A 57,671-nucleotide genomic window follows, 5' to 3' on the forward strand; every position below is an offset into this window, starting at 1 on the left:
GAGCAGTCCGGTCGCAAGAAAAAAAGGGTGGTGATCAAGCAAACGTTGTTTTTTGAATCACAAGAAGGGCCGCTAAAAGAGCAATTTGATCCTGTGATGGGGCTCTTGGACGTGCTGATCAGCAAGGCAACAGCCCGTCAGTCGGAGGTACTGTACTGGAAGTTGATGGGATTAAATGAGGATGAAATAGCGGAAAAATTTGGCGTTAGCCAATCCGTAATCAATCAGCACAGCACCAGTGTGGGATGGAATGCCATAGAAGAAACCGTATCCTATTATAATCGTACCGTAAAGCGAGATCAACCATGAATGCAACCCAGTTTTTTATCTTACAGCTGATTGCCCATATGTTGGCAGATTTTTATTTCCAGAATGACCGCTTGGCCGAGCAGAAAAATACACATGGGTTTAGAAGTCCATTTTTAAAATGGCATATCCTGATAGTGTTTGTATTGTCTTGGGGATTGTCATTTCAGCTTTCTTTCGTTTACGGAGCCTTGGTGATCGCCTTGACCCATTATATCATTGACGGCTTGAAAGTTTACCTCAACAGGAGCAAATGGTTAGGAAAATATGCTTTTTTTATCGATCAGGTTTTGCATTTGGGGGTGATCATTGCGGTAACTGTGGCGTACGTGCTATACTTGGGCTTGGATCCCTATTGGGAAGTGAAATGGTCTTCCACATTGCTCATGGCTATATTTGCTTATATTACTTGCCTGAAACCTTCAAACATCTTTATCAAAGAAGTACTTCGTGCCTATGAAATCAGCGTGCCCGGTACTAATGACCTCCCCAATGCAGGAAAATTGATCGGGGTCATGGAGCGTGTATTAGTACTTACCTTTATCTTGATGGGTGAGTTTCAGGCCGTAGGTTTTTTGATTGCTGCCAAGTCAATATTGAGGTTCAAAAATGACGATATCATAAAAGCTGAATATGTATTGACCGGTACCCTTATCAGTTTCGGTATTGCCATATTGCTGGGCAGTTTTGTAGGATTGGCATATTAGAAGAAGGGAACCAACAGATCCATCAGCAAAGGTTTAAGCTATTTCCGTAGGATATAAGGAATTTTATAAAAGTAATGAGGCTTTGCCAAAGTAATCCTAAAAGCAGTATTGATATAGTAGGTCTTTTTCCCTAAGTTTACATTTTGATAACCCAATAACGATTAAAATTCATGTACCCTAAAACTAATGGAGCTGGAAAAACTAATCAGTGGTCTTGGCTTGCCATAGGCATTTTTGCCACACTGTTTTCCTGCAATGCCCAAAAGGAAGAAGGGGAGGCTACCAGCAAGCGTCCCAATATTATCTTCATCATGTCCGATGACCACGCTTATCAGGCGATAAGCGCCTATAGCGATAAGCTGATCAATACCCCCAATATTGACAGAATAGCCAGTGAGGGAATGCTTTTCGAAAAGGCTTTTGTCAGCAATTCTATTTGTGCTCCAAGTAGGGCCGTGATATTGACCGGAAAGCACAGCCATATAAATGGACTTGTGGACAATGCGGTGAAGTTTGACAGTGCACAGGTGACTTTTCCGAAAATCCTAAGAAAAAATGGTTACCAAACCGCCATGATAGGGAAGTGGCATTTGAAAACAGAACCTACGGGTTTTGATTATTGGAAAGTCCTCCCTGGCCAAGGCCATTATTATAATCCTGAGTTTCGCACTAAAGAGGGAGTAGTACTTGACTCTGGATATGTAACGGATTTGATTACTGACTTTGCGATCGATTGGTTGGATAAAGCGAAGGAGAGTGATGAGCCTTTTATGCTGATGTACCAGCACAAGGCGCCTCATCGTGAGTGGCTTCCTACGGAAGATAATTTCCGTAAATACACCAAAAAGGAATTTCCCGAGCCTGAGAGTTTGTTTGATGATTACAGTGGTAGGGGAAAGGCAGCGAAAGAAGCCGAAATGCGCATAGCTACCCACATGGGGGTGACCAGTGACAATAAGATCCATCCTGATATTGCCAAAAAAATGGGATATGAGAATTTCCTGACTTGGTATCCAAATGCTTACCATAATAACCTCGACCGCATGAGTCCGTCAGAGCGTGCTGCTTGGGAGGAAGTGTATGGCCCGATCAATGAGGAATTTGAAAAGGCAAATCTTCATGGTGACGAACTGACCAAATGGAAATACAAACGGTACATGCAGGATTATTTGGCCAGTATTGAGTCGGTGGATGAGAATGTCGGAAGGTTATTGGATTATCTTGAAGAAAATGATCTGGATGAAAATACCATCATCGTTTATACTTCTGACCAAGGGTTTTACTTAGGGGAACACGGTTGGTTTGACAAGCGCTTTATGTATGAAGAATCATTTAGAACACCCCTGATGATCAAGTGGCCCGGAGTGATCAAGGAAGGCAGTAGAAATACCGATCTGGTCCAAAACCTGGACTTTGCAGAGACTTTCCTCGATGCGGCAGGAGTGTCGATACCCAAGGAAATGCAAGGCAAAAGCATGCTTCCCCTGCTCAAGGGCGAGAAAGTGGAGTGGAGGGATGCCCTGTATTACCACTACTATGAATACCCTGGTATCCATGCCGTAAAACGTCATAATGGTGTTAGGACCGACCGTTATAAGTTGATACATTTCTATTATGATGTGGATGAATGGGAGCTATATGATCTTGAAAAAGATCCTCATGAGATGAACAACGTCTATGAAGATCCAGCTTATGCAGAGGTGAAGGAGCAAATGCATAAAAAACTGGATGAGCTGGTGACCCAATATAAAGATGAGGTGGTCGTACCAACTCAATAATGAAAAGTGAGACCAAGGTATTTATCCCCTGTCAGTGATTACTTGACAGGGGATTTTTTTGGTTCTATATGATTTACTATGGGTAACTATTACTTTGCATGTCAAATTCTAGCTTGCCTTTCATCTTGTTGCCTTGTTACTTTTTTCCTTCAGGTGAAAAACGTAACCAAAAAAACCCGCTGCGGTGAGCTATATGACTAAAATCAAAGCCAGCACTCACGCAGGCAAACTCCTCTATTTGTGCAGCATACCAATTTTTTGTACTGATTCACGTCAAACAAGCCTGCGCTTTTTCCAGCCCACTTCTTTGATTTCTTAACGTCAAATACCTCAAGGCAGAATAGAAAATTGCCCACTGAAAAGGAACATGAATCAACATTAATTTAACCGGAATAATATCTTTACCCACTATAATCCATATAGAGCCCTTTTTTTATGGTTTTTTGTGCACAAAATTATAATCTTTTACCGATAGCAATGTATTTGTTGCAGGGATCGGCTTTGATTTGAGTAACTATGTAGCATGGATAGTGAAATTCTATTGACAGGAGTGTGTCCTGTTAATGTGAAATGAACTTTCAGGATTTATAGAATAGAAAAAAAAATTAAAGTGGATATGAAAAAGCTCTTTTGTGCACTCGTGATGTTATGTCTGTTTTCCCTGGAGGGTTATTCCCAAGATGTGCGGTTAAATGTTTACGGCGCTTATGCTTTTGCCGACAGGTTTGACTCTTATTGGGATGTAGGAAACAACTATTACTATGACGGGAAGATCGAAGATGGTTTCCAATGGGGCGGTGGCCTCGAATACGTGGTCAATGATATGGTGGGGGTAGAAGTCTTGTATCTGAGACAGGACACCAATAGTCCTACGCGGTACAGTTATTCAGGATTTGTGGATCGTCGCACCAATTTTGATCTCGGCATCAACTATATCTTGGTGGCTCCCTCTCGTTATTTTCAAGCTCCAAGTGGCAATCTGGAAGGCTTTTTTGGAGTAATGGCCGGAGTGGTAGTGGCAAACCTACACAACCCCGATAATGGAAATGATAACAACGCCACCAAAATGGCATGGGGGGTAAAAGGTGGAGGCATCTTGTGGGGATCTGAGCGTATGGGGCTTAAGATACAAGCCCAGTTGCTTTCTGCGGTGCAGTCCGTCGGCGGTGGATTTTATTTCGGAACCGGAGGTGCTGGCGCAGGAGTAAATAGCTATTCTTCCATTTACCAATTTAGTCTGGGTGGGGGATTGGTATTTAAGTTGAATTAATTCCACCAATTGAATTCCCTAAAATTTAAAATTTCGATTTGGGGTGAGTAAAACAGTGAACCCAATAATTAAGTGTCAGTTTTTAAAGAATTGACCTGTGGTAGATGGGGTGAAATGTGTTCCTGTTTCATTTGAATAGTGCAACACATAAACCACACATATCATGAAAAAGCTAATTGCAGAATTTATTGGGACTTTTTGGTTAGTATTGGGTGGCTGCGGTAGTGCAGTACTTGCTGCGGCTTTCCCGGAATTAGGGATTGGATTTGCTGGCGTAGCTTTAGCGTTTGGTCTTACTGTCTTGACGATGGCCTATGCCATTGGGCATGTTTCAGGTTGTCACTTGAATCCAGCCGTATCCATTGGGTTATGGGCAGGGGGAAGGTTCGAAGCCAAGGAATTGCTTCCCTATATCGTGGCACAGGTGCTGGGAGGCATGGTAGCAGCTTCGGTTCTTTACGTAATTGCTTCGGACAATCCTGCGTTTGTATTGGGGGGCTTTGCAGCAAACGGTTATGGGGAGCATTCTCCCGGTGGATATGGCATGACCGCTGCATTGGTGACAGAAGTGGTCATGACTTTTGCCTTCTTATTTGTGATCCTAGGAGCAACGCACACCAAGGCTCCGCAAGGATGGGCTGGGGTGGCCATTGGCTTATGCCTGACGCTGATTCACCTGATTAGCATCCCTGTTACCAATACCTCTGTAAACCCTGCCAGGAGCACCAGCCAAGCGATTTTTGTTGGTGATTGGGCTTTGGGGCAGCTATGGTTGTTTTGGGTGGCTCCGATAGTGGGGGCGATCTTGGCGGGATGGGTGTTTAAGTATTTATCTCCTGAAAAATGAACAATGGAATACTGGATATTACCATCCATTTCCTAAGGCCGTGGATAGTATGTTGTCCAAATGGTGGAACTTGACTATATTAGATAATCAAACCTGACGTCGTACATAGCTAACTCTTTTATGCCCAAACCACTTAAATTTGGAATCATCGGGACAGGTGCCATCGCCCAAAAACATGCTGCAGCCATCAATGAATTGAAATGTGCCGAGTTGGTGGCAGTATGCAGTTCGTCGGCCGAAAGGGCCAAACAAGCTGAAGGGCAGTTCAAGGTAAAGGGATATGATAATTTAGAGGATTTTCTGGCCCATCCCGATCTGGAGGTAGTGTGTATCTGCACAGCAAGTGGCCAGCATCTTGAGCCTACACTAAAGGCAGCCCAAGCGGGAAAGCATGTATTGGTGGAGAAGCCCATTGAAATCAGCGTGGAAAGGGCTGATGCCATGATCCAGGCTTGTGAGCAGTATAAAGTCAAGCTTGGCGTGATTTTCCAAAATCGATTTAACGAAGGATATGTCCTGCTCAGGTCAGCCGTCAAAAGTGGACAACTGGGCCAATTGTTGATGGGAAATGCATATATAAAGTGGTTCCGGAACCGGGAGTATTACGAAAGTAGTCACTGGAAAGGAACCTTTGACGGTGACGGAGGAGGTGCTTTTATTAATCAGGGAATTCACACCATCGATTTATTACTTGATATCATGGGAAGTGTGGCAACTGTATTCGGAAAGGTTAAAACAGCAATTTACGATATTGAGGGAGAAGATACGGGAACGGCTTTGGTTACCTTTCAAAATGGTGCTTTGGGTAATATTACAGCCGGGACATCTCTTTACCCAGGTTATCCGGAGCGACTGGAAATTTACGGTACGGCAGGCAGTGTTATTTTGGAAGGCGGCAAGATTGTCGCTTGGAATATCCTGGATCAAGACTCTAAAGCAATTTCTGCTGACCAACATGCCAGTGGTGCTGCTGATCCTATGGCCATTGGTCATGCCCTACATTTAATGCAAATCGAGGATATGGTGATGGCTGTTCGGGAGGACAAACACCCATTGGTAACAGGTCAAATAGCTAAGAAATCACTTGAAGTAATTTTAGCTATTTACCAAAGCTCAACTACCGGAAAAGAAATTTCATTCTGACCATTTCTTAAACCTAATAATCGTCTCTGCACGACCGCGGATATGATTTATAGGCAGGAACTGCGGAAGTCGTAGTATTTCAAAATAAATGACGGCTATTCAGCATCCATGAGGTAAAGCACCTGTCGAAGGTAATAGCCTTGGTCCATGCGGATGAGTTGGTCATTTTTAAAGTAGAAGTATTTTTCGTCATATTCAGAAGTAGGAATGGTATAAATTGTATAGGTTTCATCCATTTCGATGATTTCCTCATTTATATTTGCCTTTTCAAATTCTTCTTTGGTCATTCCAATATCTGCAGTGATGCGAAACGCAGCGCATGAAAGGAGCGTAAAAAAAGGCAAGACGATAAGTAGCTTCTTCATAGTAGAGAGTAGTTAGTTGTTTTAGTTGCGAGGGCAAAAAACATTCCTTTTTCCCTTTTTTCAAAAGACTCAATCCCAAAAGGTGTCAAAAAAAATATAACCAGCTTATTGTCAGTCTGCTAATGCGTTCCCTTATTGGCTGAGAACTTCGGTTAGATCCATTGAAAAAAGTGGAAACATAACTGACGTAAAAGTCGGAGGAAGCGAATTCGCTTCCTCCGACTTGAAAAGATGCAAGGAGCAGGGCAGGCGGTTAATCTGTTATTTTAAACCATGGATCAATCCCATTTCCAGTCCCCTCAGCTCGGCCAATCCTTTAAGCCTTCCGATTCCTGTATAGCCAGGGTTGGTGGTTTTCTTAAGGTCATCTAACATTTGGTGGCCATGGTCAGGACGCATAGGGAGTGATTTGCCTCTCTTTGCCTGTACCTTGATGAGTTCCTTGATTACTTCTACGATCGGGACATCTCCTTCCAAGTGATTGGCTTCATGGAAATTTCCTTCGGCATCCCGCTGCGTACTGCGCAGGTGGATGAAGTGGATATGGTCTCCGTGTTCCCTGATAATCTGCGGAAGGTCATTATCTGCCCGTACTCCAAAGGATCCGGTACAAAAGGTGATCCCATTGTATTCACTGGGGGTCTCCGTGACCAACCGTTTTACATCGTCGATCGTGCTCATAACCCTAGGAAGTCCAAACATCGGAAAGGGTGGGTCATCCGGATGGATGGCCATGAAGACACGGTTTTTTTCTGCGACAGGAATGATTTCATCCAAAAACAGTTTTAAGTTATCGGCAAGTTTACCGGCGTCGATATCCTTATAGGTATCCAGTACTTTTTGAAAATCCTTCAAAGAATAACCTTCCTCAGCCCCCGGTAACCCAGCAATGATATTGTTGGTGAGCAATTGCTTGTTGTCATCAGAGATTTGCTTAAAATAAGCTTCCGCACGTTTGATGACATTTTTGCTGTATGAATCTGCAGCATGTGGCCGCTTGAGGATAAACAGGTCGAAAGCAGCTAAAGCCTGTAATTCAAAACGAAGGGCTTTTGCTCCGTTGGGGAGTTCGTAAGCCAAGTCTGTCCGTGTCCAATCCAGCACGGGCATGAAGTTATAACAAACCGTATGGATGCCTTCAGCAGCTAGATTTTCAATAGAAGTTATATAATTGGCAATGTATTTCTGATAATCACCGCTTCTTGTTTTAATGTGTTCATGGACAGGAATACTTTCGACTACCGACCAAGTAAGCCCAGCCGCTTCGATAGTATCCTTTCGTTTTTTGATTTCTTCACGCGACCAAATTACCCCATTGGGCAAGTGATGTAGGGCAGATACGATGCCAGTGGCGCCTGCCTGTCGTATGTCTGCCAAGGTTACAGGGTCCTGTGGACCATACCAGCGCATGGTTTGCTCCATTTTTATCAATTCACTCATAAGTAATTGAAAAACAATATTTTAATTATTGACTATTGATTTTTTTTCTAGCGGTGCCTAACTAAACACCACCAAAAGCACTGAATCCGCCATCCACAGGAATGATCGTTCCAGTTACGAATTTGGAGGCATTGCTACACAAGAAGCTCACTGCACCAAAGAGGTCTTCAGGATCTCCAAATCGATCCATTGGGGTGTGGCTGATAATTTGGTTGCCACGAGCGGTCAGGCTGCCATCATCCTCGGTGAGTAATGCCCTGTTTTGTTCCGTAAGGAAAAATCCCGGTGCTATGGCATTGACCCGGTACTGCTTTCCATATTTTTGACAGAATTCTACGGACAGCCATTTGGTGAGGTTATCTATAGCGGCTTTGGCTGAAGCATAGCCCATTACCCTGGTGAGTGGTCTGGAGGCGGCCATCGATGAAATATTGATGATGCTAACCGCAGGATTATGGAGTAGGAGCGGGGTAAATACTTGAATGGGAAGCAGGGTTCCCAGATAGTTGAGCTCCATGACCTTTTTGACCTCCTCTATATCCAGGTCTGTGATTTTTTGATCTGGAGTGACGATGGCACCGGGCATGTTTCCACCAGCGGCATTGATCAAAACATCAATCCCGCCAAATTCTTTTTCTACCTGTTGAGCCGCAGATTCCAGTGCTTCTTTATTGGTTACATCAGCGATCAGGGCAGAGGCTTTTCCTCCCTTGTTGGTGATTGAGGTTACCAAGTCTTTTACTTTATTGGGATTTCTCCCCAAAATGATGACTTGAGCCCCTTCAGTAGCCAGGTGCTGGGTGATTTTGCTTCCCAAAACACCGGTAGCTCCACTGATGAGGATAATTTTGTCTTTGATAGAAAATAGTGCAGACATGATTCGTGTTGTGGTTTTTATTGGAAGTTAAAATAATTCTTGGCGTTGTAATAGCAGATGTCCTGGATCATTTTTCCCAGCCATTTTTCATCTGCAGGCAATTCTCCATTTTCCACGTCATTGCCGATGAGGTTACAGAGTGTCCTGCGGAAATATTCATGTCGGGGAAAAGAGAGAAAGCTTCTGGAGTCGGTCAACATTCCCACAAAACAGCTGAGAAGTCCCATGTTGGAGAGGGCGTTCATCTGTTTTTCCATGCCGTCCTTTTGATCTAAAAACCACCATCCGGATCCAAATTGCACCTTACCGCGAATGGATCCATCATTAAAATTGCCCGTCATGGTGGCCATTACCTCATTGTCGCGAGGGTTGAGGTTATAGAGAATGGTTTTGCAGAGCTGGTCAGTTTTATCCAGTGCATTAAGAAATTGGGAAAGGGATTTTGCCTGACTGAAGTCACCAATGCTATCAAAACCTGTATCAGGCCCAAGGGTATCGAGCATTCGTTCGTTTGTATTTCGAAGTGCTCCCAAGTGGAACTGCTGGGTCCAGCCTTTGGCATGGTAGAGGCGGCATAGTTCCAATAGGGTGACAAATTTATAATAGGCAGTTTCTTCCTGATCCAGTGGTTTTCCTGCGGTAACTTTTTTGAATAGTATTTCTATATCAAAGGTGCCGATCGGAAAGTAATAGAGCTGTTCCAATCCATGGTCTGCCAGACGTCCGCCATTTTCATGGAAGAAAGCAATGCGGTTTTCCAGCGCAGCCATTAGCTGTTCGTGACTTTCGATGGGCATATTGCTTGCAGCAGCCAATTTTTCGAGATATGCATGATACTCGTTTGGTTGTTCTACTGCAAAGGATTTGTCCGGACGGAAGGTAGGGAAGAGTCCAATGGGCATACCATTATCAGCTGCCATTTTGTGGTATTGCAGATTGTCGGTAGGATCGTCGGTGGTGCAGACCGTTTCCACCTTCATTCCTGCCAGTAAGGATTGGGTATTATGGGAATCTTGTTGGAGCTGCGCCGTCGTTTCTTGGTAAACCGCGTCGGCGTTGTCAGCAGAAAGTAAATCACCGATATCAAAATACCGAAGTAGTTCCAAGTGCGTCCAGTGGTACAGTGGATTTCTCATCGTATATGGAACGGTATGCGCCCATTGCTGAAATTTCTCCTGATCGGTGGCATTTCCAGTGATGTATTTTTCCTGAATCCCAAAAGTTCTCATTGCCCTCCATTTGTAATGGTCTCCTGCGAGCCATATTTGGGAGATGTTCTCAAATTTTCGGTTTTCTGCTAGGTCTTTGGGAGATAGGTGACAATGGTAGTCAATTATCGGCATCCTTTTAGCATAATCGTGATAAAGGATGTTTGCCATTTCCGTTTTTAGTAAAAAATCCTCTTGGATAAAAGTGGATTTTATTTTGGGTTCAGGAGTACTCATATCGCCTTATTTTTTTCGCTAAAGCACTGATGATCGAAGTAAGAATAGTGTTCTGCAAAAGTGCGTTTAGCCCAATTATGATAGGTTTCAGTGTTAAACTTTTTCTTCTGTAAAATAAAATTTGATTAGTGGGCTTGAAATGCCCCGTTTGGTTATATTTCAAGCCAAAATCTTGTCTTAAGATCAAGTAATAATAGCCAATGTTTGCTGTTTTTTTAAGAAATGAGCTCACTTTAATCACGGAATCGTTTTCGTTTATTTCAGGTGAGTTCATACCAGTTGGTGTTTTATTGTGAAGGAAGTAGGGAGAGATTGGCGAAATACCTTAAATTTGATGTGCAATAACCCCAAGCGGTATGTTTTTATGAGTGGTGTTAATATAAAAAAACTGGCTGAAGTATTGAACTTGGCACCTTCTACGGTATCCAGGGCACTTAATGACAGCTATGAAATAAGCGAAAAAACGAAGAAAAGGGTGCAGGAAGTGGCCAAGCAAATGAATTATCAGCCAAATCCATTTGCACGTAGTCTGAGAGAGCACAGGAGCAAGACCATCGCCATGATCATACCGGACCTGGTCAATAATTTTTTTGCGCAGGTGATCGAAGGGGTAGAAGAAATCACCCAGCAGTTTGGCTATCACTTATTGGTGTACCATACGCATGAAAACCTGGAAAAAGAAAAAGAAATCGTCACGCATTTGCTCAATGGACGAGTAGATGGCATTATGATGTCGGTCTCGCACCAGACCAAAGAAACAGAACATTTGCTCAATGTTTATGAAAAACGTATTCCTATTATCTTCTTTGATCGAATTTGTGAAACGATCCCGACCACTAAGTTCGTGACCAATGGATATGAAAGTGGCTATGAACTGACCAGCCATATGATAAATGAGGGCTGTAAGCGGATCGCCTTTTTATTGCTGTCAAGGGAGATCTCCATTAGCCAGCAGCGCCTAAGGGGATATTTGGATGCCTTAAAAGACCATGGCATAGGAGAGGACGAGGCACTGGTCCTGAAGTGTGAGAATTCTGATGAGGAAAACCACCGTATCATTAAGAATTTCTTGTGCAGCGAAGCTAAGCCGGATGGGGTTTTGGCAGCAGTGGAAAAATTGGCCATTAGCACTTACTATGTGGCCCATGATTTGAAGTTGGATATTCCCAATGAGCTGAAAGTCGCTTGTTTTTCGAACATGAAAATAGCTGATCTCTTAAATCCAAGCCTTACCACGGTAGCACAGCCCACGCATGAGTTTGGGAGACAGGCAGCTAGCTTACTGATGAATAAGCTGACCAAAAAAAATGCTCCGGATTTTGAGGATACGGTGATTACTTTGCCTTCCACGCTGCACATCAGAAAATCATCTCGGTTACTGTAAAAAAACGCCAACTGAATAGCATTCAGCTGGCGTTTTAAAAATTGGTGGTTTATCGTAATATTAGTACCCTGGATTTTGCGGGAAGGCATCATTGCCTCCGGCGACTCTGTCTATTTGATCCTGAGGAATCGGCCTTAAGATATGGGTGTCTTTAATGTTTGGAGCACCAGCGGTATTGTGTAGCTTGACCCTTTCCACTAACACGCCCCACCTTACCAAGTCCATCCATCTTTTTTGCTCGCCCAAAAGTTCTCTTGCACGTTCGTCCATGATGAATTCAAGGTCCAGTTCAGCAGCAGTGATTTCCATATCAGCTTCCATTCCCGGCCAAGCGGCCCTTCTTCTGATGGCGTTTATGTTTTCAACGGCATTATCGATGTTGCCTTGCTGAAATTGCGCTTCTGCTAGCATCAGGTAAGTATCTGCCAGCCTGAAAGCGATATAATCCCTGCCACCGGCTGCTTGGGTCTTATCCTGTCTGCCCGGATCCAAGTGCTTGTTAAGGGTCGGATATAGCTTATCCGTGTACATGCTAGGGGTCAGTATTTGATAGGGTTTGGATGCTCTTTCAGTTTCCGGGATTTCATAACCCGGTATATAGATCGCTGTATCACCCTCCGCAAATGAAACCGTATTTTTGCTGAGGTCAAAAGTCGTATTGTAGTCTCCTGGACTATTGCTGTAAAAAACATCTTTGAAGGATTTTTGATACCGGGCATCCACATCTCGGTTTACAAAGACTTCATTCAGGGTGTAATCCGTAGGACGATACCGTTTCCATGGCCTGCCGTTGGCGACGTCCCTTTGCATTCCTGGTTGGACATCATATTCCATTAAGAAATAAAGGTGTGTATTGTTTCCGCCCCCATTGGTAAGTGGATCACGGGTGTATTGTATGCTGAAGATGACCTCATCATTGATTTCATTGCCAAACGCATAAACGTCACCAAAATCAGGGAGCAATCGAAAACCATAATCGTCGATTACGTTCTGAAAATAGGACTCCGCATTGGCAAAATCACTTCCTTCAGCTGCCTCCGAGTAGCCTTTGGTCAAATAGACCAATCCCAATAAATGCTCCGCAGCTGCTCGGGTAGCCCTTCCGTAATCGGAGGCTCGCATAGTGCTCTCCAAGTCGGGCATAGCAGCTTCCAAATCTGCGATGATGGCTGCGTACATTTCGGCTACCGTGGACCTGTTTACCTCATTGGTGGGCAGGACGGTTTCTGACAGCTGCAGGTCCACGCCACCAAAGTGCTGCGTCAAGAGGAAATAATGATGGGCACGTATAAACTTGGCTTCTGCGATGTACTGAGCCATTAACGCTTCATCTATTCCGGTCACTTCTGGTGCACGGGCGATCACCGCGTTACAGGTATTGATACCTTCGTAAAAAAGACTCCAAACTTCTCGAACATGTCCGGTTCTGGAGTCAAATTGAGAAGTGTATTGGTTCATGAATTTCCAACTGCCATCGGCTCCATTGGTATAGGTATCTGTTCCGAATATGGTGAAGTTGTTACCTCTTTCGGTACCATAAAATGACCGGAAGGTGCTATAGGCGGCATTGATTCCATCACGGAGACCACTTGGAGTGTTCAAATAGTCATCGCCGATGTTGGAAATTACCTCCTCATCGAGGACTCCATCGCAAGCAGGCAGTGCGGTAATTCCAAATCCTAAAGTGCATGCCAGAAGAACTTGGGACAGTTTGTTTTTATATCTATTGATTCGCATGAGTTCTTGTTTTTAAATCCTACATTAAAATTTAGCATTGATGCCAAAAGTGAACGACGTAACCGCCGGTGAGATGTTGGCATTTACCTCTCCTGCACCGACTCCCTGGTCGCCATCTAGGTACACCTCTGGATCAATTCCTTTGTATTTGCTCCTATACTTGGCAAAAATAAACGGCTGCTGGATGCTGGAATAGATCCTTAGGCTGGTCATGCCCAATTTGGAAGCAATTTTATCAGAGAAATTGTAACCTAAATTAATGTTTCTGATTTTGATAAAGGAGCCATCAAAGTATGACATCGAACTGGCATATTTGGGGCTTTCCTGGTTTTGGTTTGGTCTTGGGAAATCGTTTGTCGGATTATCGGGTGTCCAGTAATTTACCGCTAAGTTGTTGTATCTCCCAAACAGGCTGTTAAACTGATCATGGAATCGGCTTCTGATCATAGATCCAAACCTTCCATAGATAAAAAACGATAGGTCAAAGTTTTTGTAAGAGAACCTATTGGTCATGCCCAAAACGAAATCAGGTACTGCGGAACCGAGGATTTGACGGTCATCCGCATTGATTTGGCCATCGTTGTTGATGTCTTCTACCCTAATTTCGCCCACATTGTCCTCATAGGATTCCGCGAGGTCGGCTTGGTCCGTCTGCCATATACCTATTTTTTTATAATCATAAAAGACGGTCAGGGCTTCTCCTACAAAACGACCTGCCGAGATATCGTCTCCATTTGGAAGTTCCAGGATTTCTTCCCTGTTTCTATTAAAAATCAGGTCCGTGGTCCAAGTGAAATTGGTGTTGTCTATGTTGACGCTGTTTACGGTCAGTTCGATTCCACGGTTTTGGGTCTTGCCTACATTGGTGGTATAGCCGCTAAAGCCAATGGAATAGGGTAGAGGCTGTGGGGCGAGGAGATCCTTTGTGGTGGTAACGTAATATTCAAAACTACCACCGATCCTTCCGGCAATCAGCGAAAAGTCCAACCCGGCGTTTAGCGTGGTGGACGTTTCCCAGCGTAGGTTGGGATTGCCAATGGTGTTTGGCCCATATCCAAAAGCCGGATTGTTATCATAGGCATAGGTGCTTCTGCCCAGTAGGGCTTGAGTCTGATAAGGATCAATGGCCTGATTACCGATAGAACCATAACTAACCCTTAGCTTCAGCTGGTCAAAGGTGTTGTTAGCCTTGAAGAATGGCTCATCACTGACATTCCACCCCAATGCCACAGAGGGGAAATAGGCAAATTTATTGTTCTCTCCAAACTTGGAAGAACCATCGGCCCTTAAAGTACCGGTCACCAGGTATTTTCCTTTATAATTGTAGTTTAACCTGCCCATAAAGGAGAGCAAGGTCCACTGCACCAAATTGGTATTGGCTCCAGTGATTTGACTGGCATCTCCCAGTCTGTTGTAGCTTTGGGATTCTGCCGGAATGCCCTGAACGTTCAAAGACGTCTCTTCAAGGTTGTCCTTTTGGAAGGATTGTAGTCCGGTAAATTTAAATTCATGGTCTTCTCCAAAAGTACGGTCATAAGTAATGATATTTTCCAAGGTATAGTTGAACCTGAAATCTTCGTTTACACTTCCTGTAGGATCTCCGCCTCTTCTGGAATTGGTCTGGGAGCCAGTGAAACGTCCGTTTCTGTCAATGGTGATGTCCGGACCGAAATTAACCCGGTAGGTCAGCCCGTCGATGATTTTCCATTCTGCGTAGATGCTGTTAAAAATTCTGTACCTTTTGGTCAGGTCAATATTAGCCCCTGGAACAATCTCAGCCAAAGGATTGGTCCTGAGCCCATCTGAAGTGGGAAGGAAAATAAGATTTCCGTCTTCGTCATACGGTTTACCGAGTGGATTTTCCTGCATGGCACCACCGATAGGGTTAAAATTCTCTCCATTTCGTTCGCTGTAGGAGACCAGTGTGGACGTCCCAAAACGGATCTTATCATTGATCTTGTGATCTATGTTGGCACGGAAGTTATATCGTGTATAATCTTGGTTGATCACGACACCTTTGTCTTGGAAAAAACCTCCGGAGACGAAAAACTGAGTTTTTTCACTTCCTCCTGATACGGATACCTGGTGGCTTTGGATGGCCCCAGTGCGGGTAAGGGCACCGACATAATCGGTCGTTCTCCCAGCTGCGATTCCCTCCAGTTCTACTGGTTCAAATAATGCTTCGTCCGCTTCCGCAGTGGAAGGGCCTTCAGGATAATCGCCAGTTGTCCTTCTGGATTCTCTTTTGTATTCGGCAAATTCAGGTCCATTGAAAACCTCAATGTTTCCCAATGATTTGTTGAATCCATAGTATGAGTCCAAAGAAACGACCGTTTTGCCCGTGGTACCCCGTTTGGTGGTGACTAATACCACGCCGTTGGCACCTCTGGATCCGTAGATGGCCGTAGCGGAAGCGTCCTTGAGGATTTCCATGGAGGTAATGTCGTTAGGGTTAATGTCATTGATTCCTCCAGCGATGGGAATTCCATCTACTACGTATAAAGGTTCGTTACTTGCATTGAACGATCTCCTACCACGGATCCGTACTTGTGGTGCTGCGCCAGGCTTACTGCCTGGGGAAGTCACATCCACCCCCGAAGAACGGCCTTGAAGGGCTTGGCGGGCATCGGTAATGGGTTGGTCAGTGATTTCTTTGGCACCTACCGAGGAGATGGCTCCAGTGAGTTGGCTCTTTTTTACCGAACCATAGCCCACGACTACCACTTCCTCAAGGTCAGAAACGTCCGGATCCAACTTCACATCGATGGTCGTTTGGGTGCCAAGGGTAATCTCGGTAGTCTTATATCCAATAAAGGAAAATTGTAGGACCTGGCCTTCACTGGCCATGATGGTGTAGTTGCCATCGATGTCAGCGGCGGTCCCTGTACTGGATCCTTTGATAAGGACTGCAGCTCCAGGGATGGGCATGTCATTTTCATCCGTGATGGTGCCTGTGACCTGGGTATTTTGCCCGAGCAATGGACCAGAAAACAGCAATAGGAACAGTACTATTCCTAATGATAGGTAATTTTTGCTTTGCATAATTATTTGGTTTATTGTTAATCATTAAAAGGGTTTCAAGTGGCTAAGAAAAATTCCAAAAATGAATTTTTAGGTTATTATGACAATCAAATTAGACAATGTTATGGATCAATTCAATTTCAAATATTAATTTATTTACGGAATCGATTTCGTATTTATTGTTTTATGTAATCAGTTGTGGTCGGTATAAAATTGATATAATTGGGAAAATATCGTTATAAATAAATGGTGAGTATTTTGGTGATAATTCTGTATGATGAGTAAAATCAAGTGGAATAGTATTATTAGGGGATATAGGTGGCGCATGGTCGCCTTGCTTTTTATGGCTACCGCAATCAAATATATTGACAGAAATGTGCTTTCATTTACCATGATCGATGAGGGATTCAGAAGGGAGATGTTAAATGTTCCTGAGTCATCACCGCTTACTGCCGATCTGATTGGGAGATTTAAGGTCCTGATGGGCTATGTGGATGCCAGTTTTAAATTTGCTTATGCCATTGGATTTGTGCTGATGGGTTATTTTATCGACCGGGTATTGGTCAAAAAAGGCTATAGTATTGCCATAGCCATTTGGAGCTTTGCGGGTATTGCTACGGCTTTTGTGAGCAGTTTTAGAGGGCTTAGCATTACCCGGTTTGTTTTTGGATTTGGGGAATCGGCCAATTTTCCCGCAGCCATAAAAACCATAGCAGAGTGGTTTCCGAAAAAAGAACGTTCCTTTGCCACTGGAATCTATAATGCTGGTGCCAATGTAGGGATCATGGCCACTGCGCTCATCGTACCTGCTTTGATTATCCATTTGGGATGGCGGTGGTCGTTTTTGTGTACTGGTGTTTTAGGGGTGATGTTGCTAGTTTGTTGGCGGCTGATTTATAGACCTCTTGCCTCGCATCCACAAGTAAGTGCAGAGGAGCAACAATATATCGAATCTGATCATGCACCAGCTTCCAATAATACCAAGGTGCCGTGGAAAAATCTCCTGAAGACAAGGGGGGCGTGGGCAATTGCATTGGGAAAGTTTTTCACAGATCCCATTTGGTGGTTTTATCTTACCTGGCTACCTGATTTTTTTAATAGCAATGAAGCACTCGAAACCAAATTGGATTTAACAGGATTGGCACTTCCCTTTATCGTGATCTATTTTACTTCTGATTTGGGAAGTGTTTTTTTTGGTTGGCTTTCGGGAAAATTTATCAGTATGGGGTGGACGGTGAATAAAAGCCGGAAAGTGACACTGTTGCTTTGTGCCCTGTTGGTAGTACCCTTGATTTTTGCCGCTAAGGTAGCCAATGTTCACCTGGCAATGGTATTGGTGGCGATCGCTGCGGCAGCCCACCAAGGCTGGTCTGCTAATTTGTTTACCCTTTCTTCCGATATTTTCCCCAAACGAGTGGTCGGGTCTGTAGTCGGATTGGCGGGGATGGTCGGAGGGATCGGAGGGACGATCTTTGCCGCTTTTGCAGGAATCATTCTGGTGAATTGGGGCTATTTTCCCATCTTTATGATGGCTTCGGCGTCTTATTTGATCGCGTTGCTGATTATTCACCTCCTCGTTCCAAGGATTGGGTGATGCCTCGAGGGTAATTCCAATATGGACCTGTGTTTGGTTTTTACTGCTATTTCTTTGGGTAGAATGCTGGTTTAATGCCGATTAGTTAGTGTGTATCTGGAAAATATGGGGTCTATATTTTTTCCTTGGGCAGTTATTTTTCTAGCTAAATTTCTAGGTGGTTTTCATCCCTTTACCTTTGTTACTTTTTTGACCTGAAGCAAAAAAGTAACCAAAAAAAACCGCCGCTACGCCACGGCGCACAGGTGTGCAGCTATTGGCCTAAAATTAAAACCTCCCCTCATGCAGGCAAACTCCTCCTGTCTAAAGCCAGGTAAACCTTCTTTAGCCGCCAACATTCTTTTTGGTCAGCCTTTCGTCAAACAAGCCTGCCTTTTTGCCCACCCGCTATTTAATTTCTTAACGCCCAATACCTGCAAGGCGGATTCAGTTAATAACCTGAGCTCGACTTAATTTTTGTATTAAAATCGTCATAGCGAACCCTTTTAAGGAGGATGTGGGTTGGAAAAGGGTGTGGCAATCCCGAAATACTGAGGCTGCCACGGCTTCCACTCCTCATATCTCCCTCTAAGCCTCGCAGTGACGATTTTAAAATCGAACTGAGGTTAATAAGTCCCAAAAAGGTATCGCTTCCTTATGACGGCCCTTGGTATGCCTGTTTTCCAGCCGATGGTGGAGGCCGTTAAGAAAGTGAGTTGGCTCGCGTCGTGGAACAGCGAGACCCACTCACTTTTAGGCCGTAGCCATCGGGTGGAAATTAAAATGGGTGACGGATCTCGGTCGCAGGGGAAATCCATGTCCCATTTTAAAGGGCAGACCACTGGCCTAGATTTTTTTCTTTCTTTTTTCATCAATGGAAAAAAGGAAAAGGATAAAATCCACCAAAATGGCCAAAGCCATACAGTTAAAGTCAAATAGAATAGAAACTCCTAGCAGGTGAAAACAGGGAAATGTCCTTAACTAAACGGCATTGAGTGTGGGTTTAATAGTTTGAACCTGATTTAATCCATCCAAGTGAAGATAAGGATTTATTTAAATGCATCAGCTTTATGGTAGGCATCAATCAGGGCTTGTTCTCCTTCTTTTCCTGGTGAGGCATTCCCATGTTCCATCCCACAAATTCCCTTGAATCCTTTATGGTCAATCCATTTAAAGACGTTTTGGTAATTGATTTCTCCAGTTCCGGGCTCTTTTCTTCCGGGATTATCACCGATTTGTATATAGGCAATTTCCTCCCAGCAAAGCTCCATGTTCGGGATTAGATTGCCTTCATTTCGCTGCATGTGGTAAATGTCATAGAGAATTTTGACAGCAGGGCTGTCCACGGCCTTACAGATCATATACGCTTGGTTGGAATGCCTGAGGTAGAGATGCGGATTATCGCTAAGTGGCTCCATTACCATGGTCAAACCATGTGGCTCAAATACTTCGGCTCCCATTCTATATGCGTCGATAATATTTGCGGTCTGCTGATCCATTGGCAGGTTTCTTTCAAAATAGCCGGGCACTACGGTCATCCATTTGGCATTGACGATTTTGGCGACTTCTACGGCTTTCTCACATTCTTTCACAAACGCCTCCTTATACGTTTCTTTTCCCGTAGTGAGGGCCACTTCCCAGTTGAACCCAGGATCGATCACAAAAACTCCCATGGTCATGCCGTGTTTCTCAAGGGCTGCTCCGATGCGCTTTTGGTCTTCCGGTGAGCGCTTCATCAGGCCATTGTCTTCCAAGGCCGGAAAGCCCTGCTCAGCCATAAAGTTAATTTGATCCACCAGGTCATTGCCCGCATGGTTTTTAAACATGCCAAAATGAGGGGCATAATTTAAATTGAAATGTTGTCGAATAGGTTTTTCCGTACGGGTATTGGCGAGAGAAACGCCACTGGTAAAGGTGGCCAAAGCACTGCCCAGTGCTGCATTTTTCAAAAAAGTTCTTCTAGGGTTTCGGTGGTTTTTCATCTTTGGTTATTGTATTTTAGGTTTTTTTAAAGCAATCTAATATAAGGTATGATGCAGGTGTTGACAAATAATTTTTTATTAATGGTGCCGGAGATGCTTGTTTCTTTTTGGTTCTATATGATTTACTATGGGTAACTATTACTTTGCATGTCAAATTCTAGCTTGCCTTTCATCTTGTTGCCTTGTTACTTTTTTCCTTCAGGTGAAAAACGTAACCAAAAAAACCCGCTGCGGTGAGCTATATGACTAAAATCAAAGCCAGCACTCACGCAGGCAAACTCCTCTATTTGTGCAGCATACCAATTTTTTGTACTGATTCACGTCAAACAAGCCTGCGCTTTTTCCAGCCCACTTCTTTGATTTCTTAACGTCAAATACCTCAAGGCAGAATAGAAAATTGCCCACTGAAAAGGAACATGAATCAACATTAATTTAACCGGAATAATATCTTTACCCACTATAATCCATATAGAGCCTTCTTTTTATATAAAGGTATATATCGTGCACCTACCGAGCCGTAATCGTTGATGACTTTCAAAATATTATGATAATGGGTGGAATAGGATCAGGTGTTTCTAAAGCAGCCATTTCGTTGATCAATTGGCCTCCATTGTACCACAGCCTCAGGAAATCAATTAAAAACTAATATGGAATATATAAGATAGGATGGTTTTTGGGAGGATTATTTGGGACAATTGGTGTCCTGTTGATCAATTCACCAATTGGGATGCCTGTGTTGAGTGAGAAAAAGTGGTAAATTTAATACCCAACTAATCATAAAAGAAGCGATGAACAGAATTGACCGTTTGACCGCTATATTGACACATCTACAGTCCAAAAGGCTGGTTAAGGCACAGCAACTGGCTGATCGGTTTGAAATAAGCCTTCGGACAGTGTATCGGGATGTACGAGCGCTTGAAGAAGCAGGTGTTCCGATCATTGGAGAGGCAGGAACGGGCTATTCCCTTCTGGAAGGTTACCGATTGCCCCCGGTGATGTTTACCCAAGAGGAGGCCATGTCCTTTGTAATGGCAGAAAAGATGGTGGAAAAACTCACCGATAAGGAAAGTGCAGTGCATTTTAAAGAGGCCATGTACAAGATAAGGTCGGTTCTAAAAAGTGCACAAAAGGATATTTATGAATTGGCAGCGTCCCATATCGCTATTCGAAAACGGCCCAACAGCCTGTTGGATCATCATCGTCCAAAAACGATTCCGACTATCCTCTCGGGTGTAGTAAATAAGAACGTGTTGCGTATGGAATACCGCGCGCCCGGAAGCGAAGAAGCCTCTACAAGGGACATCGAGCCAGTAGGCATTTATTATTTCTTTGACCATTGGTATATGATAGCTTTTTGCAGGCTCCGCGCGGCCTATAGGACTTTTCGCATCGATCGGGTTCTTGGATTGAAGGAATGTGATGAACATTTTGAGGACAAGCATCCCACCTTACACGTGTACCTTAAGGAATTGGAAAGCAAAAAGGAGTTGACCAAAATTGTGGTGCATGTGGATAATGGTGTTGTTCCATATCTAAGCGGAGATAAATATGACTATGGACTAGTGTACCAGGTAGATAAGGGCAATAAAACTGAAATGATCTTTATGCTTCCCTATGAAGATGATTTTATCCGGTGGTTTTTTATGTTTGCTGAGTATGCAGATATCATTTCACCAGACCACCTTAAGGTAAAAGTCAACGATAAACTCCAACAAAAGTGGGAGAGGCTTAAAAAAAACTCCGCACTGCTGACATAGGGTTGTCACTATGGATGCCTTAATTTGACTGACTATTCATTTTGATCCTAAAAATTCAACGTATGATTTTGGTTTTTAAAACCTCAATTGAGGACGAGTCTGAAGTGGACAAAATAGCGCCTTCATTGGACCACCTTTTGGGGAATAACGGTTCCTGGAATGTAGATCTTGAAGATTGTGACAATATTTTGCGCGTCGTGACGGATCATCATGATGTTAATGAAATAGCTCTTGTTCTATTATCAAAAGGTTATTTTTGCGAAGAATTGGAGGATTGATATAAAAAAGTAGCAAGCGTATAAGTCTGGGTCTGGCAGTTTAATCAAGGGTAAAAGCTAGGATCAATAAAAATGCGACAACGTTCCAAAAGCACCCAGTGCATAGCTAACCTGCACGCTAAGGAATATGTAATTGCTTTGTACCTTAGTGGCCTATCACTGTTCCAATGCATATGGAAATCTATCTCTTCCAAGCCATGTTGTTTTGATCCATAATCTTCACCCATCTGATCTGCGCCTCTGGTCTTTAACCGAAAACCTACTGAATTGCTTCTATTTCCTTGTTTGTCAATGGTGTATCCAAATTGATTGATAGGATATATCTATCACTATTTTAAAACAATAGGGTGTGTATGGCTTTTGAAATTTCATAAATATAATCAATCACTATTTATTTGGATTAAGTCTAAATAGCTATACTTTTGTAATGTTATCTATAATTAATCTAAATAATGAAAAAGAATATAATCCTCCTTTTCGCCATCATTTTGGTAGTGTCATGTGGCACTAAGCACAACCAAGAGCAAGAAGAGAAGTCCCAAGCAGAAACTACTCCTGCTATCATCACAGCGGGAGGAACCATTACCGAAATAGTACATGCGTTAGGCCATGGGGATGCCATAGTGGCAACAGACCGGACCAGTACATATCCTGCGAAAATGCAGGAATTGCCATCCATTGGTTATAGAAATCAAATCCAGGCAGAGGGTATTCTATCCTTGAAACCAGATTGGATATTAGTGGAAGAAAATTACCTCAACAACGACGTGTTGACACAGCTCAAAAATAGCGGTAAGAAGGTATTTGTACTCGAAAAGCCTCAATCAGAAGAAACCGCTGTGGCACTTATAACCAAAATAGGAGAGATTTTCGAAGAAAAAGAAAAGGCGGATGTGCTAATCGAACAGCTCAATAAAGATTTGGAAGCCCTGAGTGTATTTAAGGAGCAGAATAAAGAACAACCAAAAGTAGCCTTTATCATGTCCAGAGGGCCAGAAATGGTCTTTTTGGCAGGAAAGGACACTTTTGCAGAGGCGATGATAGCCTTGTCGGGCGCACAGCCAGTGGCTGTAGAATTCGAGGGGTTAAAACCCCTTACACCCGAGGCCTTGCCAGCGCTTAATCCTGACTATATCCTTTTATTCGAATCCGGATTTCAAGCATCAGGAGGCAAGGAAGGTCTCCGGTCGATCCAAGGGATTACGGCGACTACTGCGTGGAAAAAGGATCAGCTCATTGCGATGGATGGCCATTACCTGTCTAGTTTCGGTCCCCGTATGGGACAGGCCGCCATCGACCTATTCCAAAAGACCCATCCCTGAGCACTGAGAAGAACCAATCATCATGCAATTATCGATCAGCTATAAAACGGCAAGTGCTCATCGTCCAATGATAATATCCAGTACGGGGACATTATTGGTGGTATGTGTGCTGCTTTCCTTGGTGACCGGTGCCTATGCGATATCGGTCCCAGAAGTATTACGCATCTTTGCAGCCAAAATCGGCCTGCCGGTGCAGGATGTCGCTGTAGAAAAAACGGCCGTTTTATGGGCCATTAGATTTCCGCGCGTATTACTGGGCGTGATGGTGGGAGGGAGCTTGGCCGTGGCTGGGGCATGTCTTCAGGGTTTGTTCAGAAATCCATTGGTAGAGCCCGCCATTATCGGCGTCAGCTCCGGGAGTGCCTTATTTGCCGTTATTGTTATTGTGTTTTCTAGTTCCATCGGTTGGCAATTACGATCACTTTTTGGTGCATTTGCATTGCCTTTGGCGGCGTTTTTTGGTGGCCTGTTAAATACCTTTTTGGCTTACAGGCTTGCCAGCAAAGCCGGCAAAACCGATATCTCCATCCTGATCCTTGCCGGGGTAGCGATCAATGCGCTATCCGCGGCACTGATCGGGTTAGTGATCTATTATGGAGATGATAATGCCATACGGAATTTTACCTTCTGGAGCCTTGGTAGTTTGGGAGGTGCCAGCTGGGACAAGCTGTATATCGTAGGGAGCTTTATCATCATTGCTACCATCGTTATGATGTCTTTTCCCCGATCCCTGAATGCATTGGCAGTGGGTGAATCAGAAGCCTTTCATATGGGAATCCATGTGCAAAAAGTAAAATACTTAGTGCTCTTTTTTAGTGCATTGGCAGTAGGTGCCGGAGTTTCAGTGACTGGAGCCATTGGTTTTGTGGGATTGGTAGTGCCACATTTGGTAAGAATGGTGATAGGTTCGGATCATCGCACGCTTTTGCCCGTGGCCTTTCTCCTTGGCGCCATATTGATGTTGGTTGCGGATATTATTTCCCGTTGGGTCGTCGCACCAGCTGAGCTGTCCATAGGAATTATCACTGCACTGATTGGAGCCCCGTTCTTTATATCGATACTCATGAATTTTAAACGTCAACGAATCCTATGAGAATCCGCGCCACAAATATCCATTTCTGTATCAGGAAAAAACCAATCTTGGACCAGGTAAGCATTGATCTTTTACCGGGGGAAGTGGTGAGCGTTTTGGGGCCGAATGGAGCAGGAAAGTCCACTTTGCTAAAAATACTGAGTGGCGAAAAAAGCTGTGAAAAAGGTATGGTTTCCATTAACGAGGTACCGCTGACATCCATCAAACCGCAGCAATTGGCAAAATACAGGGCCGTGATGCCACAGCACTCTACTGTTAATTTTCCTTATTCGGTAGAAGAAATCGTGGCATTGGGAATGTTGTCCCATGATCCCCATGCACCTTCCGGGACATTAATGGAAGAAGTGATGGAGCTTACAGGGATCGCGCACTTGAGGGAGCGGATGATAGATGGCCTATCTGGAGGAGAAAAACAACGGGTACAGCTAGGCAGGGTATTGTTGCAGATTTGGGAAGATAAGCCTTATGCGAGGTATCTATTTCTGGATGAGCCTACCTCCAGCATGGACATTGCCCAGCAGCACCAAGTGTTACGACTGGTAAGGCATTTAAGAAAGAAAAATATAGGTGTTTTCGCCATTTTACATGATTTAAACCTGGCAGTACAATATTCCGATAAGGTCATGCTGATGAAAAACGGTTCGGTAAAAGCTTTTGGTGCTGTCAGGACCATTATGACGGCCGAAAACTTGTCGATGGTATATGGCCATCCGATTACCGTGATGACTCATCCCTTGGACGATGGACAGATCATCATTACCTCAGAACGTACTGAATACGCAACATTAGCATCAATCCAAACAGCATAAACAATGACTACGATCATCAATACTCTACCAAACCTAAAGGAACAATATAAATCTCTCAAAGAAGAACAGCCTAAAACAAGGATTCGTGAGGCAGCCAAACTTCTAGGTGTCTCTGAAGCAGAATTATTGGCCACTTCGATCGGCGAGGGTGTCGTGAGGCTGGAGGGAAATTGGGCCGACTTTATTCTTCACTGTCGCGATTTGGGACGGGTGATGGCACTCACGAGATCAGAAGGATGCGTACTTGAGCACAAAGGAACTTTTCAGAAAATAAGTATTCATGGCTCTGCTCCAAATCAAGTGGCCACGGTGATTGGCCCGATTGAGCAGCGTATTTTCTTTAGCAATTGGAAGTTTGGCTTTGCCGCTGAGATCCAAGGGGCCAGAGGTATGATGAAGAGCTTCCAGTTTTTTGACCAGTCAGGAGATGCAATCATGAAAATCTACCTCCAAAAAGAAAGCAATGAGGACGTTTTTGAGCAACTCAAAAATGAATATAAAGCGATCGATCAGATGGCCGGTCTTGACATTGCCGTGATCCCAGCTCCTGAATATAATACCGATATAGATGAAGCTGGCTTCAGGAAGGAATGGGAAGAAATGAACGATACACATGCCTTCTTCGGAATGCTCAAGCGGTACAAGCTCCATCGTCAGGAAGCGCTGCGGAAGATTGGCGATAAATGGGCTTATCGTGTAGATAGATTGGTGATAAGGGAGCTATTGCAAAAAGCCGTTGAACAAGAACTGCCCATTATGGTTTTTGCCGGTAACCGAGGTAATATCCAGATTCACCAAGGAAAAGTAAAAAACCTCCGCCAAATCGATAATTGGTTTAATGTCATGGATCCTGATTTTGTAATGCACTTAAACGAAGATACGATTGATGAAGCTTGGGTGGTGCATAAGAATACCGATGATGGCTTAGTCTCTTCCATCGAGCTATTTGACCCATCAGGCGAATTGGTAGCACAATATTTTGGCCTCCGGAAGCCGGGAATCCCACAAAATGTCGCGTGGAAGAAACTCGTGGATTCTCTAGAAAGAATTTAGTTTGTAAGCATTTTTTGTGATTGTCTCTTTACTTTTTGAGTTGTTTTGATAACCCCGGGCAGACGGCCCGGGGCTCAAAAACCTTAAGATTTTGGAAACTTAATTATGAATAAAAAGATACTACATATACTACTGTTATGCTTGATCAGCTGGGGTTCGCTGGCGGCCAAAGAACCGGTGGAAATCCAGATCCAAGACACCAAAGGCAGTCCAATAGTCCATGGTATAGTCAAGCTGGACAATGGAAAGATACTGGCTGTAGATAGCAGGGGACAGGTGGAGATTGACCTTGCAGCCTATGGGGCATCCGTGGAATTGGAGGTTTATGCGATAGGCTTCGAAAAGCAGAAAATGACGGTGGGAGAGCTGATGAGCAATCCGCGCATCATCCTTCGTGAGTCTTTGGGGGAGTTGGATGAATATGTACTTTCCGCCACGAGGACTGACCGTAGCGTGGAAGATTTACCCATGCCGGTGACGGTGCTGACAGAGGAAAAAATATGCGAAACAGGTGCCTTTCGGTTGTCGGATGTATTGGCCGAACAAACGGGACTCCAGTTGGTGGCAGACCATGGGACAGGGCTTCAGATGCAAGGGCTTGATTCGGAGTATATCTTGATTTTGTTAGATGGAGAGCCCTTGATCGGAAGAACGGCAGGGACCTTTGACCTGGACAGGATAAGCGTCAGTAACATCGACCGAATAGAAATTCTCCGTGGCCCTTCCAGCGCAATATACGGCAGTGAAGCGATGGCGGGGGTGATCAATATCATTACCAAAGTACAAACGGATGGGGTAAGTGCCAATCTTATTGCCCAATACGGATCGTTCAATTCGTTTGATTTGGGCGCCGAAGTAGGATTGAATACCAAAGGCTGGAATATCTACGGGTACTATGATCACTATAGTACCGATGGGTATGACCTGAATACCGAGTCCCTTGGCAACACCAAGGCTCCCCATGAAGCGGAGACAGCTCAAGTAAAGTTGGGAAAGGCGATAGGTGATAAATGGAAGGTCAAGATAAATGGTAGATTTTACCAAGATGAGTACAAGGATGTAGTCGGTGTGAGTTCTGGAGAGGAAACATTGGCTGCTGATATGGCGGGAGACAGTAGGGATATCAACATCAACCCATCCATTAGTTTTAAGCCTAACACTGATTGGACGTTTACCCTTCGGAACATGACCACGCTGTATGACACCCATTCCAGCACGGTCTTTACCGAGACAGGGGAAGTCGTGGATGAAGAGGACTTTAGCCAACGCTATCACCGGACAGAGGTGCAGACCGACTACCGATTGGATAAAGAGCAGTTGCTTACAGTGGGTGTAGGCCACCAGTTGGAAACGGTGGAAGCCACGCGATATGACGAAAATAATAAGTTCAATTCCGGGTACCTGTATTTGCAGCACCAATGGACACCATCAGAAAAATGGAATGTGGTGACAGGAGCAAGGGGAGACCTGCACAGTGAATATGGAGGGAGGATAAGTCCGAAAATTTCTGCCATGCACAAGTTTTCCGACCGCTTTAGCTGGCAAGGCTCCATTGGCGCAGGCTTCAAGTCGCCTGATTTCCGTCAGCTGCTCCTGAACTTCAATAATGCCGTGGTGGGCTATTACGTGTATGGTTCCATGCTTGTGGAAGAAGGTGTCCGACAATTGGAAGCCCAAGGGCAATTGCAGCAGTTGCTGATGGATACAAGTACTTTTGGTAACCTGGATCCAGAAAACAGCTGGGCGGTCAATACGGGGTTTCGGTGGAAAGCCACTGATGATCTGCTGTTAAGCACCAATTTCTTCCGAAACCAGATTTCCAATTTGATCGAAACGGCCGCTGTAGCGCGCTTGACGAACGGTAGAAATGTCTATAGTTATATAAACCTCAATGAGGTGATTACCCAAGGAGCAGAGGTGGAAGTCAATTACAGGTTGGGCCAGCATTGGAGGTTTTCCCTCGGATACGTGAACCTGGACAGTCGTGATGAAGAAGTGATCGAAGGGATCGAACGTGGGGAGTACTTCAAAAGGGACAGTCAAAACCGTACCAGAAGGGTAGAACGCTCAGATTACGGTGGATTGTTCAATCGCAGCAGGCACAGTGGAAATGTGAAAGTCAATTATTGGGAAAGGCATACTGGGGTAAATGTGGCCCTGCGCGGAATCTACCGTGGAAAATACGGTTTTGGCGATATCAACGGCAACCAGATCTTGGATGATCCTTCAGAATATGCCGAGGGGATCATGCAAGTTCACTTGACCCTGAACAAGCAGTTTGACAATGGAGTGATGCTGGAGACGGGCGTAAGGAATATCGCAGACGCTATCAATGAATATGATAGCACCAATCCTGGCCGGACTTTCTTTGTCCGTGCCAATGTCTCGCTGGACCAGTTGTTTGGGAATTAGGAATGTAAAATTAAGAATTAGGAATTGAGAATGATCAAGGTAGCCTACAACTTTGAGGACTTCCAACATTAAAACCTTCAAAACTTGTAACATTTAAACAATTTATAAACATGAAAAAAGTAAACTTTATCGCGCTGGCGCTGCTGGCATTGCCTTTTTTGGTCTCCTGTACCAATGATGATGACACCGATCCTGAAGTGGTAGAAGAATTGGAGGCGGTTTTGGTCGAGGATTTGTATGCCCCCAATAGTAATCCAGGGTCTGACGATGGTCAAGAATATGATTATGTGTATTATAGTTTTGAAAAAAATATGGTGGTAGATTCTGAGGATGAAGATTGGGCCATCGCTTTCAAATCAACAGAGATAATCGTAAATGGTGGTGTTAATGGTGACGGAAACGTACAGGGAGCGTTATTGTCGGGAACTGTATTCGAGGAACTTGAAGGTTTACCTGACGATATGGAATTATCAGTAGATACGGAAGAAATGAATGCTATTCCTAATGACATGCAAAATGGTTGGTGGAATTACGATAGGAGTACCCATTTTGTGACTCCAAAAGCAGCAATTGTGCTTGTTTTTCAGACAAACTCAGGGAACTCTGTGAAAATGGAAATTTTAAGTTTCTTCAAAGGAAACCCATCCGCAGAAGAATATGAACTCAGGGATATGTACCACTATACATTCAGATACCTACTCCAGCCAAACGGAACAAAGACTTTCTAAAGGTAACTTGATTTGACATATGTTTTCGCAGAAAAGGTGGAGCTATTGGCTCCACTTTTTTTTATGGAGTAACCCAAACCAAGCCAGGGGTACAGCTATTGATTAAGATCGAATAGATAATACTGGATCGTACCGGATCTATAGTTAGTAAACACACACAATTTGTTCCCCCATTTAGGGGGCTAGGGGGTATTGTTGAGGTCTCCACTTTTTTTTATGGGGGATTACAAAACCCCAGTATCAGTTGTCAAGGATTATAAATCCGGAACAGCGGAATCTTTCAATCTTCCAATTTTACAATTTTCCCAAAATCAAATTTCCCAACCTACCGAAAAATCCGACGGAAAGTGAGACTGATCCTTGGTCGGGTGACTTTCTTGGTGGGAGGGAGACGGTGTAGCCAGTATTTTTGGGAACCCTCCCGCATGACGAGCAGGCTGCCATTTTCGAGTACCAAACTGACGGTTTGTTTGGTGGCTTTGTGCTTGAAGGAGAATTTGCGCTCTGCGCCAAAAGAGAGGGAGGTGACGATGGGATCATCGCCGAGCATTTTTTCACCATCACTGTGCCAGGCCATGCCTTCGTCGCCATCATGGTAGAGGTTTAGCAGGCAAGAATTAAATGAAACTCCCGATTTCTCCTCCACAATGGCTTTGAGTATTGTTAATTCTTTGGTCCAGGGGAGTGCTTGTTTTATAGTACCGGAATAGCGGTATTCAAAAGCCTCATCTCCATACCAAGCCACTTTGCGTTTGGTCACATAATGCTTCCCATACAGCAGGGCCTCATCATGCTTCCATTGGATGTTATGAAATAACGTTTCAAAATAGGAAGAGGATTGTTCAGTGCTAAAGATTTTTCCATAATAATGCACCGTGCCATCAAAGGGCAAAATGTTTGACAGGTGATCTTGACTAAATAAATCCATGGCTAAATGTAGCCGTTTGGTCACAAAGCCCCAAAAGTGTTATAAGTTGTTTTTGTAGCGCACTTTAGGGATTGCTGAAAATACAGTTGTAAAGTTAATCATAAAATAACCTTTCGACTCCGCCCAAGGTGACACTTAAGTATGTCTGGTCGTGCAGAGTCGAGACCTCGTATTAATGACGAATCACGCTTGACTTTACGCTACCTACTTTTACTTGACCACACCATCGGCATTACAACGGACGATCGGGCTTGAGATGTAATAAGGTTTTCCACCCGGACTGGTAAAATGATAAGCAAGGTAGATGGTTTTCTGCCCATGTTTCGGCAGGTGCACCTTTGCCTGGTTTTGCTTTACGGTCGTTGATTTCCATTTTTCATCCCTGAAATCCATGTCTTCTAGAGATGAAGCTTCCCACAGCAGCACTTTGTCGGGCTTTTGGTCATTGAAATGATAGGAGACAGACAAATGCTTATTCCCTGATTTTTCTACATCCATGTTTACCTGTGGCAGGGCTTGTTGGAGGCATTGGTATTCAAAAAATGCATTCAGGTTTTGCAGGGCTATTTTCCCATTTCCCAATCCATGCTCCACATTTGGTATGTACACCAAGTCATTATCTCCGGGAATTTCTGCCCAATAATTCTTGGCTGCATCGATAGGCCAATAAGGGTCGTTAGTGCCCATAAATACGAGCTTGGGCATGTCCAATTGGTCACGATAGGCATAAGGATCTACCATGGAAATGGTGGCTGCTCCTTGAGGAGTGCTTGCGGTCTGGGGGATGCCAAGATCCACGTAGTCTTGGATTTCAGGACTATAATCTTGCCACATTGCTATTTGATATTGTAAGCTGACGGGCATGTTCAGGACATCGATCACCATGGGTGCGATGGCATTGACACGATCATCCTGACTCGCGGTCAGCCATGTGGTCCATCCCCTTTTGGATAAGCCTGTCAATAGAAAATGAGTAAGGGTATGGCCGGTTTCATCTCTCGAAAATGCCGTAACCGCATCCATGGCACGTTGGACGGATTTTACCATGGGAAAGAGCAGGGGCCACGTTTCATCTCCCGTTTCTTGGTACTGGTGAAGGGTGTAAGAGATGATTTCATCTTCTACTTTTCCATCAAAAATGGGTTGATTGGGCACTTGGAAGATGGCTGCTACGATGGCTTTGTTATCTATTGACAAATTTTCAAGTCCCTTAACGACGGCATCATCACGGTCACGTTGCTTCGGGAGATTATTTTCCAATCGTCCTCCACCGATATATAGCATGGCTTGATCATGCATAACTTCGTCAGGGACCAAGATCACCAAACGGTGTTTCCAGGTATAACCTTTCCACTTTTGGGAAGTGAGCAGCAGTTCGTACTGTGTTTGGTCATGAGATTTGATTTTATCCACTAACTCCACCGTAAATTCCGATGATGGAGATGAAAGAAAATTGGTAATGGCTTTGTTTTTTTCCTGCGCGAAGGAAGCTAAAACAAACGTTCCAACCATTAACAAAACTAGTAAGCCATGTCGTAAGTGATGCATCTTCATATAAAATTAACAACTAACAATAGCCCATAAGGGGCGGTCCAGAGTTTAATGGGTATAACATATTTAAAAAAGGGAAAGACGATTAAAATTACTTAAAAAATTATAAACGACAAGTGAAAAACAGAAATATGATTAACTCAAAAGTGCTGGTTTTGAGTGCTTTATTGTTGTGTGTTTTAAGTGGATTCCAACAAGCGGCATTCGGTAGGGTCATTTTGGATAGAGATACCATAAGCTTTCCTGACAAAGCGCATCTGTTGCCTTCAGCAAAGCCAGATCGAATAATCCTCAATTTGTCGGCCAATCCATTGGAGGAGGTAGGTATTAACTGGCGGACGGCTACGTCCGAAGCCACCTCTTACCTCCAATTTGCCGTGGCTACGGCAGGCCCAGAATTCAGGGAGGAAACTCAGGATGTCACAGCGAAGACCACATATTTGGAAACCCAACAGGACGATGAGCCTGTGATCAGGGCCCATTACCATGAAGTGGACTTGAAAGGCTTGGTTCCAGGGCAAACCTACGTGTACCGGGTGGGCTCAGAAAAGGCTTGGAGTGAATGGTTTCAATTTAAAATGCCCAAGAAAAAAGGACCCGTTAGCTTGTTTTATTTTGGAGATGCCCAAAATGATGTGTCTTCCCACTGGAGCCGGGTTATCCGAGAAGCCAGTTTCCAATTCCCGCGGGTAGATTTTATGCTATATGCAGGGGATCTGATCAATCATGAAGACGCTGATTTTGAGTGGGGAGGATGGTTTGAAGCTGGAGGCTTTGTCCACGCTTCCGTGCCGGTCATGATGACGCCCGGGAATCACGAATATGCCAAAGGCGTGGTGCTCTCCAAACACTGGAAACCGCAGTTTAATTTGCCCGAAAATGGACCGGAAGGTTTGGAAGAAATGGCGTATGAAATAAATTATCCGGATTTGAAGGTGGTTTCACTGGATGGGGAGCAAATAGATGAGATTCCTGCTCAGAAGATGGCCCAAGTAAAGTGGTTAAGGGAAATCCTTGAAAATAATCCCAAAAAGTGGACGATTGTTACGTTTCATTATCCAATTTACTCTACCAAACCCAACCGCATCAATGAAGATATGCTGGAGTATATCAAGCCAGTACTTGAGGAATACGAAGTGGACATGGTGCTCCAAGGCCATGACCATGCTTATGCCCGAGGCCGTGTGACCACAAAGAACAACCAGGAAGTTTTGGGCGAAGGCCCGATGTACGTGGTATCGGTAAGTGGCCCAAAAATGTACGACATTGGAGATGATCCGTGGATGGACAGAAGGGCCTATATGACCCAGCTTTTCCAATGGATCAATATCGATGGGGATCAGCTGGAATACAAGGCACTTACGGCTACTGGCGAGTTGTATGATGCGTTTATCTTACAGAAAGATGGCGCAGGTAAAAATAAATTGATCAATAAAATCCCCTCCACCGAAGAACGCGTAGGAGAACAGTAATTCCTGAATTTTATGAGAAGGCCAAAAGTGCAACGTTTATGTCTATCGCTGGTACTGGCCAGCCTGTTTTTTGGGTCGGTATGCTGCGCACAGGTAGCTGATATCCGGGAGCGGTTTTTACATTCCGATGAGTTGATGATAGCTGCTCATCGGGCTGCGCATGAGGATTTTCCCGAAAATAGTATTGAGGCAATTCACCAGGCCATTGAGATTGGTGTGGATATCATCGAGCTTGATATAAGGGTGACGAAGGACGGCGTACCCGTGATCATGCATGACCAAACCATCGACAGGACCACGACGGGATCAGGGAATATTGAGTTGTTGGACTTTGAAGCGATTCATTCCTTAAAATTGCTCCATAATGGTAAGGCCACGGATCAAACCATCCCTACACTAAAAGCTGCCCTATTTGCCTGCAAAGACAAGGTAATGGTCGATATGGACATGAAGACGGACCAAATCGATGCCGTACTTCAAGTAGTGGCAGAATCGGGTACAGCCGATCAGTTGATTTTTTTTGATGCTGATTGGGGCGTCTTGGGAGAGATTCGGAAAAAGCTCAGTGGAGCCTATTTGATGCCCAGGACTTACAAGAGGGGGGAAATTAAAAAAGCCGTGAAGAAGCTTGATCCAGTGGCAATCCATATTGACCCCAGTTTTTATGATAGAAGGACGGTGAAGTTGGCCAAAAAACATGGGGTTAGGATCTGGATTAACTCGCTTGGCGATCGTGATCATGCCTTAAGGGGGCATCAGGATGTAAAAGGTTCCATAGAATGGGTGGAAAGGGGAGCCAATATGGTTCAAACCGATCTGCCAGAATTTTGGGTCAGTGTGAGGGATGGGATGTAAGGTTGATGGGGGATAATCAGTTCTGTATAGCGAAAATATTCTCTTTTACATCGTGATACAACACTAAAGTAGGATATGCACTCGCTATTCAATATTAATCTTCTCTGACGGAAGGTGGCCAAACTGTTCTTTAAAGAGCTTTCTAAAATATTTAGGACTGTTAAAACCTACTTCATAAGCGGCTTGTGCCACGCCCAGGTTTTCGTTTTTGATCAAATAGGCGGCGCGGTTGATCTTTACGGTTCTGGTGTATTGGTTGATATTTTGGCCGGTGAGGGCTTTGAGTTTGCGGAAAAGTGAAGTTCGGCTCATGCCCATCAACCTGCATAGCGTTTCTACCTCTGTGGCTTGCTCTCCAAGCTGATTCACAATATGCTCTTCGAGTTGTTTTAAGAAAGCCTTTTCTTGGGTGACAGCTTTTCGTTGACCAACTGTCAAGCTCTTGTCTTGATGTTTTTGCCCTAAATAATACTGTCTCAGCTGGTATCTAGTGGTTAACAAATTTTCAATTCTAGACTTCAATATTTGTCCATTGAATGGTTTGGTGATATAGGCATCGGCACCTTCACCAAATCCTGATGTGATGCTTTCTACACTATCTTTGGCAGAGAGTAAAATGATGGGGATGTGGGTAGTTGCAGGCTGTTTTTTTAGCAACATGCAAAGATCAATTCCATTTTTTTTCGGCATCATTATATCAGAAATGATGATATCGGGAATGTATTTTATTGCTTTTTCCAAGCCTTCTTGTCCATTCTCGGCATAAATAAGATCGTAGCAGCTCTCCAAAAGGCCATTGAGGTAATGCAGGATATCGGCATTGTCATCGATAAGCAGTACCAGTGTTTTCGCTGTTTTTAGATGGAGATTGGATGTTGGTGCTTCCACTGGAGCTTTGGGCAGATTAAGATGCCAATCATTTGGTTGGTGGGTCGATGGATAATTCTTTATGTTTGAAGGAGCTTCGTTTTTGGGAATTGTTACTGTAAATTCACTTCCCTTTCCTTCCTCACTTTTGAGTGCTATTTTGCCTTGATGATCAGTTATGAGCCTTTTGGTCATGGCCAATCCAATGCCCGCCCCCTGATGTTTTGCAGGATTGCTAGACTGATAGTACCAATTAAAGATTTTTCCATGCTCATGGGCAGGTATGCCCGGGCCGGAATCCTTCACGGTAATGACAAAAGAGGTATCTTCTTCATAAAGCTGAAAGAAGACTTGGTCTTTGGGGTTGCAGAATTTTATGGCATTGGAAAGTAGGTTGTTTATGATAATGTGGAGTTTTTCCAAGTCCACTGTAGCTATAAATTCCCTTTTGGGAAAGCTGACTTGCAACTTGATGTTTTTATGCTTGGCCAGATGGTGATATTGGTCCACCCATTGTTTAATCGGTTTTACGATCCGGTGTTTTTCTCTATTTAGCTGATGTCCATTAAGCGCAGTTTTTCTATATTCCAGGAGCTTGTTGATCATTTCCATCAAGTACTTTGCATTTTTTTGGATCAACTTAAGCCCTTTGATATGATGTCCGTTTTTGGTTTCCAGAAGAAGGTCATTTACAGGAGCCATGATAAGCGTCAGTGGTGTTTTGAGCTCGTGTGAAAAGCCCGTAAAAAACCGAACCCGTTCCTCATTTAGTTCATGTTCAAGGTGACGTTGCTTCTTTTCAAATAAGAGCGAATTTTTCAGTTTGAGTCGATCAGCATAATAATTGACACCACCCCAGGTCAAGGCTGCCAGTACGATAAGATATATTAGGTAGGCAGGCCAGGTTTGCCAAAAAGGTGGTGTGATGATGACTGCCATTTGGTTTTGGGCGAAGTGATCGCTGTTGTCACTAGCCCTTATCTTAAGTATATAATCGCCGGGAGGAATGTTGCTGAGGTTGGCAGTTCCGGATTGTTGGGTTTCTATCCAGTGGTCATGATAAGGTTCCAGTTTGTAGGCATAAGAAATGTCTGTGGCCTGTGGATATTTTAATGCCACAAAGTCCAGTGAAAATAAGCTTTGATTGTAGTTTAGTTTGATCTTGTCTAAGTACGGGATATTAGTAGCAGGTGATGTAGCACTTACGAAATCCTTTGCATTTACCTTTTTGTTCATTAATCTCAAATCTGTAAAGAGGAGCGGGTAATCGCCACGATGTTGCTTAATGGATTGGGGATCAAATACATTGATTCCCTTGTTTCCGCCAAGGTAAACGTTTCCTGATTTGCTGACTAGTGAAGCCCCAATATTAAATTCACTTCGCTGGATATTGTTGTACCCGTTTAAGTTGCCGACTTTGTTCGTCGCCTGGTCGAAGTAACTGATGCCATTTGAAGTTCCCAGCCATATCTTGCCGGAATTATCCTTGACTATGCTGTTAATGGTGTTGTTTCCTAGGCCATTTTCTTGTTTAAATTGGGCTACGGTCTTTTCGGATGGGTTAAACCGGATGAGTCCTTCGTACCGGGTCCCGGCGAGGATATCACCATTATCCAAAATACACAGGTTGAAAATAATATTGCCGGGAAAGCCAAAGACCGTGGACTCGTTATAATTTTCTCGTTCACCAGTCAGGTAATTATACCGAATAATCCCATTTCCATAAGTTGCGAGCCATAAGTTGCCTTGCTGGTCTTCGACGATATCCCTGATATCAATTTTTCCCAATTGTTTTACATAGTCAAAATCATCAAGGGGTGGATGGTAACGATAAAGCCCACCCCTGTTTGTACCTGCCCATATCTGGTTTTGGGAGTCCCTAAAGATCACCCGAACGTCATTTCCGTTTTCTTGGCTGCCTTGTAGGTAATGTTTGCAATAACCCGTTCGTGGATTCAGTAGGTTTAATCCGCCTTGGTAAGTCCCTACCCAGATATTATGGTCTTCATTCTCCAGTAGTGACAATATATAATTGTTGCTAAGGCTATGTGGATCACCAGAATGGTATTCAAAATGCTTAATCCTTCCGCTGGAAGGCTCATAAAGGTCCAAGCCTCCACCATCTGTGCCTATCCATATTTTCCCGTTACGGCTTTCTTCGAAGGCACCTATTCGATCATGAGCAATAGTGTGTTTAAGGGAAAGGTTTCGTTGGATGAGGTAAATCGGATCACCTTTAGGGTTTACCACATTGACACCGGTGCTCGTGCCGATCCACATTTTACCATCTTGGGCCAATTTGAGGGATGCCACTGTCCTATTAAATACACTGGATCCATCGCTTTTGGGCAAATACCATTTGGTGTCCAAATGTTGGGTACGCAGGAAATTTGAGGCAGGGATTATCGTCAATCCTCCATTACGGGTTCCTGCCCAAACATTACCGTATGGACCTTTTTCAAAGCACAACACATTGGCATCGCTAAGGCCTACGTTAGGTGTTGTGGTGGCTTTCATATTTAGCGTGTCTCCTTTGGTGGTAATAACTTGGATTCCTTCCCCGGTACCTATCCAAAGGTTCCCGTTGTCATCTCCATAGAGGCAATTGATGTTTTTGGATATTGCTGGACCAGCAGTAGTGACCGTATGGTGTAACAGGTCGATTTTGGATAATCCCTTGTCAAAAGTACCTACCCACAGGACGGTATCTCCTTGAAAGGAGAGGGAGGTTGTTTTGTCCGCGTTAGGAGAGTTTTTGCTGGTCATTGAAGGGATGGTCTGAATTTTTCCTTTTGCGTCCATTAGCTGAACGCCTCCATTATAAATGGCTAGGGCAATTTTGCCGGAAGGGCTACCGGTGGCATAGGTGACATCACTTTTTAGCAGACCGTCCACTTTGGTTTTATGGATAAATTCGTCTGTTTTGGGGCGATAAATACTGAGCCCTCCAAACGTGGATAGGATAAGCTGTTGTTTGTGGTCAAGGTAGATGTGTTGAATATAATTGTTTAGTGGACCGGTATGTTGAACACGGTTGTTTTTTCGATACACTGTAAACGTCTGTCCATCGTATCTGCTCAATCCCTCCATGGTCGCTACCCAAATAAACCCCAGGGAGTCCTGTTCGATGCTGTTGACATAATTGTGAGATAGGCCAGACTCTACATCCAAGAGATAAAAGTTCAGTTGGTTTTGCTTCGGAAAGACTTGAAAATCTTTTTCCTGACCATCTGCAAGACTGGCAAGAATAAAAGAAAGCAGTAGGGTTATTACGGGTAATTTCATCGCTAAACAATCACACTAATTGATAGCTAATTTCCCAATAAAAATACAAATAAACCAGTGTTGGTCGATTTATACCCTTTGTAATGTTGATTTGTGCCCCCTCTTATTCTTCTCATATTCTGAAAATTGTAACTGAAGCTTTTGTCACAGTTATATGCTGACAGGGTTTCATGAAATAAACTATTCACAATAAACCTAAAAGTAACATGCCGACACATTTACAAGTAAGGGCATGGTTTTTTTGCTTGTCATTCACCTTGATAATGACTTGTACCATGTCGAAAGTATTTGGCCAAGAGCAGATCGAAGGCCATGTTTTGGATGAAAAGGGAGCAGGGCTTCCCGGAGCTTCCGTTTTGGTGGTAGGTACTTCCAATGGTACCGTCACCGATCTTGACGGTCATTTTCAGCTTGCCGTTTCATCACAAGATGCCATTACCCTTAAGGTGTCTTTTATAGGCTATCAATCACAGGAAATAGCATTGGATGGAAGAGCAAGTTTAGAAGTGCAGCTACAACCAGACTTACAATCGCTTAATGAAGTGGTAGTGGTAGGGTATGGTGAACAGAAAAAAGCTACCCTTACAGGATCCGTTTCCCAAGTAGAGGGCAGGGATTTGCAAAACAGCCCTCAGCCAAACGTTTCCAACTCCCTCGCTGGGAGGTTCTCAGGAATCATCGCCAATAACCGCGGTGGGGAACCGGGATATGATGGATCGAGTTTTACCATTAGGGGACTGGCCACCACAGGAAACAACGATGTACTGGTCGTGATCGATGGTGTACCCGGGCAGATAGGAGGCCTAGAGCGGCTTAACCCAAATGACATAGAGAGTGTTTCTGTCCTAAAAGATGCCTCCGCAGCCATCTACGGCTCCCGTGCCGCCAATGGCGTGATCTTAGTGACCACTAAGCGCGGTAAGGAAGGAAAGCCTGTCATTTCTTACAGCTTTAACCAGGGATTTTCTTCACCCACCAGATTGCCAGAAATGGCTGATGCGGAAACTTACGCTACGATCAGAAATGAAATAGCCTATTATAATAATCCGCAAGGAGGAATGAACCAAGTTTATTCCCAAGATCAGCTCGGTCAGTTTCGTGATGGCAGTGATCCGATAAATTATCCCAATACCGATTGGGCAGCTGCCACCTTAAACAATGTAGCCCTTCAAAGCCAGCACAATCTTAGCATACGTGGTGGATCTGAAAAGGTGAATTACTTTTTGTCCTTGGGCAAAACCGGACAGGATGGATTATATAAGGATGGTGCGACCCGCTATGATCAGTACAGCTTCAGGTCCAATGTAGATGCGCAGATCACTGAAAGGTTAAAAGTAGGACTTTCACTTGCCGGTAGGAAAGAAGCGCGACAATTCCCTACTACCGGGGCCAACGACATCTTCCGCTCTATCTATAGGGCCTATCCCACGGTGGTAGCAGTCTATCCCAATGGATTGCCATCCACAGGAATCGAAAACAACAACCCTGTGGTAATGGCTACTGACCAAGGGGGGATAAACGATAACCCAAGATTCGTTTTCAATGGGATTTTAAGGGCAAGCTATGAACTTCCTTTCTTAGAGGGACTTTCGGTCGATGGCTTCTATTCTGTGGATGAAAGTTCAAATCGAAGCCGAAATTTTAGCACACCATATACCTTGTACAATTATGATCCGGCCACAGAAGCCTATAATCCCGTCGTGGTGGGCGGTGGTGCAGACCAACAGGCCACACTTTCCGAAGAGCATTATAGCCAATCCATGATCGTGTCCAATATCAAACTGAATTTTAAGCAGTATTTTGGAAACCACTTTGTCGATGCTTTTGTGGGATATGAGCAAAGTGAAAACCGTACCCATACTATGGGAGCCTCGCGCCTGCACTTTCCGACCACCGAAACGCCCGAGCTTAGCCAGGGCGGTGCAGCTGCTTCTGATTATGACAACTGGGGAAGCAGCTATAATTATACCCGGAAAAGTTATATCGGGCGAATTGCCTATAACTTTCAAGAGAAATACTTGGCTGAAGTACAGATGAGGGTGGATGGCTCATCAAACTTCCCTTCGGGAGAGCGATATGGCTTTTTCCCGTCCATTTCGGCAGGGTATAGGGTTTCCGAAGAAACCTGGTTTCGGGACAATGTAGGCTTCTTTGATGACCTTAAGTTCAGGGCATCCTATGGCCAGCTGGGAAATGACAATGTGGGACAGTTTCAATATTATGACAATTATTCCTTTAACAACCGCTACGTCATTGGTGACGAGGTAGTGACCGGTATTGACCTGACGAGGCTGGGCAATCCCAATATCACCTGGGAGGTGGCCACCAAAACCGATATTGGGTTCAATGCGGTATGGCTAAAGAAATTCACCACAGAGTTTATTTATTTCCAACAAGACAGGAGTAAGATCCTCACTACCAGAAATGCTTCCATACCGGGTACTTCTGGCATCGTGAACCCATATGATGTGGATCCATTGGTGCCGTCTGAAAATATTGGGGAAGTAAAAAGCCATGGTTTTGAAGCTACTTTGGGATATGAGCATATAGGAGATTTCAGTTATGGTATTTCTGGTAATTTCACTTATGCCAAAAATGAACTCGTATTCAAGGATGAAGCTCCAGGAGTGCTGGATTATCAGCGGGAAACAGGCCGTTCATTAAATACTTACTTGCTGTATAATGCGATTGGCATTTATCGTACAGAAGAAGATTTGGACAACTATCCTCATGTGCCCGGTGCGCAGCTAGGGGATCTGATTTATGAGGATTTTAATGATGATGGCCAAATAACGGCCGATGATATGGTCAGGACCCAGTATGGTAATATTCCACAGGTTACCTTTGGCCTGAATCTCCATGCCGCTTGGAAAAACTGGGACTTCTCGGCAGTAATTTCCGGACAGGGACAGGTAAGGCAATATGTCCTTCCTGAGTCTGGTACGGTAGGAAACTTTTACAGCAGTTGGGCCGATAACCGCTGGACTCCCGACAATACCGATGGTACTTACCCGAGGGTGAGTGAACGGGCTTCTTCGGCCGTCAGCGGAGGCCTCTACCGAAACAATTTCTGGCTGAATAATGCCGCTTTTGGTAGGTTGAAAAATGTACAAATCGGTTATAACCTTCCCCAAAGCTTTTTGGACAGGTTTTCTATTGGAAGTCTAAGGGTCTATGCAAATGCCTTTAACCTCCTAACGGTGACCAAAGTCCAGGATTATGATCCAGAGGGATCCAGTGAGAGCGGGCAGTTTTATCCGCAGCAAAAAATCATTAATCTCGGACTGAACATTCAATTTTAAATTCCAACCAACATGAAAAATCAAACTATCATCAAGCCATTACTTGGCATTATGCTGATCAGTTCACTGCTGGTTGGCTGTAAAGACAATTTTCTGGACATTGTCCCTACCGATAGGGTTTCTGATGCCTCCATATTGTCAGATTCTACTTTGTTCGAAGCTTATGTGATCAACCGTTACTTGGGTATTAGGCTTACTAATAAAGAAGGGGACGGTAATCTTCCCGGTTTTGGCAGGGGATTCGAATATGCCATGTGGAGTTCATTGACCGATGAGTCGATTTATAATAATGACGATAACACATGGTTTATCCAGCAAGGGCAGCTTTCTCCCGAAAACACCGGCATAGCCGGAACATTCTGGGGACGTTCTTATCGTAGCATTAGGGAGTGTAACTATGCTCTGGCCAATATCGGGGAGCTCGAAATGAGCCAATCCGGAAAAGACCTGCTCATCGCAGAACTCAAGTTTATCCGTGCATTTCGTTACCATGACCTGATCCGTAATTATGGAGATGTTGTTTTGATGGGGGACAGGGTAACTGAATTAGGAGAGGACTTTACAGATCCCAGCTTTTTCGAAAAGACGGACAAGGAAGCAGCAATAGCATATGTGCTTGAAGAATTGGATGCTGCAGCTACTAATTTGCCCGTGTCCAATAATGGTAATTGGCAGGAAGGCCGGGCTACCCGTGGGGCGGCATTGGCATTGAAGGCCAGGCTGCTGCTTTACGGAGCGAGTCCATTATTTACTGATGGAGAGCGGGATGTCCAGAAGTGGCAACGTGCTGCAGATGCTGCCCGAGCCGTCATGGATCTCCAGCAATATAGTCTTTACCAAGGAGGCTACGGAGAATTGTTCCTAACGCCTCAAAGTAATGTGGAAATCATCTTTGCCCGGTATTATAACATCAATTCACGCCACACCGCTTTGGAGATTGCAAACGGTCCAAACGGATATGACGGTTGGGGGGGAAATGTGCCGCTCCAAAACCTAGTGGATGATTATGAAATGATGGATGGAACCCGTTTTGATTGGGAAAATGATAACCATTCAGACCAGCCCTATAAAAACAGGGATCCCCGATTCTATGAAACAATTCTGTATAATGGAGCTCCCTACCGTGATCGCGAAGTAGAAACTTTCGTGCCGGGAGGAAGGGATAGTCAAGACGGTCCATCCAATTGGAATACCACTAAAAGTGGATATTATCTCAAGAAATTCATCAATGAAGAATTGCCAATCCGTAATCCTTGGGAGGTGGCCGGTACCCAGAACTGGATTTATTTCCGGTATGCTGAGATCTTGCTCAATTATGCAGAAGCCCAGAATGAAGCGGTGGGACCGGATGCCAGTGTTTATGATGCTGTGAATGCCATCCGAGGCCGTACTGGCGTGGAAATGCCGCCATTACCTGCAGGCCTGACACAGGATCAAATGCGTGAACGCATCCGTCATGAACGACGAATAGAGTTGGCTTTTGAAGAGCATCGCTATTATGATGTTCGCAGATGGATGATTGCCGATGAGGTGGAAAATACCCCAGCATATGGTATTACCATTACTAAGGATGAAGATGGGAGGTTCAATTATGAGCGAAAAGTAGCCTTGGAAGGTAAACAGTTTTTAGAACGGCATTACTGGTTACCTATCCCACGGTCAGAAATTCTTGCTTCCGATAATCAACTTCCCCAGAACCCCGGATATAATTAATCACGCTATAACAGCCACAGGTAATATGTAGGCTTAAGGTTTTTGCACCTAAAGCTGAATTTACCCGTGGCCATGTTTAAAGTCGATTTATAGCTTGTCATGGCGGATGTCGGGAAGGTTTGAAACTGTAAGAAAATAAAGTTGGCAGAAGGTTGTGGCTTAGCACTGTTATCTACTGACTAAGAAACATCGGAAAAGGTAGCATAGCGACTGATTTTAAAGTAGTTTCAGGCTACCGTACGCATGCATCAAAAGATAAATTGGGGAGTACATAAATTTGGGTTAAGGCGTAGTGGGATCGTTGAGGTCCTATTAATCATATATTTATTTCATAATGATAGAAAAGACATGCTAACAAAATGGTGGAGTAGTCAATTAATATGGTCGGCAATGATTCCAATGATTTGTTCTTGCCAGTCGGAAAGTAAAGGGAGTCGCACCAATAGGCTGGAACCGAAGGTAGTACAGGTTGATCTCCAAATGAACAAGACTTTTCAGACAGTTGCTCATTTTGGGGCATCAGATGCCTGGTCGTGCCAGTTTGTAGGGTTGTGGCCAGACCAAAAGAAAAATGCCATGGCTGAATTGCTTTTCAGTAGGGAGGCTGATTCAGGAGGACATCCAAAAGGTATAGGATTGTCGCTTTGGCGGTTTAATATCGGCGCTGGCAGTGCCGAGCAAGGTGAAGAAAGTGGAATAAGGGATGAGTGGCGTAGAGCTGAATCGTTTATGAAAGGTGATGGGAGTTATGATTGGAGCAAGCAGGCGGGTCAAGTTTGGTTTGCCCACGCTGCACAGGAGTTTGGAGTTCCCAATTTATTGGTTTTTCCAAACAGTCCGCCAGTTCATATGACCAAAAACGGAAAAGCATATGCCAATAATGGAGAAGCGAATTTAGCAAGCAGTCGGTTTGATGATTTTGGTAATTACATGGCAGATGTCATCAAAGGTATGGAGCGTAAGGGCTTACACGTGGATTATATCAGTCCTGTGAATGAACCCCAATGGGACTGGTCTGATGGCGGTCAGGAAGGCACACCATTTCTTAATACAGACATTGCAGGCATTGTCAGGAGTTTAGATGCCTCCTTAAGCGAAAAGGGACTCACCACCAAAATCGACATTGCAGAAGCGGGAAAGATCAATTACCTCTATGAAGATGCTGACAAACCAGCCCGAGGCCGACAAATTAAGCAGTTTTTTGACCAAGGGTCAGAAAATTACATTGGCAATCTTTCACATGTAGGGAATGCGATATCCGGTCACAGCTATTTTACCACATCACCCTATACTGCCGCCATCCAACAGCGGCAAAATCTTGCAACTGAGATGAAGACCATGGATGGACTGGAATACTGGATGAGTGAATATTGTATTCTTGGTGACAATGGCGGGGAGATCAATGGCAGTGGCAGGGATTTGGGCATTAATGCGGCATTATATATGGCAAGAGTAGTCCATAATGATCTGACAGTGTCAAATGCAAGTGCCTGGCATTGGTGGCTGGCCATTTCTCCGTATGATTATAAAGATGGTTTGATATACATAGACAGTGATAAACATGATGGAGAATATTACGAGAGCAAAATGCTTTGGAGCCTTGGCAATTACAGTCGTTTTATCCGCCCAGGTTATCAACGAAAAGGCGTGTCCATCGATGGTGCCAAAGCTCAATCTGCCGATTTCTTGGTTTCTGCTTTTATGGATCCAGAGGAAAATGAACTGGTTTATGTGATCGTAAACTCGGGAATTGCCCCAGTAGCTGTTTCCTTATCCGTTGATGGAGAAAGTGTTTCTCCATCAAAGACATACATGACTTCGGATACACTGGATCTGGCTCCTGTAGATATTGAAAATCAGGTGGTGACAATTCCTGAGCGGACGATCGCCACTATTATTGTAAACCAATGACCCAAATGACCATGATACTAAAAAATGTTATAGCTATTTTATTTTGTGCGTTATATATTTCCAGTAGCCAGGGGCTTTTTGCTCAAGAAAAGGGAAAGACTTTATTCAATGACTATTGGCAATTTGCCCAAGAAGATAAGATCACAACCTATGATGAAGCCGCATCCTCTATCCGTTCATGGCGAGAAGTCACTTTACCCCATGACTGGTCGGTCGAAGGGCCTTTTAGCAGTGAATGGGCCAGTGGCACAGGATTTTTGCCGGGGGGAATAGGCTGGTATAAAAAGACTTTTTCAATTGCTGATTATGATCCTGACAAAAGTTATACGATTTATTTTGATGGCGTGTACAAAAACAGTGAGGTATGGATAAATGGTCACCATTTGGGAAAACGGCCGAATGGATTTTTGGCCTTCCATTATGACCTTAGCCCATACCTCAAAGCCAGCGGAAATGAACTTTATGTAAAAGCAGATCACCGTGAATATGCCGATTCCCGCTATTATACCGGATCGGGCATTTATCGAAATGTGTACCTGATTACGCAGGAAAAACAACGCATCCAACCTTGGGGTGTGTTTTTCACTACACCGGAAATCACTGCAAACCGGGCAAAAATCAATGTGCAAGTGGCCATTCAAAATGATGCGCCTCAGACGGTTCCTGTTGACCTTAATGTCAGCCTTCAAGATGCCAAAGGAAATGTAGTAGGGGAGCGCCGAATGGAGAGTTTCTTGCCTGCCAGTAACTATAATCAGGAAACCTTGTCATTTAGTGTGCCTCAACCCCAATTATGGTCAACTGAAGCCCCTTATCTTTATGAATTGAAAATAGAGGTTTTCAAAGATGGGGAGTCTATCGATTATTGGGAAGATAAAGTTGGTCTTAGAAGTTTTCGATTTGATGCCCAAGAGGGTTTTTTCCTGAACGGGGAAAATATGTTGCTAAAGGGAGTTTGTATCCATCATGATGCCGGTGCTTTAGGAGCTGCTGTTCCCAAGGCCGTGTGGAAGCAGCGTCTGACGACGCTAAAGGAGCTTGGCTGCAATGCCATTCGCATGAGCCATTATCCGCACCAAGATTATTTGTATGACCTGTGTGACGAAATGGGTTTTTTGGTACAGGATGAAGCCTTTGATGAATGGGAAGTGGGAAAAAACAAATGGATTGAAGGTTGGAATGTGGGCACTCCCGGAAATGACGGTTCTTATGATGCCTTTAAGGAATGGGGAGAGCAAGATGTAAGGGATATGGTTCTTCGGGCTAGGAACCATCCATCTATCATTATGTGGAGCGTAGGCAACGAGATTGATTATCCGAATGACCCATATAGCCATCCCGTACTGGATGAAGGCCGTAATCCACAGATCTACGGAAAAGGATACCAAAAAGATAATCCGTCAGCCTCCCGATTAGGAGAAATTGCCGGCGAATTGGTAAGTGCGGTCAAGGCGGTGGATACTTCACGACCGGTAACTGCCGCATTGGCCGGAGTGACCATGTCCAATCATACTGGGTATCCGGATGCCTTGGATATTGTGGGTTATAATTACCAGGAATACCGCTATGAAGAAGACCACGGTAATTATCCCAACAGGGTCATATACGGGAGTGAAAATGGAGATGCATTGGAAGCGTGGCTGGCGGTAACGGAAAATAGCTTTATCTCTTCTCAATTTCTCTGGACTGCCTTTGACTTTTTAGGAGAGGCGCGTCCCTGGCCGGCAAGGAGCAGTGGTGCTGGAATCATTGATCTGGCGGGATACCCAAAATCAGATTTTTACTTCCGAAAGAGTCTGTGGAATGAGGAACCTATGGTGTATTTGGCCATTGCGGATAAGGAAGAAAATGTGCATAGAAGGAGAATGTTGGATGCCTTCTGGCAGGGAAATCCGGGTGATACCAAATGGGTGGCTTGCTACGCAAATGTCGAAGAAGTGGAGCTCTGGCTCAATGGAAAATCCCTTGGTACTAAAGAAATAATCTATGATTCGAAAGGAATGCCTGGGTGGAAAGTGGAATATGTCCCTGGTGAACTGAAAGCCGTAGGATATGAAGATGGTAAAGAAGTGGCCACATTTTCCCTTAATACGCCAGGGAGCGTAGATCATCTGGAGATAAGCTCTGAAAAGGGAGAAGCCGATGCCTATTCAGGAGACAGTATAGTGATGCTAGATATATCGTTATCAGATAGGAATGGGAATTTGGTTCCCAATTCCGACCAAAATGTCCGTATTGGTTTGGAAGGGGATGCGGAGCTATTGGGGCTTGAAAGCGGGGATTTGAGGAGCCATGAGGATTATCAGGCATCCCAAAGAAAAACATATAAAGGACGGCTGAAGGCCTATATTAAAATAAAGAAAGAGGCCAGCGATGTCAATGTGGTCGTGGAAAGTGGAAACCTGTCACGAAAATTGTCATTTTGATCCCGACACCGCGGAAAACATTATTTCATATGAAAAGCTGCTTGGGTCATGGGCAGCTTTTTTTGTTGTCTTCCTGCTGATGGTCATCTGTAAGGTTATATTCCGGCCTAATCTCCGGTGAGTTTTGGTAACAAACGGGTGAGGACAGTTCTTTTGAATCAATGGTTTTCCTAGCAGTTTTTTTCTTTGCTTTTTTTGACATGGATTTTTGTTCTTTTCTTACACAAGTAAACCATATTTCGTGGTATTCTCAAATCCAATTGGAAGGGACTGCATGTCTATCATAAATGGTTTAGATATTTTCGATGTGTGATTACTTGCAGAAATATTTATATTGGGAAGTGAGAAAAGAAGCAAGGAATGGTGATAGTAAGGAGGGATCCTTTATTTTGCTAGTGGGGTACGAGGAGAGGTAGTTTACTTTGGATAGATTCATTTTATGAATATAGAAGAACAAAAATACATCAATGAATATTTAGAGCAATTTAGCCCCCTAGGTGAGGAAGTGGTGTCATTTCTTCAGCCACACGTAAAGGTACAGCGCGTCCCCAAAGCAAGTTTTTTCCTTAAAAATGGAGACGTCCAGACCCATATGGGATTTGTTAGTAAAGGGTTGTTCAGGAGGTTTTTTACTAACGAAAAGGGCAATGATATTACCACGGGATTTATCAAAGAAAACCAATATGTGACCGATTATCCCTCATTTATTCGGCAACGCCCCACTAAATATTATTTGCAGAGCCTGGAACCATCTACCGTTGTAAATTTACCTTATGAGGTGATTCAGGAGAGTTATGCAAAATTTAAGAAAAGCGAAATGCAAGGAAGATTGATCGCTGAATCTGTCCTGACCATTTTGAGCGATCGTGTAGAAAGTTTTTTGTTTTTAACAGCTGAAGAGCGATATCTGAATTTTATGGCCACCAATGAAGAGCTAATAAACCGCATAAGCCTGACCCATTTAGCGTCATTTTTGGGTATTGAAAGGCAATCGCTCAGTAGGATCAGGAAAAGAATAGCTTCCAAATGACTTTGTCACTTAAGTGTCAGAAATTCAATGCTGAAGAGTGCGATCTTTGGAATATGAAAAAAATAGAAATAATTGCAGCGTGGTTTATCCAGCAATTCCATGGCATCACTTTGGGTGTATTCCTTTTATTTGGAAGTTTTTGTCCTGTACTAGGTCAGGGATCCTCAATGACCATTCACCAATCTATCCAACACCGTACAGATGTGATATTTGACAGTCTGGTACGATTGAGGCGTGACTTTCACAGGCATCCAGAGCTTTCTGGTGAAGAAGGGCGGACGGCTGCTGTAATTACGAACTACCTGAAGGAACTGGGGTTGGAAGTTTACAAAGGTATTGGCGGTCATGGAGTAGTGGGGGTATTGAGGGGGGATGGAACAGGTAAAAAAATAGCCTGGCGTGCCGATATGGATGCCCTATCCATGGAGGTGAATGATGACCAATTGTTTAGCTCTATTCATAATGATATTCATCATTTTTGCGGGCATGATGTTCATATGACCATAGCACTGGGGATAGCCAATAATCTCGTTCATCATAAAGAAGACATTAAGGGAACCGTATTTTTTATATTTCAACCCTCTGAGGAAAATTACCAAGGAGCAAAAGCAATGATCAACGACGGCCTGTTGGACTTAATTGATCCAGATGAAATTTACGGGACCCATATTTCACCGATGCCTGTAGGATTGGTGGCGTCCAAGCCAGGGTTTTTATTTGCTGATTATAAGAAAATTACGATTACTTTTCGTGAACCAGCCCAGGAAACAGGTTTAGAGGCATATACCAAAGAGTTGTTTGTTGATCTTCAGAATAGAAAGGATGAGAGTAGCTTTTGGGATACACGGAATCTTATGGATCCTGAAATCGGCATTGGGAACCCAAAGACTATTTTCCATGATTACATAACTGTGCGGAGTGATTTTGAGGTAATCCATAAAGATGGTGATATTCAGGTCACTAGTATGGTGAGTGCCAGTAGTAAGGCCATAATGGATTCAATTCCTATAAAATTGCGTGACAAGATCAACGAATCCAGTTATAAGGCGCTATTGAAGCATATTAAGTTTGCTGAGAAAGGATTGTTATATTCTACCCAACGAGCAAATATCCAAAATGACCCAACCCTTGCCAAAAATGCCATCAGAACCATGTCGGAAATTTATGGCGATGACCACGCTATTCCCCTTTACGGTGTCATTCCTGATGGGAGAGGAGATGACTTTGCATATTTTCAAGATAAAATACCAGGTGTATATTTTTTGCTTGGCGGCTCAAATTTTAAAAAGGGAATCATAGCCATGCCCCATTCCTTAGGGTTTAGGGTAGATGAAGGAAGTATCAAGGCCGGCGTCAACTATTTTTCCACTCTATTATTAGAACAAACAAATAAGTGAAGCAGGTGATGGCTCCCAATCAGAATAAAAATCTTGCCGAGAGCAGTTGATGCCTGAGTAGCCCTTCCAGTTTGATAAAAGTAACGGAAGGGGAAAACTGTACCAATGGTAATAGCTTTTTGCGGAAAAATATGTTTTGGTGAGAAATTAAAGTTGAAATATTTTTATGTCCATTTACATATGTAATGAATTGAAATTGTTGTGTTTAAACATTTTTACAGATTTTTTGTACATGTGTGCTAATGATAGGAAATGGTCCATGGTAACTTTATTGAACAATTGATATAGGACAAATAGACGTTTACAATTGTCTTTTGTACTGATCCATTTACTTATAACCTAGGTGCTATCTGGACAGCTTATAACCTCAATTCGATTATAAAATCGTCACTGCGAGGCTTAGAGGGAAATATGAGGGGTGGAAGCCGTGGTAGCTCGCCGCGGCGAGTTGCCACACCCTTTTCCAACCCACATCCTCCTAAAAAGAGTTCGCTATGACGCTTTTAATACTAAAATTAAGTCGATCTCAGGTTTATAAGAGTTGATAAAGAGGTATCGAAACCATTTCCCATTACAATAAATCCAACATATGAAAAGAAAAATTCTACAACTACGAAACCCCATGAAGAAGGGCTGGTGGCTATTAAGCCTATTGTGTTTGATGGTATCCGTCGGTTTTTCCCAACAGTCACAGATCAGTGGACTTGTGGTAGATAGGCAAGGAGAAAGCCTACCTGGAGTGAACATATTGATAAAAGGTACCACAAACGGAACAGTGACCGACCTAGAGGGTAAATTTAGCATTAGTGCATCGAGCCAACAAACATTGGTGTTTTCCTATTTGGGATTTACGTCTAAAGAAGTCCTTGTCGGTAATCAGGAATTTTTAAATGTCACACTGGAAGAAGATCTTTCGGATCTGGACGAAATCGTGGTGGTAGGCTACGGTACTGTAAAAAAGAGCGATCTAACAGGATCCGTAGCTTCCGTGAAGCCTGATGAGCTCAATTTGGGATCCTTGCAGAACATCGATCAAATGATGACGGGCAGGATGCCAGGTGTTCAGATCAACCAAAACAGTGCAGAGCCAGGAGGATCCGTAAATGTCAGGATCCGTGGAGTAGGCTCTATCAATGCCGGAAACGAACCGTTATATGTCATTGATGGAATGCCAATCGATAATAGCCCATCCATTTCTGGATCAGGCTCGGGGATCAGTGACAACAGGAACCCCAAAAACCCCCTCAACCTGATCAATCCCAATGATATCGCTTCCATAGAAGTGCTCAAAGATGCATCGGCAACGGCGATCTATGGTTCCAGAGGGGCCAATGGAGTCATTATGATCACTACCAAAAGAGGCTCCGAAAGTGGCACACGAATTACGTATGATTTTTCTGGAAGTATCCAGCACATGGCCAATAAGGTGGATCTTTTGAGTTCACGGGAATTTGCACAAGTGGTAAACGATATCGAAGAGGACAGTGGCCAGTCTCCCCTTTACAACATGGATGAAGTGGCTGAGCAAACAGACTGGCTCGACGAGATCACCAGAACCGGTTATATCCAAAACCATAACCTTTCGGTAAGTGGTGGAAACGATAAAAATTCCTTTTACTCTTCTGTGAGCTATTATGATCAAGATGGTATTGTGATCAGTTCTGGCATGGAGCGGCTTTCTGCTCGGGTAAATGCCGAATTCAAGCCAAGTGACAAATTTAAATACGGTATTAACCTGACCAATTCTTACGTAAAAAATGACAATGTTCCTTTTGGTACAGGTTTTAATGCCAGCGCGGGGGTGGTCAATTCGGCTATGGAAATCGACCCTACTGTTGATAAATTTAACCCAGATGGATCTCCATATCAGGATTTCAGCATCGATATGGACAATCCTTTGATCATTGCCGATGTGTTTACAGTGGATGAAAATACACGGCTGCTGGGAAGTGTATTTGGCGAATACTCCATTATTCCTGACCTCAATGTTAAGTTGACAGTGGGTTTTGACAAATTGGATGCGCGAAAGGACACTTATGTTCAGTCCACCACGAAGACCGGAATAGCCAATGGCAGCGGTATCGGCACGATCATTACCGGTGAAAAATCAAATAGAATGGTCGAGGCCACGGTAAATTATAATAAAAGTTGGTCTTCCCATCAGGTTAATTTTTTGGCGGGATATACCTTTCAGGATTTTATGAACAAGGGATTCAGTGGGAGTATTGACGGGTTTCCTTCAGATGCTTTGCTGACCAATAATTTTGGTTTGGGAGATACAGAAAGGGACGACCTGAACAGTTATAAAAACAGCAGCAAGTTGATTTCTTATCTTTCCAGAATCAATTATATCTATAATGGCAAGTACTATTTCACTTTCTCGATGAGGGCTGATGGCTCTTCTAAATTTGGTGAAAACAATAAATACGGCTATTTCCCAAGTATGGCGTTGTCCTGGAAATTGTCAGAAGAGCCTTTTTTGAGGAATTCAGAGGTGATTTCCAGTTTAAAGTTGAGAACCAGCTGGGGGCAGACCGGAAACCAGAGTATCGGTAATTTCCAATCCCTCTCTACGTTGGGAGCAGGAGGATTGGCACTGATCAATGGCCTACAGCAGCAGGGCATTACCGCTACGAGGATTCCCAATCCCAACCTCAAGTGGGAAACAACCACCCAGACTGATGTGGGCATAGACCTGGAACTTTGGCATGGGCGGGTAAATCTAGTAGCAGATTATTTTATTCGTAAAACCGATGACTTATTGCTCAATTTACCCTTACCCAAATCATCTGGATTTAACTCCATTTTGGATAACGTAGGGGCGGTGGAAAATAAGGGAGTGGAACTGGGTATAGAGACCTTTAACATTGACCGTCAAAAGTTTACTTGGACCACCAGCTTCAATTTTACCAGTGTAAAAAATGAAGTCACCGATCTGGCCAGTAGTGAACAAATCTTGCAGGGCGGACTTCCGTTTACCTCGGATATTACGATCGTAACCGAAGGTCAACCGCTCAACAGCTACTATGGTCATGTTGTGGAAGGAATATGGCAGGAAGGGGAAGACATCGCCAATTCAGCCCAACCGAATGCTCAGCCGGGTTATCCAAAGTTTAGAGACATCAGTGGTCCCGAGGGCGTGCCCGATGGTACCATTACTGATGCTGATAAAACGGTCATAGGAAGTCCCTTTCCTGATTTTTCGTTGGGATTCCGAAATACCTTCCGGTATGATAGGTTAAGCTTGGATGTGTTTTTTGCGGGGGATTTTGGCCAACAGCTGCTTAATCAAAACCTATTAAGTTCACTTTATCCTATTGAGGTGAGGCGGAATCGGATGGCAGTGCCTCTGTTGAACAGGTGGACACCGGAAAATCCTTCTACTGTTTGGCCGTCAGGAGTAAATCCGACCTCGTATGGTGGTAGTACGGTGAACAGTCTATCGGTAGAGGATGCCACGTTTGTGCGATTGAGGAACCTGAGGTTGAGTTACGATTTTAATGTCAGCAACCATGCGTTTATCAGGGGAGCCAATATTTACCTCCAGGGAAGTAATCTCTTGCTTATCACCGATTACATGGGATTTGACCCAGAAGTCAACTCCCTGAACAATGGAGCCAATTCGGCCAGGGCGGATTATAATTCCTACCCCAATGCACGCACGTATAGTTTAGGTTTTAGACTTACCTTTTAGGATTTTCTGTGAATCAAAAATTGAAGAAGATGAAAACAATTAATATATATATCGCTGGGCTTTTACTATTGTCCACATTGAATTCCTGCGAAGAACAGTTGGTAGAGGAGCCCTATGATCAGCTCATTCCTGACAATATCCTAAATAATGAGGTAGGATTGGAGTCTTTATTGAACTCAGCCTATGGAAACATGCAAGTACACCGGTTTGGGCTTATCCAGTGGCATTATCTGGAGGAAGGACCTTCTGATTTGTTTTTTGAAACTGGAGGTGGACAGGGTAGGAATGCCGCTTTTATCCAGGATTTTACCTTCGATGCAGAACATCCTTGGATTGGAGGAGCTTATAATGGGCTCTGGAATGCCATTAGAGATGTGAACTTGTTTTTGGATAATGTACAGGACGTGACCTATACCCAGGCAGACAAGGATATTCGCATAGCGGAAGCACGCTTTATCCGGGTATTCAATTATTACCTTTTGGTCAAATGGTTTGGTGAAGTTCCGTTGATTTTGAGCAGTACGCCAGAATTGTACCCGGAAAAGACCCCTGCAAGTGAGATGAACCAGTTTATTGAAAATGAGCTAAGGGCGGTTGCAGATGTGCTTCCCGTGGCACAGGCGGAAGAAAACAGGATTACGAAAGGGGCGGCATTGGCAGTGCTTACCAAGTTTTTATTAAACACCAAACAATGGCAAAAATGTGTGGGCGCAGCGGATGAGGTGATTGCGTTGGAAGTTTACGCACTTTATCCGGATTATAAGGGGATGTTTGCGCCCGAAAATGAAGGAAATTCGGAGTTTGTTTTTGTCATGCCGCAGACCAGGGATGCATCCGGTATGGGCACTGAGTGGCTGTCCCTTTCTTTACCCCCTGCATATCCTGAAGATGGGCCAAACTTTGCAGCACAATTTCGATATTATGATGCTTTTGTCAATTCCTTCGATGCCAATGATTTGCGAAAAGACCTCATTCTTACCCACTATGTTCGCAATGATGGTCAGGAAGTGGAATTGTTGGGCAATGACAACTCAAGGAGTTTTAAGTTTCGGGATCCAGCCAGAATAGGAGCAGATCAGGAAAATGATTTTCCCGTTGTGAGATATGCGGATATTTTACTTTCCAAAGCAGAGGCTTTAAATGAACTACAAGGTCCTAATCAGGAAAGTATTGATCTGATCAATCGAGTGAGGTTGAGAGCAGGGCAGAATATGATGATGCTATCTCTAGGAAACTTTGACCAAGCCGGATTGAGGGATCATATCCTTGATGAACGTGGATGGGAATTTTTTTCCGAAATCAAGAGGAGAAGTGATCTGCTTCGCCATGGGAAATTCATCGAACGGGCATTGGCAAGGGGCAAAAACGCGGAGCCTTATCATGTCTTGTTTCCATTTCCCCAAAGTGAAATCAATGCTAATGAAAATCTAGTTCAGAATGAAGGATATTGAGGGTTAAGGTCAGTCAGTTGATGCGGTTTTCTTTTATGGAGGAGCATTGACTGGCTCCTTTTTAAGGGGCATGACCAGTACAATATGATGTAACCTGAGCCCAAAACAAATACCGTTCCTGCGAGCTGCCGGGGATGGTTTTCCATACTGACAGACTTCATTTTGCTGACGCTAAGGATGCAAGGACTAATTGGTCTCGGTTTTATGATCCAAATCAGGTATATAAATAGCTTTTACAAACTTATAAATTAACTATTGATCAATGAAAAATGCTTATCGCATCGCGGGTTGTTTTTGTGCCTGTCTATTGTTTTTGGCTTGGCCGGTATCAAACAGCCAGGCGCAAGATGAAGAAGTTTTGTCGTATAAAATGAAAACCCGTTGGACTGACCAAGTGGATGAGGATAATACCTGGTCGGGCTACCCCAGGCCACAACTCCAACGCGACAAATGGACCAACCTTAACGGATCTTGGGAGTATGCGATCCATCCCCGTGAATCCGTCCAACCTGATCAATTTAAAGGAAAAGTATTGGTGCCCTTTCCAATAGAATCTACCCTGAGTGGGGTGAAAAAAACTGTCGGAAGTGCAAACTACTTATGGTACCGGAGGAATTTATCAATTGACCTGTCAGAAACGGCACAGCGTACATTGCTTCATTTTGGTGCAGTGGACTGGGAGACAGTAGTCTATATCAACGGCGAGAAAGTAGGGGAGCACCGTGGTGGTTATGATGCCTTTTCCTTTGACATTTCAGCCTATATCCATGATGGTGAAAACGAGTTGTTGGTGCGTGTATGGGATCCTACGGACGAAGGGATGCAGGCACGGGGGAAGCAAGTTTCGGATCCAAAAGGCATTTGGTACACTCCTGTGACGGGAATTTGGCAGACCGTCTGGTTGGAGCAGGTACCGGAGGATTATATCAAATCCCTTTATATCACCCCGGATATTGATCATAATACCGTGAAAATAGCGGCAGATCTTTCGGCACTTTCCAATGACCATGTAATAGAAATAAAGGCTTTTTCAGGAGGCAATGAAGTAGCCCAAAGATCGGTTGCTATTGCCGAGAAGTCGGTACATTTTTCCACCTCCATCCGGTTGGAAGACATGGTGTTATGGTCTCCAGATCGTCCACATCTTTACGACTTACAAATATCCCTTAGTGCTGCAAATGGTACCACTACTGATGAGGTGAAAAGCTACTTTGGGATGCGGAAAGTATCCCTTGGCAAGGATGGGAACGGTTACACGCGCATTTTGCTGAACAATGAACCGCTTTTCCAGTTTGGGCTTTTGGATCAAGGCTGGTGGCCGGATGGTCTTTATACGGCTCCTACCGAAGAAGCGATGGTGAATGATATCAAAATGACCAAGGAAATGGGCTTCAATATGCTTCGAAAGCACGTAAAAGTAGAGCCCGCAAGATTCTATTACCATTGTGACCAAATGGGAATGCTGGTCTGGCAAGACATGCCATCAGGCTTTATCCAGGCAGAAAAAGAAACCCAGCATGTGAAACACGATGCCCAGCTGGATTGGCAACGGCCGTTGGAATCTGCTGTCCAATTTGAGAAGGAATTAAAGGCTATGATCGACAATTTATATAATTTCCTCTCAATATTGGTCTGGGTCCCGCTCAATGAAGGCTGGGGCCAATATGAAACCGAAAAACTAGCCACTTGGACAAAACAATATGATCCCACCAGACTGGTGGATGCGCCCAGTGGTTGGGCAGACCGAAAAGTTGGGGATATGATCGATGTGCACCTGTATCCGGGGCCAGGAATGGAAATGTCAGAAGAAAACAGGGCTTCTGTGCTGGGAGAATTTGGCGGATTGGGATTGCCTGTAGAGGAGCACCTTTGGTGGAACAAGCGCAACTGGGGTTATCTGACCTATGAAGATAAGGCGGTGTATGAGAAAGAATTTCAAGGAATCATCAAAAACCTGGAAGGGCTGATCAGTTGGGGATTGTCTGCGGCTATTTACACCCAAACCACTGATGTGGAAGGTGAGGTAAATGGACTAATGACCTATGATAGGGAAGTAGTCAAGCTGGATCCTTCAAAAGTGAAGGAATGGATTGCTCCCCTTTATCGGCCATGGTGGAAAAAACATGACCTTTTGATGGATTCCGAACATCACCCTTCTGAATGGAAAGTAGTCGGACAAGAGCCAAAACAGGGCTGGCAAAATGCTGATTTTGAGGATGAAAACTGGGAAATGAAAGCGGCTCCTTTTAGTGGAAGTGATAATCCTTTTTTGCCCCCTGCATCCGCTTGGAAAGGGAAGGAATTGTACCTAAGGAAGGAATTTTATATCCAAGGGGCTCCCAAAAAACTCTATCTCAAATACTATGCTCCCAAATCTAGGGCTATGCTATACATCAATGGGGAATTGGTACGCATACTCGAGGATGGAGGAGGAAGGAAAAGGCATTATACCCATGTTTTTA

At 44.0% G+C, this 57,671-nt stretch carries 38 protein-coding genes (2 of these 38 cut by a window edge); 28 read left to right on the forward strand and 10 right to left on the reverse strand.

Annotation, left to right across the window (positions count from 1 at the left end; genetic code table 11):
* The 6 genes from FDP09_RS14700 to FDP09_RS14725 all read left to right on the forward strand — a co-directional run.
* Positions 1-309, forward strand: the 3' portion of a protein-coding gene (locus FDP09_RS14700) for a helix-turn-helix transcriptional regulator (RefSeq protein WP_137403392.1). It extends 390 nt beyond the left edge of the window; only the last 309 of its 699 coding nucleotides appear in the window; its start codon lies beyond the left edge, outside the window; its stop codon occupies positions 307-309.
* Entirely contained in the window at positions 306-1,013 is a 708-nt protein-coding gene (locus tag FDP09_RS14705; RefSeq protein WP_137403393.1) for a DUF3307 domain-containing protein, read from the forward strand. Before FDP09_RS14700 ends, FDP09_RS14705 begins: the two co-directional genes overlap by 4 nt.
* Before the next feature lie 170 nt (positions 1,014-1,183).
* Positions 1,184-2,791, forward strand: coding sequence for a sulfatase family protein (locus FDP09_RS14710; protein WP_137403394.1), 1,608 nt, complete (start codon positions 1,184-1,186; stop codon positions 2,789-2,791).
* Positions 2,792-3,407: 616 nt separating this feature from the next.
* A complete protein-coding gene (locus tag FDP09_RS14715) occupies positions 3,408-4,061 on the forward strand; it encodes a hypothetical protein (RefSeq protein WP_137403395.1) in 654 nt (217 codons plus the stop codon).
* A gap of 163 nt (positions 4,062-4,224) precedes the next feature.
* Positions 4,225-4,908, forward strand: a complete 684-nt coding sequence (gene aqpZ, locus FDP09_RS14720; protein WP_137403396.1) for an aquaporin Z — start codon at positions 4,225-4,227, stop codon at positions 4,906-4,908.
* Between the two features lie 120 nt (positions 4,909-5,028).
* Positions 5,029-6,051, forward strand: a complete 1,023-nt coding sequence (locus FDP09_RS14725) for a Gfo/Idh/MocA family protein (protein WP_137403397.1) — start codon at positions 5,029-5,031, stop codon at positions 6,049-6,051.
* Between the two features lie 95 nt (positions 6,052-6,146).
* Here FDP09_RS14725 and FDP09_RS14730 read toward each other — a convergent pair whose 3' ends face one another.
* The 4 genes from FDP09_RS14730 to uxaC all read right to left on the reverse strand — a co-directional run bounded on the left by FDP09_RS14730 (position 6,147) and on the right by uxaC (position 10,178).
* Positions 6,147-6,416, reverse strand: a complete 270-nt coding sequence (locus FDP09_RS14730) for a hypothetical protein (RefSeq protein ID WP_137403398.1) — start codon at positions 6,414-6,416, stop codon at positions 6,147-6,149.
* A 261-nt stretch (positions 6,417-6,677) separates the two neighbouring features.
* Complete coding sequence (gene uxuA / locus FDP09_RS14735) at positions 6,678-7,856, reverse strand: mannonate dehydratase (RefSeq protein ID WP_137403399.1); 1,179 nt, start codon at positions 7,854-7,856, stop codon at positions 6,678-6,680.
* 61 nt (positions 7,857-7,917) lie between these two features.
* Positions 7,918-8,733: an SDR family oxidoreductase gene (locus FDP09_RS14740; protein ID WP_137403400.1), complete on the reverse strand. Its 816-nt coding sequence runs from the start codon at positions 8,731-8,733 to the stop codon at positions 7,918-7,920.
* 17 nt (positions 8,734-8,750) lie between these two features.
* A complete protein-coding gene (uxaC, locus tag FDP09_RS14745) occupies positions 8,751-10,178 on the reverse strand; it encodes a glucuronate isomerase (RefSeq protein ID WP_137403401.1) in 1,428 nt (475 codons plus the stop codon).
* A gap of 364 nt (positions 10,179-10,542) precedes the next feature.
* On the opposite strand from uxaC, the gene FDP09_RS14750 reads away from it, so the two are divergent.
* Positions 10,543-11,562, forward strand: coding sequence for a LacI family DNA-binding transcriptional regulator (locus FDP09_RS14750; RefSeq protein WP_137403402.1), 1,020 nt, complete (start codon positions 10,543-10,545; stop codon positions 11,560-11,562).
* Positions 11,563-11,622: 60 nt separating this feature from the next.
* Here the strand turns inward: FDP09_RS14750 and FDP09_RS14755 are convergent, their stop codons facing one another.
* Together FDP09_RS14755 and FDP09_RS14760 are read right to left on the reverse strand one after the other, a co-directional pair.
* The gene (locus FDP09_RS14755; protein ID WP_137403403.1) at positions 11,623-13,299 is read right to left on the reverse strand and encodes a RagB/SusD family nutrient uptake outer membrane protein; all 1,677 of its coding nucleotides are present in this window, start codon (positions 13,297-13,299) and stop codon (positions 11,623-11,625) included.
* Positions 13,300-13,323: 24 nt separating this feature from the next.
* Complete coding sequence (locus FDP09_RS14760) at positions 13,324-16,341, reverse strand: SusC/RagA family TonB-linked outer membrane protein (protein WP_137403404.1); 3,018 nt, start codon at positions 16,339-16,341, stop codon at positions 13,324-13,326.
* Between the two features lie 322 nt (positions 16,342-16,663).
* On the opposite strand from FDP09_RS14760, the gene FDP09_RS14765 reads away from it, so the two are divergent.
* Both FDP09_RS14765 and FDP09_RS14770 read left to right on the forward strand, forming a co-directional pair.
* The gene (locus FDP09_RS14765; protein ID WP_308421013.1) at positions 16,664-17,914 is read left to right on the forward strand and encodes an MFS transporter; all 1,251 of its coding nucleotides are present in this window, start codon (positions 16,664-16,666) and stop codon (positions 17,912-17,914) included.
* Positions 17,915-18,565: 651 nt separating this feature from the next.
* Positions 18,566-18,832: a hypothetical protein gene (locus FDP09_RS14770; RefSeq protein ID WP_137401377.1), complete on the forward strand. Its 267-nt coding sequence runs from the start codon at positions 18,566-18,568 to the stop codon at positions 18,830-18,832.
* A 110-nt stretch (positions 18,833-18,942) separates the two neighbouring features.
* On the opposite strand, the gene FDP09_RS14775 is transcribed toward FDP09_RS14770, so the two are convergent.
* The gene (locus FDP09_RS14775) at positions 18,943-19,875 is read right to left on the reverse strand and encodes a hydroxypyruvate isomerase family protein (RefSeq protein ID WP_137403405.1); all 933 of its coding nucleotides are present in this window, start codon (positions 19,873-19,875) and stop codon (positions 18,943-18,945) included.
* Between the two features lie 788 nt (positions 19,876-20,663).
* Between FDP09_RS14775 and FDP09_RS14780 the strand changes: the two genes are divergently transcribed.
* The 8 genes from FDP09_RS14780 to FDP09_RS14815 all read left to right on the forward strand — a co-directional run bounded on the left by FDP09_RS14780 (position 20,664) and on the right by FDP09_RS14815 (position 29,327).
* Positions 20,664-21,632, forward strand: a complete 969-nt coding sequence (locus FDP09_RS14780; protein WP_137403406.1) for a helix-turn-helix transcriptional regulator — start codon at positions 20,664-20,666, stop codon at positions 21,630-21,632.
* A gap of 62 nt (positions 21,633-21,694) precedes the next feature.
* Entirely contained in the window at positions 21,695-21,910 is a 216-nt protein-coding gene (locus FDP09_RS14785; protein ID WP_137403407.1) for a hypothetical protein, read from the forward strand.
* A 452-nt stretch (positions 21,911-22,362) separates the two neighbouring features.
* Positions 22,363-23,232: a heme/hemin ABC transporter substrate-binding protein gene (locus FDP09_RS14790; RefSeq protein WP_137403408.1), complete on the forward strand. Its 870-nt coding sequence runs from the start codon at positions 22,363-22,365 to the stop codon at positions 23,230-23,232.
* Between the two features lie 22 nt (positions 23,233-23,254).
* Complete coding sequence (locus FDP09_RS14795; RefSeq protein ID WP_137403409.1) at positions 23,255-24,325, forward strand: FecCD family ABC transporter permease; 1,071 nt, start codon at positions 23,255-23,257, stop codon at positions 24,323-24,325.
* Positions 24,322-25,134, forward strand: a complete 813-nt coding sequence (locus FDP09_RS14800) for a heme ABC transporter ATP-binding protein (protein WP_137403410.1) — start codon at positions 24,322-24,324, stop codon at positions 25,132-25,134. The genes FDP09_RS14795 and FDP09_RS14800 overlap by 4 nt, the downstream gene beginning before the upstream one ends.
* A gap of 3 nt (positions 25,135-25,137) precedes the next feature.
* The gene (locus tag FDP09_RS14805; protein WP_137403411.1) at positions 25,138-26,187 is read left to right on the forward strand and encodes a hemin-degrading factor; all 1,050 of its coding nucleotides are present in this window, start codon (positions 25,138-25,140) and stop codon (positions 26,185-26,187) included.
* Between the two features lie 105 nt (positions 26,188-26,292).
* Complete coding sequence (locus FDP09_RS14810) at positions 26,293-28,599, forward strand: TonB-dependent receptor plug domain-containing protein (RefSeq protein WP_137403412.1); 2,307 nt, start codon at positions 26,293-26,295, stop codon at positions 28,597-28,599.
* Between the two features lie 110 nt (positions 28,600-28,709).
* Positions 28,710-29,327: an HmuY family protein gene (locus FDP09_RS14815; protein WP_137403413.1), complete on the forward strand. Its 618-nt coding sequence runs from the start codon at positions 28,710-28,712 to the stop codon at positions 29,325-29,327.
* A 325-nt stretch (positions 29,328-29,652) separates the two neighbouring features.
* On the opposite strand, the gene FDP09_RS14820 is transcribed toward FDP09_RS14815, so the two are convergent.
* Together FDP09_RS14820 and FDP09_RS14825 are read right to left on the reverse strand one after the other, a co-directional pair.
* Positions 29,653-30,255 carry an alpha-ketoglutarate-dependent dioxygenase AlkB family protein gene (locus tag FDP09_RS14820; RefSeq protein ID WP_137403414.1) on the reverse strand — a complete coding sequence of 201 codons (603 nt, stop codon included), beginning with the start codon at positions 30,253-30,255 and terminating at the stop codon, positions 29,653-29,655.
* 210 nt (positions 30,256-30,465) lie between these two features.
* Positions 30,466-31,767, reverse strand: a complete 1,302-nt coding sequence (locus tag FDP09_RS14825; protein WP_229683380.1) for a PhoPQ-activated pathogenicity-related family protein — start codon at positions 31,765-31,767, stop codon at positions 30,466-30,468.
* A 170-nt stretch (positions 31,768-31,937) separates the two neighbouring features.
* On the opposite strand from FDP09_RS14825, the gene FDP09_RS14830 reads away from it, so the two are divergent.
* Both FDP09_RS14830 and FDP09_RS14835 read left to right on the forward strand, forming a co-directional pair.
* Entirely contained in the window at positions 31,938-33,278 is a 1,341-nt protein-coding gene (locus tag FDP09_RS14830; protein ID WP_137403416.1) for a purple acid phosphatase family protein, read from the forward strand.
* A gap of 12 nt (positions 33,279-33,290) precedes the next feature.
* A complete protein-coding gene (locus tag FDP09_RS14835; RefSeq protein WP_137403417.1) occupies positions 33,291-34,133 on the forward strand; it encodes a glycerophosphodiester phosphodiesterase family protein in 843 nt (280 codons plus the stop codon).
* Positions 34,134-34,217: 84 nt separating this feature from the next.
* Here the strand turns inward: FDP09_RS14835 and FDP09_RS14840 are convergent, their stop codons facing one another.
* Positions 34,218-38,285, reverse strand: a complete 4,068-nt coding sequence (locus FDP09_RS14840; RefSeq protein WP_137403418.1) for a hybrid sensor histidine kinase/response regulator transcription factor — start codon at positions 38,283-38,285, stop codon at positions 34,218-34,220.
* A gap of 275 nt (positions 38,286-38,560) precedes the next feature.
* Between FDP09_RS14840 and FDP09_RS14845 the strand changes: the two genes are divergently transcribed.
* From FDP09_RS14845 to FDP09_RS14885, 9 genes are all read left to right on the forward strand, one after another.
* Positions 38,561-41,587, forward strand: a complete 3,027-nt coding sequence (locus tag FDP09_RS14845; RefSeq protein WP_137403419.1) for a SusC/RagA family TonB-linked outer membrane protein — start codon at positions 38,561-38,563, stop codon at positions 41,585-41,587.
* A gap of 12 nt (positions 41,588-41,599) precedes the next feature.
* On the forward strand, positions 41,600-43,300 hold the full coding sequence (locus tag FDP09_RS14850) for a RagB/SusD family nutrient uptake outer membrane protein (protein WP_137403420.1): 1,701 nt from the start codon (positions 41,600-41,602) through the stop codon (positions 43,298-43,300).
* 399 nt (positions 43,301-43,699) lie between these two features.
* Positions 43,700-45,211: a glycoside hydrolase gene (locus tag FDP09_RS14855; protein WP_394344032.1), complete on the forward strand. Its 1,512-nt coding sequence runs from the start codon at positions 43,700-43,702 to the stop codon at positions 45,209-45,211.
* Positions 45,212-45,216: 5 nt separating this feature from the next.
* Positions 45,217-47,637 (forward strand): glycoside hydrolase family 2 TIM barrel-domain containing protein, encoded by a 2,421-nt coding sequence (locus FDP09_RS14860; protein WP_187328681.1) that lies wholly within the window; start codon positions 45,217-45,219, stop codon positions 47,635-47,637.
* Positions 47,638-48,076: 439 nt separating this feature from the next.
* Positions 48,077-48,667 carry a Crp/Fnr family transcriptional regulator gene (locus tag FDP09_RS14865; RefSeq protein ID WP_137403423.1) on the forward strand — a complete coding sequence of 197 codons (591 nt, stop codon included), beginning with the start codon at positions 48,077-48,079 and terminating at the stop codon, positions 48,665-48,667.
* Between the two features lie 53 nt (positions 48,668-48,720).
* Positions 48,721-50,064 carry an amidohydrolase gene (locus FDP09_RS14870; RefSeq protein WP_137403424.1) on the forward strand — a complete coding sequence of 448 codons (1,344 nt, stop codon included), beginning with the start codon at positions 48,721-48,723 and terminating at the stop codon, positions 50,062-50,064.
* A 589-nt stretch (positions 50,065-50,653) separates the two neighbouring features.
* A complete protein-coding gene (locus tag FDP09_RS14875; RefSeq protein WP_137403425.1) occupies positions 50,654-53,758 on the forward strand; it encodes a SusC/RagA family TonB-linked outer membrane protein in 3,105 nt (1,034 codons plus the stop codon).
* Between the two features lie 29 nt (positions 53,759-53,787).
* Entirely contained in the window at positions 53,788-55,209 is a 1,422-nt protein-coding gene (locus FDP09_RS14880; RefSeq protein WP_137403426.1) for a RagB/SusD family nutrient uptake outer membrane protein, read from the forward strand.
* A 262-nt stretch (positions 55,210-55,471) separates the two neighbouring features.
* A protein-coding gene (locus tag FDP09_RS14885) for a glycoside hydrolase family 2 protein (RefSeq protein ID WP_137403427.1) crosses the window boundary here: on the forward strand, positions 55,472-57,671 show its 5' portion. 122 nt of this gene lie beyond the right edge of the window; the window shows 2,200 of its 2,322 coding nt (coding positions 1-2,200); the start codon lies at positions 55,472-55,474; the stop codon falls past the right edge of the window.

Origin of the sequence: Echinicola rosea (assembly GCF_005281475.1) — a bacterium.
Classification (GTDB): Bacteria; Bacteroidota; Bacteroidia; order Cytophagales; family Cyclobacteriaceae; genus Echinicola; species Echinicola rosea.

Coding starts and splice junctions, on each gene's coding strand:
- FDP09_RS14845 (WP_137403419.1), top strand. CDS start 38,561: ATGTCGAAAGTATTTGGCCAAGAGCAGATCGAAGGCCATGTTTTGGAT.
- FDP09_RS14840 (WP_137403418.1), bottom strand. CDS start 38,285: ATGAAATTACCCGTAATAACCCTACTGCTTTCTTTTATTCTTGCCAGT.
- FDP09_RS14875 (WP_137403425.1), top strand. CDS start 50,654: ATGAAAAGAAAAATTCTACAACTACGAAACCCCATGAAGAAGGGCTGG.
- FDP09_RS14825 (WP_229683380.1), bottom strand. CDS start 31,767: ATGGTTGGAACGTTTGTTTTAGCTTCCTTCGCGCAGGAAAAAAACAAA.
- FDP09_RS14755 (WP_137403403.1), bottom strand. CDS start 13,299: ATGCGAATCAATAGATATAAAAACAAACTGTCCCAAGTTCTTCTGGCA.
- FDP09_RS14870 (WP_137403424.1), top strand. CDS start 48,721: ATGAAAAAAATAGAAATAATTGCAGCGTGGTTTATCCAGCAATTCCAT.
- FDP09_RS14780 (WP_137403406.1), top strand. CDS start 20,664: ATGAACAGAATTGACCGTTTGACCGCTATATTGACACATCTACAGTCC.
- FDP09_RS14810 (WP_137403412.1), top strand. CDS start 26,293: ATGAATAAAAAGATACTACATATACTACTGTTATGCTTGATCAGCTGG.
- FDP09_RS14725 (WP_137403397.1), top strand. CDS start 5,029: ATGCCCAAACCACTTAAATTTGGAATCATCGGGACAGGTGCCATCGCC.
- uxuA (WP_137403399.1), bottom strand. CDS start 7,856: ATGAGTGAATTGATAAAAATGGAGCAAACCATGCGCTGGTATGGTCCA.
- FDP09_RS14730 (WP_137403398.1), bottom strand. CDS start 6,416: ATGAAGAAGCTACTTATCGTCTTGCCTTTTTTTACGCTCCTTTCATGC.
- FDP09_RS14865 (WP_137403423.1), top strand. CDS start 48,077: ATGAATATAGAAGAACAAAAATACATCAATGAATATTTAGAGCAATTT.
- FDP09_RS14850 (WP_137403420.1), top strand. CDS start 41,600: ATGAAAAATCAAACTATCATCAAGCCATTACTTGGCATTATGCTGATC.
- FDP09_RS14740 (WP_137403400.1), bottom strand. CDS start 8,733: ATGTCTGCACTATTTTCTATCAAAGACAAAATTATCCTCATCAGTGGA.
- FDP09_RS14790 (WP_137403408.1), top strand. CDS start 22,363: ATGAAAAAGAATATAATCCTCCTTTTCGCCATCATTTTGGTAGTGTCA.
- FDP09_RS14715 (WP_137403395.1), top strand. CDS start 3,408: ATGAAAAAGCTCTTTTGTGCACTCGTGATGTTATGTCTGTTTTCCCTG.
- aqpZ (WP_137403396.1), top strand. CDS start 4,225: ATGAAAAAGCTAATTGCAGAATTTATTGGGACTTTTTGGTTAGTATTG.
- FDP09_RS14710 (WP_137403394.1), top strand. CDS start 1,184: ATGTACCCTAAAACTAATGGAGCTGGAAAAACTAATCAGTGGTCTTGG.
- FDP09_RS14770 (WP_137401377.1), top strand. CDS start 18,566: ATGCCTGTTTTCCAGCCGATGGTGGAGGCCGTTAAGAAAGTGAGTTGG.
- FDP09_RS14805 (WP_137403411.1), top strand. CDS start 25,138: ATGACTACGATCATCAATACTCTACCAAACCTAAAGGAACAATATAAA.
- FDP09_RS14880 (WP_137403426.1), top strand. CDS start 53,788: ATGAAAACAATTAATATATATATCGCTGGGCTTTTACTATTGTCCACA.
- FDP09_RS14775 (WP_137403405.1), bottom strand. CDS start 19,875: ATGAAAAACCACCGAAACCCTAGAAGAACTTTTTTGAAAAATGCAGCA.
- FDP09_RS14835 (WP_137403417.1), top strand. CDS start 33,291: ATGAGAAGGCCAAAAGTGCAACGTTTATGTCTATCGCTGGTACTGGCC.
- FDP09_RS14795 (WP_137403409.1), top strand. CDS start 23,255: ATGCAATTATCGATCAGCTATAAAACGGCAAGTGCTCATCGTCCAATG.
- FDP09_RS14785 (WP_137403407.1), top strand. CDS start 21,695: ATGATTTTGGTTTTTAAAACCTCAATTGAGGACGAGTCTGAAGTGGAC.
- uxaC (WP_137403401.1), bottom strand. CDS start 10,178: ATGAGTACTCCTGAACCCAAAATAAAATCCACTTTTATCCAAGAGGAT.
- FDP09_RS14820 (WP_137403414.1), bottom strand. CDS start 30,255: ATGGATTTATTTAGTCAAGATCACCTGTCAAACATTTTGCCCTTTGAT.
- FDP09_RS14750 (WP_137403402.1), top strand. CDS start 10,543: ATGAGTGGTGTTAATATAAAAAAACTGGCTGAAGTATTGAACTTGGCA.
- FDP09_RS14705 (WP_137403393.1), top strand. CDS start 306: ATGAATGCAACCCAGTTTTTTATCTTACAGCTGATTGCCCATATGTTG.
- FDP09_RS14765 (WP_308421013.1), top strand. CDS start 16,664: ATGGCTACCGCAATCAAATATATTGACAGAAATGTGCTTTCATTTACC.
- FDP09_RS14760 (WP_137403404.1), bottom strand. CDS start 16,341: ATGCAAAGCAAAAATTACCTATCATTAGGAATAGTACTGTTCCTATTG.
- FDP09_RS14860 (WP_187328681.1), top strand. CDS start 45,217: ATGACCATGATACTAAAAAATGTTATAGCTATTTTATTTTGTGCGTTA.
- FDP09_RS14830 (WP_137403416.1), top strand. CDS start 31,938: ATGATTAACTCAAAAGTGCTGGTTTTGAGTGCTTTATTGTTGTGTGTT.
- FDP09_RS14815 (WP_137403413.1), top strand. CDS start 28,710: ATGAAAAAAGTAAACTTTATCGCGCTGGCGCTGCTGGCATTGCCTTTT.
- FDP09_RS14800 (WP_137403410.1), top strand. CDS start 24,322: ATGAGAATCCGCGCCACAAATATCCATTTCTGTATCAGGAAAAAACCA.
- FDP09_RS14855 (WP_394344032.1), top strand. CDS start 43,700: ATGATTTGTTCTTGCCAGTCGGAAAGTAAAGGGAGTCGCACCAATAGG.